The sequence below is a fragment of the Methanomassiliicoccales archaeon genome (genome assembly GCA_038850735.1).
In the GTDB taxonomy this organism is placed as follows: domain Archaea; phylum Thermoplasmatota; class Thermoplasmata; order Methanomassiliicoccales; family JACIVX01; genus JACIVX01.
Genome location: JAWCLO010000002.1, coordinates 1 through 57671 on the forward strand (window position 1 = coordinate 1; position 57671 = coordinate 57671).

The 57671-nt window shown below is 42.9% G+C and carries 56 protein-coding genes and 4 tRNA genes (1 of these 60 running past the window's edge); 29 read left to right on the forward strand and 31 right to left on the reverse strand.

The annotated features are described in order from the left end of the window. The 10 genes from QW087_01390 to dapA (QW087_01435) all read left to right on the forward strand — a co-directional run. A partial coding sequence (locus QW087_01390; protein ID MEM2943383.1) for a nicotinate-nucleotide diphosphorylase (carboxylating) occupies positions 1-471 on the forward strand: 471 nt, incomplete at its 5' end. Between the two features lie 654 nt (positions 472-1125). Then, positions 1126-1605: a zinc ribbon domain-containing protein gene (locus QW087_01395; GenBank protein ID MEM2943384.1), complete on the forward strand. Its 480-nt coding sequence runs from the start codon at positions 1126-1128 to the stop codon at positions 1603-1605. Positions 1606-1802: 197 nt separating this feature from the next. Next, on the forward strand, positions 1803-2531 hold the full coding sequence (locus tag QW087_01400; GenBank protein MEM2943385.1) for an anaerobic ribonucleoside-triphosphate reductase activating protein: 729 nt from the start codon (positions 1803-1805) through the stop codon (positions 2529-2531). A gap of 102 nt (positions 2532-2633) precedes the next feature. Next, positions 2634-3347 carry an ATPase domain-containing protein gene (locus tag QW087_01405; GenBank protein ID MEM2943386.1) on the forward strand — a complete coding sequence of 238 codons (714 nt, stop codon included), beginning with the start codon at positions 2634-2636 and terminating at the stop codon, positions 3345-3347. 14 nt (positions 3348-3361) lie between these two features. After that, entirely contained in the window at positions 3362-4864 is a 1503-nt protein-coding gene (locus QW087_01410) for an ATPase domain-containing protein (GenBank protein ID MEM2943387.1), read from the forward strand. Between the two features lie 96 nt (positions 4865-4960). Next, positions 4961-5677: an RAD55 family ATPase gene (locus QW087_01415; protein MEM2943388.1), complete on the forward strand. Its 717-nt coding sequence runs from the start codon at positions 4961-4963 to the stop codon at positions 5675-5677. Between the two features lie 56 nt (positions 5678-5733). Then, positions 5734-5826, forward strand: a tRNA-Val gene (locus QW087_01420). Positions 5827-6282: 456 nt separating this feature from the next. Then, positions 6283-7860 (forward strand): NAD(P)H-hydrate dehydratase, encoded by a 1578-nt coding sequence (locus tag QW087_01425; protein MEM2943389.1) that lies wholly within the window; start codon positions 6283-6285, stop codon positions 7858-7860. Between the two features lie 243 nt (positions 7861-8103). Continuing rightward, positions 8104-9531, forward strand: a complete 1428-nt coding sequence (dapA, locus tag QW087_01430; GenBank protein ID MEM2943390.1) for a 4-hydroxy-tetrahydrodipicolinate synthase — start codon at positions 8104-8106, stop codon at positions 9529-9531. Then, complete coding sequence (gene dapA, locus QW087_01435; GenBank protein ID MEM2943391.1) at positions 9532-10998, forward strand: 4-hydroxy-tetrahydrodipicolinate synthase; 1467 nt, start codon at positions 9532-9534, stop codon at positions 10996-10998. Between the two features lie 187 nt (positions 10999-11185). On the opposite strand, the gene QW087_01440 is transcribed toward dapA (QW087_01435), so the two are convergent. After that, positions 11186-11938, reverse strand: a complete 753-nt coding sequence (locus tag QW087_01440; GenBank protein MEM2943392.1) for an ArsR family transcriptional regulator — start codon at positions 11936-11938, stop codon at positions 11186-11188. Between the two features lie 256 nt (positions 11939-12194). On the opposite strand from QW087_01440, the gene mtnA reads away from it, so the two are divergent. The 6 genes from mtnA to QW087_01470 are packed head-to-tail and all read left to right on the forward strand — an operon-like array spanning position 12195 to position 16770. Then, positions 12195-13202, forward strand: a complete 1008-nt coding sequence (gene mtnA / locus QW087_01445; GenBank protein MEM2943393.1) for an S-methyl-5-thioribose-1-phosphate isomerase — start codon at positions 12195-12197, stop codon at positions 13200-13202. Between the two features lie 5 nt (positions 13203-13207). Next, on the forward strand, positions 13208-13840 hold the full coding sequence (locus QW087_01450; GenBank protein MEM2943394.1) for a class II aldolase/adducin family protein: 633 nt from the start codon (positions 13208-13210) through the stop codon (positions 13838-13840). Between the two features lie 28 nt (positions 13841-13868). After that, positions 13869-14900, forward strand: a complete 1032-nt coding sequence (locus tag QW087_01455) for a ribosomal biogenesis protein (GenBank protein ID MEM2943395.1) — start codon at positions 13869-13871, stop codon at positions 14898-14900. Positions 14901-14947: 47 nt separating this feature from the next. Next, complete coding sequence (locus QW087_01460; protein MEM2943396.1) at positions 14948-15334, forward strand: translation initiation factor IF-5A; 387 nt, start codon at positions 14948-14950, stop codon at positions 15332-15334. 2 nt (positions 15335-15336) lie between these two features. Continuing rightward, a complete protein-coding gene (gene speB / locus QW087_01465) occupies positions 15337-16197 on the forward strand; it encodes an agmatinase (GenBank protein MEM2943397.1) in 861 nt (286 codons plus the stop codon). Beyond that, positions 16198-16770, forward strand: coding sequence for a TMEM165/GDT1 family protein (locus QW087_01470; GenBank protein MEM2943398.1), 573 nt, complete (start codon positions 16198-16200; stop codon positions 16768-16770). A gap of 25 nt (positions 16771-16795) precedes the next feature. Here QW087_01470 and glmM (QW087_01475) read toward each other — a convergent pair whose 3' ends face one another. The 10 genes from glmM (QW087_01475) to smc all read right to left on the reverse strand — a co-directional run bounded on the left by glmM (QW087_01475) (position 16796) and on the right by smc (position 29285). After that, positions 16796-18157 carry a phosphoglucosamine mutase gene (gene glmM / locus QW087_01475; protein ID MEM2943399.1) on the reverse strand — a complete coding sequence of 454 codons (1362 nt, stop codon included), beginning with the start codon at positions 18155-18157 and terminating at the stop codon, positions 16796-16798. A 10-nt stretch (positions 18158-18167) separates the two neighbouring features. After that, on the reverse strand, positions 18168-18833 hold the full coding sequence (locus QW087_01480; protein MEM2943400.1) for a DUF47 family protein: 666 nt from the start codon (positions 18831-18833) through the stop codon (positions 18168-18170). 13 nt (positions 18834-18846) lie between these two features. Continuing rightward, the gene (locus QW087_01485) at positions 18847-19929 is read right to left on the reverse strand and encodes an ABC transporter ATP-binding protein (protein MEM2943401.1); all 1083 of its coding nucleotides are present in this window, start codon (positions 19927-19929) and stop codon (positions 18847-18849) included. A 1-nt stretch (position 19930) separates the two neighbouring features. Further along, on the reverse strand, positions 19931-21022 hold the full coding sequence (locus QW087_01490) for an ABC transporter ATP-binding protein (protein ID MEM2943402.1): 1092 nt from the start codon (positions 21020-21022) through the stop codon (positions 19931-19933). Further along, on the reverse strand, positions 21023-22516 hold the full coding sequence (locus QW087_01495; protein MEM2943403.1) for an ABC transporter permease subunit: 1494 nt from the start codon (positions 22514-22516) through the stop codon (positions 21023-21025). It abuts the gene before it with no gap. A gap of 314 nt (positions 22517-22830) precedes the next feature. After that, positions 22831-23805, reverse strand: a complete 975-nt coding sequence (locus QW087_01500; protein ID MEM2943404.1) for an NDP-sugar synthase — start codon at positions 23803-23805, stop codon at positions 22831-22833. 39 nt (positions 23806-23844) lie between these two features. Then, positions 23845-24060 (reverse strand): LSM domain-containing protein, encoded by a 216-nt coding sequence (locus tag QW087_01505; GenBank protein MEM2943405.1) that lies wholly within the window; start codon positions 24058-24060, stop codon positions 23845-23847. Positions 24061-24254: 194 nt separating this feature from the next. Beyond that, positions 24255-24764, reverse strand: coding sequence for an SMC-Scp complex subunit ScpB (scpB, locus tag QW087_01510; protein MEM2943406.1), 510 nt, complete (start codon positions 24762-24764; stop codon positions 24255-24257). Between the two features lies 1 nt (position 24765). Further along, the gene (locus QW087_01515) at positions 24766-25683 is read right to left on the reverse strand and encodes a segregation/condensation protein A (GenBank protein ID MEM2943407.1); all 918 of its coding nucleotides are present in this window, start codon (positions 25681-25683) and stop codon (positions 24766-24768) included. Continuing rightward, positions 25680-29285, reverse strand: coding sequence for a chromosome segregation protein SMC (gene smc, locus QW087_01520; protein MEM2943408.1), 3606 nt, complete (start codon positions 29283-29285; stop codon positions 25680-25682). Before smc ends, QW087_01515 begins: the two co-directional genes overlap by 4 nt. 564 nt (positions 29286-29849) lie before the next feature. Between smc and QW087_01525 the strand changes: the two genes are divergently transcribed. Then, positions 29850-31154 (forward strand): MFS transporter, encoded by a 1305-nt coding sequence (locus tag QW087_01525; protein ID MEM2943409.1) that lies wholly within the window; start codon positions 29850-29852, stop codon positions 31152-31154. An 84-nt stretch (positions 31155-31238) separates the two neighbouring features. Here the strand turns inward: QW087_01525 and QW087_01530 are convergent, their stop codons facing one another. Both QW087_01530 and QW087_01535 read right to left on the reverse strand, forming a co-directional pair. Beyond that, complete coding sequence (locus QW087_01530) at positions 31239-31697, reverse strand: flavodoxin domain-containing protein (GenBank protein MEM2943410.1); 459 nt, start codon at positions 31695-31697, stop codon at positions 31239-31241. 248 nt (positions 31698-31945) lie between these two features. Beyond that, a tRNA-Leu gene (locus QW087_01535) sits at positions 31946-32030 on the reverse strand. Between the two features lie 191 nt (positions 32031-32221). On the opposite strand from QW087_01535, the gene QW087_01540 reads away from it, so the two are divergent. Further along, positions 32222-32671, forward strand: coding sequence for a DNA polymerase ligase N-terminal domain-containing protein (locus QW087_01540; GenBank protein MEM2943411.1), 450 nt, complete (start codon positions 32222-32224; stop codon positions 32669-32671). Positions 32672-32771: 100 nt separating this feature from the next. Here QW087_01540 and QW087_01545 read toward each other — a convergent pair whose 3' ends face one another. Next, positions 32772-33002, reverse strand: coding sequence for a hypothetical protein (locus tag QW087_01545; protein ID MEM2943412.1), 231 nt, complete (start codon positions 33000-33002; stop codon positions 32772-32774). A gap of 316 nt (positions 33003-33318) precedes the next feature. On the opposite strand from QW087_01545, the gene glmM (QW087_01550) reads away from it, so the two are divergent. Both glmM (QW087_01550) and QW087_01555 read left to right on the forward strand, forming a co-directional pair. Beyond that, positions 33319-34626 carry a phosphoglucosamine mutase gene (glmM, locus tag QW087_01550; protein MEM2943413.1) on the forward strand — a complete coding sequence of 436 codons (1308 nt, stop codon included), beginning with the start codon at positions 33319-33321 and terminating at the stop codon, positions 34624-34626. Continuing rightward, positions 34623-35849 carry a sugar phosphate nucleotidyltransferase gene (locus tag QW087_01555; GenBank protein MEM2943414.1) on the forward strand — a complete coding sequence of 409 codons (1227 nt, stop codon included), beginning with the start codon at positions 34623-34625 and terminating at the stop codon, positions 35847-35849. Before glmM (QW087_01550) ends, QW087_01555 begins: the two co-directional genes overlap by 4 nt. Before the next feature lie 3 nt (positions 35850-35852). On the opposite strand, the gene QW087_01560 is transcribed toward QW087_01555, so the two are convergent. The 3 genes from QW087_01560 to QW087_01570 form a co-directional block, all read right to left on the reverse strand. Further along, positions 35853-36245 carry a Mov34/MPN/PAD-1 family protein gene (locus tag QW087_01560; protein ID MEM2943415.1) on the reverse strand — a complete coding sequence of 131 codons (393 nt, stop codon included), beginning with the start codon at positions 36243-36245 and terminating at the stop codon, positions 35853-35855. Further along, on the reverse strand, positions 36242-36976 hold the full coding sequence (locus tag QW087_01565) for an NAD(+)/NADH kinase (protein MEM2943416.1): 735 nt from the start codon (positions 36974-36976) through the stop codon (positions 36242-36244). Before QW087_01565 ends, QW087_01560 begins: the two co-directional genes overlap by 4 nt. A gap of 68 nt (positions 36977-37044) precedes the next feature. Continuing rightward, entirely contained in the window at positions 37045-37818 is a 774-nt protein-coding gene (locus tag QW087_01570) for an inositol monophosphatase family protein (GenBank protein ID MEM2943417.1), read from the reverse strand. 301 nt (positions 37819-38119) lie between these two features. Here QW087_01570 and QW087_01575 point away from each other — a divergent pair, with 301 nt between their 5' ends. The 4 genes from QW087_01575 (at position 38120) to QW087_01590 (ending at position 41209) form a co-directional block, all read left to right on the forward strand. Beyond that, the gene (locus tag QW087_01575; GenBank protein ID MEM2943418.1) at positions 38120-38791 is read left to right on the forward strand and encodes a fibrillarin-like rRNA/tRNA 2'-O-methyltransferase; all 672 of its coding nucleotides are present in this window, start codon (positions 38120-38122) and stop codon (positions 38789-38791) included. Beyond that, entirely contained in the window at positions 38788-39147 is a 360-nt protein-coding gene (locus tag QW087_01580; protein MEM2943419.1) for an NUDIX hydrolase, read from the forward strand. Before QW087_01575 ends, QW087_01580 begins: the two co-directional genes overlap by 4 nt. 245 nt (positions 39148-39392) lie before the next feature. Continuing rightward, on the forward strand, positions 39393-39848 hold the full coding sequence (locus QW087_01585; GenBank protein ID MEM2943420.1) for a 30S ribosomal protein S15: 456 nt from the start codon (positions 39393-39395) through the stop codon (positions 39846-39848). 5 nt (positions 39849-39853) lie between these two features. Then, the gene (locus QW087_01590; protein ID MEM2943421.1) at positions 39854-41209 is read left to right on the forward strand and encodes a DHH family phosphoesterase; all 1356 of its coding nucleotides are present in this window, start codon (positions 39854-39856) and stop codon (positions 41207-41209) included. Here the strand turns inward: QW087_01590 and QW087_01595 are convergent. Then, positions 41206-42189, reverse strand: a complete 984-nt coding sequence (locus QW087_01595) for a bifunctional N(6)-L-threonylcarbamoyladenine synthase/serine/threonine protein kinase (GenBank protein ID MEM2943422.1) — start codon at positions 42187-42189, stop codon at positions 41206-41208. The two genes, QW087_01590 and QW087_01595, sit on opposite strands and share 4 nt — an antisense overlap. A 31-nt stretch (positions 42190-42220) precedes the next feature. Further along, entirely contained in the window at positions 42221-42469 is a 249-nt protein-coding gene (locus QW087_01600) for a hypothetical protein (protein MEM2943423.1), read from the reverse strand. 316 nt (positions 42470-42785) lie between these two features. Between QW087_01600 and QW087_01605 the strand changes: the two genes are divergently transcribed. Further along, positions 42786-42879, forward strand: a tRNA-Val gene (locus tag QW087_01605). Between the two features lie 194 nt (positions 42880-43073). Here the strand turns inward: QW087_01605 and QW087_01610 are convergent. The 7 genes from QW087_01610 to QW087_01640 all read right to left on the reverse strand — a co-directional run bounded on the left by QW087_01610 (position 43074) and on the right by QW087_01640 (position 48207). After that, a tRNA-Ala gene (locus tag QW087_01610) sits at positions 43074-43146 on the reverse strand. 177 nt (positions 43147-43323) lie between these two features. Then, positions 43324-44730, reverse strand: a complete 1407-nt coding sequence (gene purF, locus QW087_01615) for an amidophosphoribosyltransferase (protein ID MEM2943424.1) — start codon at positions 44728-44730, stop codon at positions 43324-43326. Between the two features lie 18 nt (positions 44731-44748). Beyond that, the gene (locus QW087_01620) at positions 44749-44916 is read right to left on the reverse strand and encodes a 50S ribosomal protein L37e (GenBank protein ID MEM2943425.1); all 168 of its coding nucleotides are present in this window, start codon (positions 44914-44916) and stop codon (positions 44749-44751) included. Positions 44917-44953: 37 nt separating this feature from the next. Beyond that, the gene (locus QW087_01625) at positions 44954-45169 is read right to left on the reverse strand and encodes an LSM domain-containing protein (GenBank protein MEM2943426.1); all 216 of its coding nucleotides are present in this window, start codon (positions 45167-45169) and stop codon (positions 44954-44956) included. A 66-nt stretch (positions 45170-45235) separates the two neighbouring features. After that, a complete protein-coding gene (locus tag QW087_01630; protein MEM2943427.1) occupies positions 45236-46369 on the reverse strand; it encodes a YkgJ family cysteine cluster protein in 1134 nt (377 codons plus the stop codon). Next, positions 46335-47609, reverse strand: coding sequence for a dihydroorotase (gene pyrC / locus QW087_01635; GenBank protein MEM2943428.1), 1275 nt, complete (start codon positions 47607-47609; stop codon positions 46335-46337). Before pyrC ends, QW087_01630 begins: the two co-directional genes overlap by 35 nt. A 4-nt stretch (positions 47610-47613) precedes the next feature. Then, positions 47614-48207 carry a TIGR00296 family protein gene (locus QW087_01640; GenBank protein ID MEM2943429.1) on the reverse strand — a complete coding sequence of 198 codons (594 nt, stop codon included), beginning with the start codon at positions 48205-48207 and terminating at the stop codon, positions 47614-47616. 169 nt (positions 48208-48376) lie between these two features. On the opposite strand from QW087_01640, the gene QW087_01645 reads away from it, so the two are divergent. Beyond that, positions 48377-48934, forward strand: a complete 558-nt coding sequence (locus tag QW087_01645) for a CBS domain-containing protein (GenBank protein ID MEM2943430.1) — start codon at positions 48377-48379, stop codon at positions 48932-48934. On the opposite strand, the gene QW087_01650 is transcribed toward QW087_01645, so the two are convergent. The 5 genes from QW087_01650 to QW087_01670 form a co-directional block, all read right to left on the reverse strand. Continuing rightward, entirely contained in the window at positions 48929-50803 is a 1875-nt protein-coding gene (locus QW087_01650) for an aldehyde ferredoxin oxidoreductase family protein (protein MEM2943431.1), read from the reverse strand. The two genes, QW087_01645 and QW087_01650, sit on opposite strands and share 6 nt — an antisense overlap. Continuing rightward, positions 50800-51249: a 4Fe-4S dicluster domain-containing protein gene (locus QW087_01655; GenBank protein MEM2943432.1), complete on the reverse strand. Its 450-nt coding sequence runs from the start codon at positions 51247-51249 to the stop codon at positions 50800-50802. Before QW087_01655 ends, QW087_01650 begins: the two co-directional genes overlap by 4 nt. A gap of 150 nt (positions 51250-51399) precedes the next feature. Beyond that, positions 51400-51693, reverse strand: a complete 294-nt coding sequence (locus tag QW087_01660) for a hypothetical protein (protein ID MEM2943433.1) — start codon at positions 51691-51693, stop codon at positions 51400-51402. Further along, positions 51686-52861, reverse strand: a complete 1176-nt coding sequence (locus QW087_01665) for a TRC40/GET3/ArsA family transport-energizing ATPase (protein MEM2943434.1) — start codon at positions 52859-52861, stop codon at positions 51686-51688. The genes QW087_01660 and QW087_01665 overlap by 8 nt, the downstream gene beginning before the upstream one ends. A gap of 894 nt (positions 52862-53755) precedes the next feature. Continuing rightward, complete coding sequence (locus QW087_01670) at positions 53756-54856, reverse strand: phosphate uptake regulator PhoU (protein ID MEM2943435.1); 1101 nt, start codon at positions 54854-54856, stop codon at positions 53756-53758. A gap of 133 nt (positions 54857-54989) precedes the next feature. Between QW087_01670 and QW087_01675 the strand changes: the two genes are divergently transcribed. The 3 genes in view from QW087_01675 to QW087_01685 are tightly spaced (at most 22 nt apart) and all read left to right on the forward strand, a layout consistent with a single transcriptional unit that may run on beyond the window. After that, positions 54990-55424 (forward strand): hypothetical protein, encoded by a 435-nt coding sequence (locus QW087_01675; protein ID MEM2943436.1) that lies wholly within the window; start codon positions 54990-54992, stop codon positions 55422-55424. A gap of 22 nt (positions 55425-55446) precedes the next feature. Beyond that, positions 55447-56592: a glutamine amidotransferase family protein gene (locus QW087_01680; protein ID MEM2943437.1), complete on the forward strand. Its 1146-nt coding sequence runs from the start codon at positions 55447-55449 to the stop codon at positions 56590-56592. Then, a protein-coding gene (locus tag QW087_01685) for a glutamate synthase-related protein (protein ID MEM2943438.1) crosses the window boundary here: on the forward strand, positions 56593-57671 show its 5' portion. Its footprint extends 433 nt past the window's final position; only the first 1079 of its 1512 coding nucleotides appear in the window; its start codon is at positions 56593-56595; its stop codon lies off the right edge, out of view.

Here is a 57671-nt window from a genome sequence, read left to right on the forward strand (position 1 = left end):
ACCAGAAAAACAACTCCCGGTTTCAGAAAGTACGAAAAAAAAGCAGTTTTGATTGGGGGTGGTGATCCTCACCGTTTCAGACTTGATGATGCTATTCTCATAAAAGACAATCACCTCAAGATAGTAGGTAGTATAACGGAGGCGGTGTCAAAGGCCAAAACCGTTTCCTTCACTAAGAAAATTGAAGTTGAAGTTGAATCCATTGAGCAGGCGGTAGAAGCAGCAAAGGCTGGAGCAGACATTGTAATGCTCGACAATATGCCACCTGAGCAAGTAGAAGTTGCGTCTCTTGCAGTAAAGAAACTCAACGATCACATTCTTGTAGAAGTTTCTGGCGGTCTCACTCCTGAATCCGCACCAAAATATGCTAGGTATGCAGACATTATTTCACTCGGATACATAACGCATTCACCTAAAGCCATACATTTTAAACTCGAGATCACAAGCATAAAATCACCAGAGGGTAATTAGCTAGTCGAAAATCGGAGACATAGCCCGAGCTCCTTAATTCAAGCAGATTACGAGAACTTGTAGTAATTCTCATTATAATATATTTCTTGACTCACGTGAAAAAACGGGCCATACATGAGGACATCTAACTGGAAATCTTTGGCGCGACATATAGCTACACTCTCTTAATATCTTGTGGAATCATGACCAGATCTTCAGGGATCTTGGAAAGATATCATTCTGCTTTGCAGTAGAACCATCGAAAATGGAGATTGCCACATTTATCATCAAGCGGATTCATCGCATGATCTTTATAAAATTCACATGGAAAAAGAGATTCTCCTGCGATTTATGCGATGTCCATATGGTTTATAGAAACTGAGAAATTTCATTATGTATTACGGTATCATATGGACATTGAAAAGGAATTATGCCAGTTTTGCGGAAAGCCGGCAAAACATTTTCTTTACGCCGCTTTCGTATGCGACAGCGAAGAGTGTATTGAAAAAGCGCGCGCGGAGCGAGGTGGACCGGGGGGACACCTAAGGATTAAATCTCAATAAAAGTCAAGCAAATAATCAAATGATATTGCTCATTAGTCTCATAAAGAATCAGAAAGAGTGAGATGGAATGCTTTAAATAGAAACTAGACCACTTCATGCATTCGGTGTAAATTTGAATGATGTAAGTTTTTGCCCTTATTGTGGCGAAAGAATTGTGTCAGGGGCGAATTTTTGCCCAAAATGTGGCAGGCAATTGCCAGTTACTGGCAGTAGTTCGTCAATGCAACAACAAAATTATGCGCCTCAGCCGAGAACGTATTCAGGAAGATCAAAACCAGAAGCTGCAATTGTCCTCTCAATAATTGCGGGCGTTTTCATTCTTATTAACGGTATTTTGGTAGCTGCTCTTGGAGCCATATTGTTATTCTCATTCTTACCTGCTGGCATCATTGTACTTGGCGCGGGTCTCATCTTTGGCCTGATCGTCTTTATCGCCGCGATTAAATTAAATCAGAAACCGGAAGAACACCTGATGTGGGGAGTCGTTATACTCGTTTTCTCCATTTTGAGCATCGTGATAGGCGGTGGCTTCATAATCGGATTGATTTTGGGATTCATTGGCGGGCTTTTGGCAATCCTTTGGAATGAATGAATCAATCCGCCTCTCCGCAAAGATTTCGCTCGTAAATACCGGAATGTCGTTGTAGATGTCTTCGGCATAAGTATAGCATGAATGATCATGGACGATACAAAAAGGAAGCAAAGAAAGAAATAAATCATCCCACAAAATTCATACAAATCGGATATCAAAAAAGGTAGTTGTGGATGATCCCAAGAGCAACTTTTTAAATGTGCAAAACGCATGCAAACTGCGCAATGAGAATTGCCGGTTTCGCCAAAACTTCGTTGGTCGATTGGGATGGCTTTGTGGCTTCCACAATTTATCTTCCAGGATGCAATTTTAGATGTCCAGCCTGCCATAATAGAGACCTGGTTTTTATACCAGAGAAATTAGACGAAATTCCGCTAAGCGAAATAGTAAAGTACCTTGAAGATAACGCCGATTTCATAGATGGTGTAGTAATTACAGGTGGGGAACCAACGATCCAGAATGGATTGGCAGACTTCATTATGGTGTTTCGCGACATGAACCTTAAGGTGAAACTCGATACGAACGGAAGCCAGCCAAGGATCCTGGAGGACTTGATAGATGATGAATTGCTTGATTTTGTCGCCATGGACATTAAAGGACCAATGAACGAAAAATATGACGATGTATCAGGAATAGAAGCACCATTGGATGATATAAAGAAGAGCATCTCAATAATCATGGATTCTGGGATCGACTACGAATTCAGAACAACTGTTGTCCCTGTTTTCTTGGATACGCGTGACATTGAATCCATAGCTGCCTACATTGGCGGAGCAAAAAAATATGCTCTCCAGCAATTTCAGCCGAAGAATACTCTTGATGAGAGATTTACTGTCGTTCGACCATATTCTTCAGACAGAATAAGAGAAATGGCAGCGGTGGCAAAGAAATATGTTAGGAAGGTTATCATCAGAGGTCTCATTTGAATCTTTATCAAAAGTGATAATACGCACTACATCTTTTTAGTAGCATGCCTACATGAAGGACTCTTGAGTGTAAGAGGCCGTTGGACAATTGGAGGGGTTTAATTGTCGCAAAATGGTAGAATAAAAACATATGTAGAAGGATTTGACAAGGTTCTGGAAGGCGGTATACCTGCGGGTAACATTGTGCTGATTGCGGGGACACCGGGAACAATGAAGTCGTCGCTTACGTACTATATATTGTATCATCACGCCACTGAGAGTGGAAAGATCGGTGTTTATGTCACTCTCGAACAATCCAGAGAAAGTCTCCTTCGCCAAATGGAAAAAATGGGGATGCCAACGGAACCCGTTATTGATAAACTCCATGTCCTCGACCTCAGTCTGCTCAGAAAGAAATTGCGGCAGATCTCGGGAGCTGGTTCTTGGCTACACGTTTTCAAGGCCTATTTACAAAATCTTAACGAGAATTTAAAATACGAGTTGCTAGCAATCGATTCACTGGATGTACTGGAAACGATGGCCGAAATCACCAATAGGCGAACTGAGCTTTTCTATTTATTCCAATGGTTAAAAGAATTAGGTGCCACCGTCTTTCTGATTTCTGAAGCATCACCTGAGAAAATCCTTGAGGGGACATTTGATGAAGGATATCTTTCCGATGGAATAATTACTCTCAAAATGCAAGTCGTTAGGGATGTTGAGACGCAAAGGCGCATTAGGTGCGTAAAGATGCGAGAAACAAATCACGATCCTTCGTATTTCACACTTCTTTTCAATGCAAATAGATTCCAGGTCACCAAAGTCATAAGCGAATGAGGCCTGGTGGACAGATGAAGAAGAAATATGAATGCCCAAGATGCGGTGCTGGTATCAAACCCGGCGATATACAGTGTGACAGATGTGGCGAAATATTGAAGCCTGTGGAGTCAAAAAAAGACACGCCATCACTTTCTGTCACGGTTGAGAAAGTTCTCAGTGAGGAAGAAGTCTCAGTAGCTTTTGGTCAATCAGAGTATCTTACGATTTCAAGGCAAAAGCAACTGCTCGTTCAAAGGGAAGCGGAGATTACCAAAAAAGAAAAAGAATTGAAAGAAAAAGAAAGAAAATTGTTGGAGACGATCGAGGCACTTGAAAGAGATAATCAAGCACTTGAGGAAGCAATGAAGAGATGCAAAGAATTTGAAACGGAACTAAGAGCGAGAGAGGAAGCTTTACTAAGCAGAGAAAGTGAGTTGGAAACGCTTGCTATGAAACTTGAGAAGCAGATGAGAGAACTTGAAATATCCGCTGGTTCTGGCAGGAAAATCAAGCTGACTGATGAGGAATTTGAGAGACTTTTGGCGCTCAAAGAGGACTATGAGAAAGCGCTGAATGAGGGGTACGCTCGATTAAGAAAGCAGATCGAAGAAGAGCTCAAGGAACGATTCGAGAAGCTTATACAGCTTCAGAAACAAATTGAGGCCGTTGATATATCCCATCGTATAATTCCTGAGACCCAAGATGGGAAAGTGAGAGATAGAGAAGAAAAAATATCAATAGAACCCGCTGAAACTTTAGATCTCAGTAGTATCATTGAAGAACTAAAAAGGGAGGCCGATCTGCAAACAAAAACTATTGTCGGTAAAGAACCGATTGACATGAGAATAAGAACACACATTGAGAGACTTGATGTTGCTATGGGAGGGGGGATTCCAGCTGGCAACGTGATTCTCATAAATGGCTGTGCTGGAACGATGAAATCAACGCTTGCTTACGCAATTCTTTACAATTCCGCCATTCATGAAGGTCTCAATAGCATGTATTTTTCCCTCGAACAGAGTAGAGAATCGCTTCTTAACCAGATGGAGAAAATGGGGATGCCGAAGGAGAAGTCGGGAAACAAAGTTCTAGTCGTGGACATGATCGATCTTCGGAAGCGGATGGTGAAGGAGAGAGGAGATTGGCGCAACATTCTAATGAGGTATGTTGGAAATATAAAAAAGGAATGGGACTTCAAGATATTTGTTCTCGACTCAATAGAATCGTTTAAGTCATTGACAGACTATCAGCTTTCTCGCCAAGACCTCAAAGACCTATTTGACTGGTTCAGATCACTTAACATGACAGTTCTATTGATTTCAGAGAAACCGCTAGAGGTTCTCCTTGATAATGCGGAAAGCGAAGCATATCTTGCTGACGGGATTATTGAAATGCGCATGAAGGAGATTGATGACGTTAGAGTCCAGCGATGGCTAAGAGTTCTGAAAATGCGCGGCACTGAGATAGATCCGCGTTACTTCTCTTTTACGCACGATGGCAGTAGATTCAACCTAACTGTGCCTATAGTTGAATGAAGCCGATGTATAGTAGTTTAATTATGGAACAAGCTGAAATTGAAGAAAAATTAAATATTCCAGATGCCTTAATCGATACCTGCGGGATGGAAAATTATGGTACACATCGAGAGAATCCGAACTTTTATCCACAACTTTGATGAAAATCTTCAAGGAGGTATTCCAAAAGGGCAGGTTGTGTTAATTACGGGAACACCTGGAACGATGAAATCTTCCCTTGCTTACAGTATACTTTACCACAATGCGCTTCAAAACGGAATAAAAAGTGTTTACATGACGCTCGAACAATCCAAGGATAATCTTCTTCAACAAATGATAAGTATGGGCATGGATGATGAGAGAGCGAAGGAATTCATTCATATTCTGGATCTCGGACTCATTAGAAAGAGCCTGACTCAGTTGAGCGCGAAGGGTACATGGCTTCAGGTCTTCAAAATGTACGCGGATAGTTTAAAACGCAGCATTGGATACGAGCTGCTTGTTGTGGATTCTCTTGACGTTTTGGAAATGGCGGCGCAAATGGGCGAGAACCGCCGTACAGAACTTTTTTACCTGTTCGAATGGCTAAGAAACCTCGGAGTCACTTCTTTCCTCATTTCGGAAACTTCTCCAGAGAAGATGCTAGAGAACAAATACGACGAAGGATACTTGGCTGATGGAGTGATAAGTCTTAAACTCCAGGAGATCGGCGAAACAGATATCCAGCGAAGGATAAGGGCGGTGAAGATCAGAAGCACGAACCACAAGACTGGATATTTTTCGCTGCTATTCAGTGACGGAGTGTTCAGGGCCACTCAGGTAATAACTGAATAGATCCAGATGGATAGAACCGTCAAGCATTAATAGAAGATTGATCTTTTTCGAAGTTCGGGCTCATGGTCTAGTGGTTATGACGTCGCCCTCACATGTCAATCAGTGACTGAGAACGGCGAAGTTCCCCGGTTCGAATCCGGGTGAGCCCATATTTTTCAGAAGGCCCATTAATATGAATCAAAGTTGAATATTGATCTGATGTGCCCTTCAAAAAGCGACGAGAATTATCCTACAATGCTCAGTAAATAAGGTCAACAGGCGCCGAGTGTCTACGCAGAATTGTTGCTGGTAATTACTACCGATAGTTTATATTCAAAAATGTGCCCTGAAAAATCTGTCTCTAACCATGAAAAACATGATAATATGAAATGGTAACGTGGTAAGATCTTGCTAGACTGAGGATATTGAATCGATTCATATTCTTTTCGTCTCACTATCTCCCTAGCCATCATTTTTGCAATGGCAAGAGGCTCAGATTGCAGCCAATTAATATGCCATTTCCTTAATAAATAAAAAAGATATCACATCAAACAACAGAATCCCTAAAATAAGTCCCATATCCATATTAGCTCTAAGAGCGGCATTGCCTGAACAGGTGATATGCAATGAAAATTGCCACCGTATCACAGATGAAGGATATGGATCGAAAAGCCATCGAAGTTTATGGCATGGACGAGTTGCTGCTCATGGAAAACGCAGGACTCGCAGTTTATGATGTAATAAAGAAAGAATTGTGTGGCGTGAGGGGGCTGAAATTTGCGGTTTTTTGTGGCCCCGGAAACAACGGCGGGGATGGGCTCGTTGTTGCAAGAAAAATACACTCAAATGGCGGAAAGGTCAAGGTTTTACTTTTGCAACCCCCGGTAGACTTCAGAGGGATCGCTAAGAAGAACCTAGACATGATAGAACGCAGAGGAATGGAAATTTCCGTAATAACGTCTGTTGATGAGATAATGCACACTATTGATGAATGCGACGCGATTATCGATGCAATTCTGGGTACTGGGATAACAAAGGAGTTATCGGGTCTTTTCAAAGAAGTCATTGAAGCCATCAATAGAAGCGGCAAACCGATTTTCAGCGTTGATATTCCCTCTGGGATCAATGGCAATAATGGTCTTGTAATGGGTGTTGCTGTGAGGGCAAATTTTACGATCACTTTTGGTTTGCCAAAAATAGGAAATGTAATCCATCCTGGTTATGAGTACTCTGGCAAACTTTACGTATCTCATATTTCTTTTCCACCAGCACTATATGAGAACGATTCCTTGACAGTTGAGATCAACATACCAGATCAAATCCCTCCAAGAAAACAGGATGCTCATAAAGGCACTTTTGGCGAAGTGCTTTTCATCGCTGGAGCACGTGGATACCTCGGAGCTCCATACTTTTCCGCCCTCAGCTTCCTTAAGGCTGGGGGTGGATATTCGAGACTTGCTGCTCCTGCTTCGGTATCGTCCTTCATTGCTACCAAAGGAAGCGAAATAGTCATGATTCCCCAAAAGGAGACGCCGAGTGGCAGTATAGCTTTCGACAATAAGGACTCGTTGCTTGAGCTTGCAAACAAAATGGATATGGTCGTCATGGGTCCGGGACTATCGCTTAATGAGGAAACCCAGGAACTAGTTAGGTATCTCGCGGAGAATATAGAAAAGCCACTGCTAATCGACGGGGACGGAATTACCGCGATCTCGAAAAATCTAAATTGCATTAAGCGGAGAGATAAAACAACGATCATCACGCCGCATCCAGGTGAAATGTCTAGAATAACGGGTGTTGGGGTGCAGGAAATTAGAAAAGACAGAATTGGTCTTGTAGAGCGCACTGCGAAAGAACTCAACGCGATTGTAGTTTTGAAGGAGGGGATCTCTTTCATAGGTCGTCCAGATGGAAAAGTATTTATTAATATGAGCGGAAACTCAGGGATGTCTACAGCTGGAAGCGGCGATGTGCTCAACGGGAGCATTGCGGCAATGTATGGTCAAGGCATGCCGATAGAGGAGGCTGTCAAAGCAGGAGTCTTCATCCATGGCCTAGCAGGTGATCTGGCAGCTGATGCGATCGGTCAAGATGGAATGACTGCCCAGGACATACTCAACTTCATGCCTTCCGCCGTACGATATTATCGCACTCACTATGATAGAATTTCACGAACTTTGTACGGGAAGATTACGGTCATATGAGACTTCATTCTTAAACAAAATGTAGTTTCAATCATAGGTAGCGTGAGCACAGTCTAACTGTTGATGATAGAATGCTGCATTCCTGATCAATTTCCTGTGAAATGATTTTCAAGCAGAAAGAAGATCTAATTCGAAGCTGCGAGAACTACGTGAATGATGCCTTCGGTCACGACGTTTGCAGGCTCTCGAAAACCTTAGTTTAATATCCTCAATTCTGTATCCCTCACTCAGAGGGTTGGATTTATGAGTAAGAAATTCAGACTCCAAGGAGTTTACCCCGCTCTCGTAACTCCCTTCGACAAGAAAGAAGACATAAACGAAGATGCTCTGAGAAGCCTGGTTAGGAACATCTTTGATCATGTGGACGGTTTTGTTCCGTGCGGCACAACGGGTGAATTCGAATACATGAGTTACGATGAGCGAAAACGTGTTTTCGATATATGCATTGATGAGGTGAATGGAAAGAAACCTGTCATCGCCGGTACAGGTGATCCTTGCACACGCAACGTGATTGAGCTGACGAAATATGCTCAAGACGCTGGCGCTGATGCGTGCTTAGTCGTTGCACCGTATTTCTTGCGCCCATCGGACAAAGGAATCTTCGAGCATTTTTACAGACTATCACGAGCCGTTGACATTCCAATCATTCTATATAACATACCCCAGACGACCGGTGGATACCTGCCAAGAAGAGTCATAGAGGATCTCGCTGACATCGACAATATCGTTGGGCTGAAAGACTCATCTGGAAATCTAACATACACGATGGAAGTGCTTGAAAAGACGAAAGGTAAGATTGATATCGTAGTTGGGCACGATGAGGTTGTACTTCCGGCACTAGCTGGTGGGTGTTCTGGTATGATTCTAGCGAGCGCCCAAGTTTATCCTGATGTCTGGCAGAGAGTTTTCAGAGCTATTAAAGAAGGGAATCTCATAAAAGGAAGGGAAGAACAACTCAAAGTACAAAAACTCTCCAGAATTTTTTGCAGATATGGTGGGCCAGTTCCTATCAAGATCGCACTAAAATATATGGGAATAGACATGGGAAAGACTAGAGGGCCCCTCAAAGAGGGTGGTGTAATTCTTCACGAAGATCGAGAGGAAATAAGACTTGAACTTGAAAAGATAGGAAAAGTCCCAGTTTCTCAGCCGCCTATCGAGACACCAGAGATCCCTTTGGAGAAGAGATTTGAAGATATAGGAATCACACCAGCAGATATCGTAAATGATGGGGTACTTATAGGTAGCGCTTCTGCAGGTTCGGGTATAAACAAGGTACGAATAGATCTTGTTATTGGGAAAAAGGACGGTGTCGTGGGGGTATCGTTTGCGAGTCAACTCGTTTATTTAAGAAGAGGGTATGAAGCACTGCCAGCCATACTTGAGCCAAATCTCTCAGCAAAACCGAGCTGCCTCATTGTTCCAACGGTTGAATTGAAAAATCTAAGACAGGCAAACATCATGTATGGACCTGCACAAGCTGGAATTGCCAAGGCCATCGCGGATAAAGTGGAGGCTGCTGTAATACCTAGAGTGATGATCGATACACATGTGATGTTAGCTAAGGCATTCGTGCATCCGAACGCGCTAGAACGAGACATCCTTTACAAGAACTTTTACGAGGCTACAATGGAGGCAATAGACATGGCCTTCAGAAAGGGGGTGTTGTAATTGCCCAGGGCAGAGTGGCTTAAAGGAATATATCCAGCAATCGTCACTCCTTTTAAAAGGGATGAGACTATCGATGAAGATGCGCTCAGGAATCTCGTTGATCATTTGATAGATCACGTCAACGGATTTGTCGTGGCTGGAACTACAGGCGAATTCGTTTATTTAACAGATCGCGAGCGGATGCGAGCATTAGAGATTGTCATCGACCAAGTTGGGAAGAAAGTCCCTGTGATTGCCGGAACCGGTGCAAGTAGCACAAAAGCCACAGTCGAACTGACTAAAAATGCGAAGGATATTGGCGCGGATGCCGCGCTCGTGGTGACCCCCTATTACTTCAACCCGACCTGGAAAGAGATATATGAGCACTTCGACGCTGTAAACGAGGTAGGCCTGCCCATTATCCTCTACAACATACCGCAGTGTGCTGGCATGCACCAGCAGTGGTGGACAACAGAAGGTTTGGCTTATCTTGACAATGTAATTGGCGTCAAAGATTCTAGCGGAGACATACCTTATATGACAGCACTATTCGAAAAAATTCGAGGAAAAATTAACATACTTTGTGGTCACGATGAGGTCGGAACGGCAGCTTTACTCAGTGGAGCTGATGGACTCATTCTTGCAAGTGCAAACTTAATCCCCGATATTTGGCAGAGGATATACAAGCACGTACAAAGAGGAGAAATAGAAGAGGCTAGGCAGCTCCAACAGAAGATACAGAAATTAGTGAGAATTATTGCCCGAACTAGCGGAAACCAGGCAGTGAAGGAGGGACTATGGATGACAGGCATTGATGTTGGCTACTCAAGAAGGCCGACTATGCCCGGAGACGCATTTAGACATGAAGACAGGGAGGAAATGAGAATTGAACTCGAAGTTCTTGGCAAGATCAAACCCCGAGAGACGACCTATGTTCTTGGAGACAAAAGAATAGTCACGAGGGTTCCCGCTACGCCACAAACTCCAACGGTTGTTGACGGATTCGCGCTGAAGGTCGGAGAAGGATACGCTGGACCTCCTGATCATGAAATTGCTCACACCGACCTTTTGATTGGAATAAAGGGAGGGCCGGTTGAAATAGCTATTGAGAGGGCACTCCAGGCTGATGCTGGCCAAGGAAAGATGAGAATTGTTAACGATCTCCCTCGTACGCTGCTTGTACCAACCGTTACGCCTAGAACGAAAAAACAAGAGGAGTTGCTTTATGTGCACGCAGTGGCAGGCTTGAAATGGGCTATAGATGCGAGTATCCAAGATGGTTTCCTTCCCCGTGAGATTCTTGAAGACATAGTGCTTCTTGCGAACGTGTTTGTTCATCCTGCAGCTGCCAATAGACACCGAGTGAAAGTCAATAACTACAAGGCGGCAAGGTATGCGATAAGAAAGGCGATTGAGGGAAGACCTACTCTGGATGAAATATTTTACCAAAAAGAGTCAGTTAGGCATCCGTTCAAGTACACACCATAGTCGAAAACCTTCATTAAATAGGGCATCAGGGTTTTCGATGCCCTCTAATAACCATTTCTTTTTTAAGGGCGCAGAAAAATAACTCAGATTATAGCTTTAAGAGGTTACGACTTTCCATAATGTTCATTGGCTTGTATAGAAAAAGCCCATTGATAAGAAAAAATTCACGCGAGTAAGACTTCTCCTGTCATGTAACGCTTTTCGTCATTGGCTCGACATAATATTTGCAGTGGCTATAACCGCTTGCTAAGCATTCTGCGTCCATTATAATACTCAATCGCATGCCCATGCAGCTTTCTAAGATTCCACCGATTATCCCCTCGTTTAGAATACAAAAACTCCGACCTGTCTCCGGCATCCGATGACAATTGTATTCGTCCCTTATGATCAAAATAAGAGGTCTGACTGAATATACACAGACCTCACCTAATTCGTGCTGCTCATAGAAAATCTTGATCTCTTTTATAACGCCGTCAAGAGTTGACGACTTTATACGCTTTGATATTTCCGCGCCTATGAGTCTTCCGATATCTCTCAACATAGGCTCCATCCTGAGTCCAATCGATTCCATTCCTATAATGATAGATCGAATTACGCCCTTCAAGAAACTACTAGGCAATCCGATCGATCCTGCAATAGTATTACCTATTGCGAGTTTCAGATCTTCTCTCGGTTCGGCTGAAGATCCGATCGGTTTTGAGATCAGAAAATAAACTTTCCTTCTACTATCCGTCGGATCATCTTTGAAAGAAATAAGATCATCTTTGACCAATTCTTCGAGGTGTCCTGATATTGTTGATTGTGCCTTTCCAGTGATGTCCGATATGTCGCTTAAACTGAGTTCCCTTTTTTGCAGCTCCAAGAGAATTCTTTGTCGAAGTGGATTTGATACCTGTTTTAAACCCTTTGGAGTAAGATACACCTGAAAGAATCCATTCATTTGTCATCACCGGTTCAGCTAGTCCATAAGACTTCTAATGGGTGAGTCTATTTTTTATCAGAATTGAAACACTATAAAAAGTATTTCGTAGGTGGATAATATGTCCATCCCATCTTCCCATGAGTACATGGTCGTACTGGCCCAAATAAACTCAAAAAATCCCTTAAGCCAGTAAATCGACAGATTTTGGTGGATGGATCATCCAAACACCCCAAATATCTTTTCTACTGAGATGCTAATTCAGTCGCGTGAGAATGTGAAAGTCGTTATCGACGGAAAAGCTACTGACATGAGAGCCCTTTGGTTCGAAGACGGCAAACTGAAAATGATTGATCAGAGGTTGCTTCCTTTTGAAATTAGAGTGATTAGCCTATCTCATTGCAATGAAGTGGCAGAGGCAATAAAAAATATGGCAATACGGGGCGCCCCATCGATCGGTGCCGCTGCTGCATATGGCCTAGCCCTAGCAGTTATTGATAAAGAAGATATTTCGAATGCAGCTAACCTATTGAGAAAAACAAGACCAACTGCTTATGATCTTTTCTATGCAATTGATTATATGGTTCGATCTATTCAAGATGGAAGAGATCCTGTAGAAGCTGCGAATTCTTATGCCAATGCAATCGTTGAGCGATGCCGGCTTATTGGAAAGCATGGTTGTGAATTAATCAGAGATGGATATAGGGTTATGACTCATTGCAATGCAGGTGCATTAGCTTCAGTCGATATTGGGACAGCACTGGCACCAATACGCTTCGCTCACACCCAAAGTAAGCATTTCTTCGTATATGTGTCTGAAACCCGACCACGACTCCAGGGAATGCGGCTTACATCGTGGGAGCTGCAAAACGAAGGAATACCCCATGCGGTGATCGTTGATGGGGCGTCTGGCCATTACATGAAAAAAGATGTTGACGTTGTTATTGTTGGCGCGGACAGAATAGCGTCTAACGGAGATTTTGCCAATAAGATAGGAACTTACGAAAAAGCGGTAATAGCTCATGAACTGGACATTCCCTTTTTTGTAGCAGCCCCAATTTCAACATTCGACTTCAATCTGAACAACGGCGATGAAATACCTATAGAGCTACGAAGCGAAGAAGAGGTGATTGCAATCGAAAATGTTCGAATCGCACCTCGTGGCGTTATGGCACTTAATCCATCCTTCGATATCACGCCGGGTAAATATGTTACAGGGTTCATAACGGAAATAGGAATTTTGAGACCATCTGAACTTGGCGAAATCGCCAAAATACGGAGTTGACCTGAATGGGTGATGCAAAGAGACTCAAAGAAGAAATCGTTACGATTGGGAAGTTGCTTTATGAAAGAGGACTTGTCTCAGGTACGGCGGGAAACATCAGCGCAAGAGTTGATGATGAGTACATGCTTATCACACCTTCAGGCAGGTGTAAGGGATTTTTGATCGAGAGCGATATAATGACGGTCTCGATCAAGAGTGGCAAGGCCAAAGATAAGGGAACTCCATCGATTGAAACACCGCTCCATGCAGCGATTTACAATAGAAGAGAGGATGTCTTCGCGATCATTCATACTCATCCAGTTCACTGCACCGTGCTTGCAGTCGCTGGTAAAAAGCTGAACTCATCGCTCATTCCTGAGGGGGTTCTTGTTCTTGGAGACGTCCCGCTCATACCATACAGAACACCAGGATCCACAGAATTGGCCTGTTTACTTGGCGATAATATCACAAATCGAAATGCTTTGTTATTGGAAAAACATGGAGCTGTAACTGTGGGCTCAAATTTATTGGAGGCTTTTCTTCGTCTCGAAACTCTTGAATTCATAGCGACTCTCCAGGTGCACCTTGGCTTGGAGATAGAAAATCTTGGCTTGAGCGATGATGAGCTGCGGATCATTTTGCAGAAGAAGCAGCTATAATAAGAGCAAAAACGGATATTTGCCCAATATGATCCTCGTCACGAAGTGGTTTGGCGTATTTCTATGCGATGATCACGATATTAAAAAGTTCGAATTGTTTCCCAAAGATGCTAAGATCATCGCCAAGAAACTAGCTGCAATCAGAAAAGGTGAAATTCTTCCAGAGGAAAAGAAGCTGGCGCAAAAAAAGATGCAGGTGGCGGAATTGCGGCTTTCTGAGCTCGGAAGACCTGTGAACTTTGACGGTTCATTTATCAAAGCGGAAGACTACGGATTTTCCGAAGCACTCATGCGTGAAGCGATGCTCGAACTGGGAAAAATGGGCGTGAAGGAATCAGTCCATCCTGATCGATGCGTATTGCAGGCAATTAGAGCCGTTGATGATATCAATGAATCAATTAATGTAATTAACGAAAGATTACATGAATGGTATGGCCTGTATTTTCCAGAACTATCCGACTATGCAAAGGACATGAAGTATGTGAAGCTCATTGCAAAATTCACAAGAAAGGAAGAAATCATGAAAGAACTTGGTGTCGATCTGGAATCCCTAGGAGGCCAAATGTCAGAAGAAGACATACAAATTCTGAGAGAAGTCGCCGAGTCTCTAGATAAATTATACCAAGTCAGGGAGGGTCTCCAGAAATACATTGCCGATATTATGAAACAGATTGCCCCAAACCTGGCAGCACTCTTATCGCCAAGCCTTGCCGCAAGATTGATTTCTTTAGCAGGTGGCCTCGAAAGGCTTTCAAAATTGCCATCGAGTACTGTGCAATTGCTCGGCGCTGAAAAGGCGATGTTTTTGCATTTGAGAAATCATAAAAAACCACCAAAACACGGCGTCATTTATCAGCATCCGATTGTTCATAAAGCACCATACTGGCAAAGAGGAAAGCTGGCGAGATCTCTTGCATCCAAAATAGCAATTGCCGCAAAAATAGACTATTGGCAAGGAGAGTACATCGGAGATAAATTAATAGAGGAGCTTGAAAAAAGAAAGAAAGAGATCGAAGAAAAATACCCCACGGCTCCAAGAAAACATCGAAAAAAGGGTTGATATCAGCAAAATATTTAAACCGCATATCGTTACCAATGCCGATAGTCATGTCGTGGACGCAAGCTGAAGTTAGGGAACTCAAGGAAGGTAGATACATTTTAATCGATGATGAGCCTTGCAGAATTATTTCAATCACAACGTCGAAACCAGGGAAACATGGAGAAGCAAAGGCTAGGATCGATGCAATAGGCATTTTTGATGAGCAAAAAAGGAGTATTGTCCATCCAGTGAAGCATAAGGTCCAGGTTCCTATAATCGACAAGAGAAAGGCGCAGGTCCTTGCGATTGCAGGCGATGAAGCACAGTTGATGGATCTCGAGACTTACGAGAACTTTCAATTACACATTCCCGAAGAGTTGAAAGGACAGATTAACCCAGGCGATGAGATCATGTATCTTGTTGCAATGGGAAGGAGAAAAATCACAAGGGTCTAATCATGAGTATCAGCAGCTTCCGCTTTGCGGATGCCAATGCCGATTATGAGAATGCGTACTTTATCATCATGGGAATCCCCTTTGATCGAACAACTTCATTCCGCCCGGGAGCGCGATACGCGCCTAATTCGATACGAACATCTTCATACAATTTCGAGACTCTCCTTTTCGAGCACAACATCGATCTCATCGATGTGCCCATCCACGACGCAGGGGATTTTGAGGAATTCGGTTCAGCTGATGACATGGTGAAGGTTGTAAAAACAGAAGTCACAAATATTGTTAGAGATCAGAAGTTTCCTATATTTATTGGAGGGGAACATTCAGTTACAATTCCTACCGTGAGATCTTTTGATGATATCGGTGTAATCACCATAGACGCTCATCTAGACTTCAGAGATCAGTATCTCGGACAGAAAAATAGCCATGCATGTGTAACGCGAAGGATTGCGGAGCATGTTGGATTGGAAAATGTTGTTGTATTCGGAGTACGTTCAATTTCAAACGAAGAATTTTCTTGCAAGACGCCCAAGTACATAGATGCTTTCTCGATAAAGGAAATAGGTGTTAAGAGTGCGTTCAAAGACGCCCTAGATTCTATCCAGAAAAAAAAGATTTTTTTGTCCCTAGATATCGACGGTATTGATCCTGCATATGCACCCGGTACGGGCACCCCTGAACCGTTTGGTCTATCGCCTTACGAAATTAAAGAGTGCATCAAAATGATAGCCCCCCGACTCGTAGGCTTCGATGTAACTGAAGTATCTCCTCCGTATGATAACGGTAACACAGCGTCCCTTGCAGCCCGCATCATAAGAGAGGTCATAGCACTCGCTTGGAAACATTGGAAATACCGTGATTAAATGGACCTTACACCTCTCTTCTCTACGTTTTTGCTGATAACTTTGACGGAGATAGGCGACAAGACGATGATCGCTGTCATCACTCAGTCCTGCAGGCACTCTCGGAAATCCGTCTTCCTTGGTGCATTAGCGGCCTTGGGTATGGTCTCGGCAATAGGTGTGCTCATAGGCCAGGCAATTTTCGAAGTAGTCTCAAGACAGATCATTGAGCTCATTGCAGGTGCAATTTTTATCGTTGCGGGCATCACAACGCTTCTTATGCCGGAAAAGAAGAAAGAATCTAAGTGGGATTGTTTTAGAAGCTGCGGAGGTTTCCTGGGCACTTTCATTCTTGTGACTTTGATGGAACTCGGTGACAAAACGCAGTTTTCTGTAATAGCACTTTCCGCGGAATCTGGTGCCGGATATCTGGTTTTCATTGGGGCACTAATGGGATTTGCACTTATTACGCTGATCGAAGTCCTCTTCGGGGGCGAACTAGGAAAGAGGGTCGAAAAGAAATACATAAAACTAGCCAGTGCGATTGTATTCCTGATATTTGGTGCAGCATTCATTCTTCAAGCACTTTTATGATGTAAAGATATGAAATACAATACAATCACGACTGCAAATCGGAAATGATATCTTTCAACAAAGTTGTGTATTCCTCGTAATATTTTGTAGCAGTGGCCTTTGTTTTTCCCTCAACCATGACGCGAAGAATAGGCTCTGTACCAGATGGTCTTATTAGAATCCACCCATCCTCAAGAAAAATCTTCATACCGTCTGTTGTATCAATGTGCATTCCCTCAGCATATTTCAGAAGTTTTGCCATGATCATCATTTTTTTCTCGTTACTACAGCCGATTTTTCCTTTGATCTGATAATATTTAGGAATATAGCTCAGGAGTTGTGATGGATGACCCTCTTTCACAATAATCTCAAGCATTTTTGCAACAGTCATCAGACCGTCTCTACAATATTGGTGTTCTGGAAAAATCAAACCCCCATTTTCTTCGCCTCCGAACACGGCACCCAGCCTCATCATCTCCCTTGCAACAACTGGTGCCCCCACCTTCGTATACTTCACATGTCCTCCCACGGAACTTACTGCCTCCTCAACGCAGCGGGATGTGCTAACTGGGGTGACCACTAAACCACTTCCCTTCTCGCTTACTATGTGCTTGGCGATCAACGCAAGACTTCTGTCACCGTGAACGAAATTTCCACGCTCATCGATAAATATAGTGCGGTCAGCATCACCATCATGGGCTATACCAATATCTGCAGATGTTTCTTTTACGAGGGCGATAAGACTCGATAGGTTTTCCTCGGTTGGTTCGCTTGGACGACCCGGAAATGTACCAAGTAGGGAACAATTCAATGTAATTACTCTTATACCCAGCGACTCCAAAAATAAAGGGGTCGTAAGAGAGCCTGCACCGTTTGCGCAATCAACTACGGCGCACAACGATGCGCTTTTTATTGCTTCTACATCAATCTTATTCTTTACTGACTCGAGGTAAAGCCGAAGAGCATCTGATTGGCATGTCAAGGATCCTACGTGATTCCACGCACTCATTTTGAAAGATCTATTGTAATAAATACTCTCGATTTTCTCTTCGTCTTCTCTCGGTATTTCGGTTCCATCAGCGGCTATGCATTTGATTCCATTGAATTCTGGCGGATTGTGAGACGCTGTTATAGCCACCCCACCAGAAAGTTGTTTAATTTTAACATAGTACTGGAGTGCGGGGGTAGGAAGTATTCCGAGATCGATTACACAACTTCCTGCCGACATGAGTCCTGCAGAGACCGCGAACTTTAACATGTCTCCAGAAATGCGTGAATCTGTGCAAATCGCATGAACACCAGGCGCAACTGTGCTGATGGCTTTTCCCAAATCGATTGCTATTTGAACATTCAAATCGGAATTGACAATTCCGCGTACGCCGTTTGTCCCAAAGAGCCTTGAAGACACCTTCTACCACTCACCGCGCCTTATGCTGTTCAGCCGTCAAAAGAATGTGTATGATGTCAGCAGCATCCTTGCAACTATCCGCAGAATTCTCTATTCCATGCAATATGTCTCTCATCAAGAATATCGCCCGCGGGTCCATTTGAGCGAATAGAATTTCTTTCTTTGTAACGAAGTACATATCATCAAGATTATGTTCTGCAATCTCAACTTCTCGTTCATATTTCACAACAAGTTCATCCTCAACACCTAGATTATCGATGCTCATTTTCAGCATCTTTGTGGCGCGTTCGAGCTCGCCCGTCATCATGTGATATTTCTCCCAAAGAGACTTGGGGACTTCCACTCCAGCCTCAATGATCATCTGCAGATTTAACGCTGCTTCCTTTCCCCAATCAGCAACATAATCCATTCTGCGAACTAGATGCATCAAATCCTCCCTTTCTCGTGCATCGAGATCGCCTTTGCTAAGCTCCGCGCTGATTGTTGATTCAAAATAGTCTGCCTCTCTTTCAGAAATCAGAAGCCTTTGAATCGCCTCAAGAGCCCTTTTGCGATCGCCTTCACCGATGAATCCGATTGCCCTATTAAGTTCAGTGATTGTATCACTCACTCGAAGAGCATGATTCCTTATACCATTCATAATAACTGACTCACGACGCTTGCTAAACCAATCCAACAGCGATCCACCTTCACTCAAGACTTATCGCCTCCTCAATTCCGCCCGGTCCCCTTGGATAAATAAGTGCATTCTCCTTTTCGAAAGATAAGTAAAGTTTGTCGCCGGACTTATATGCTTTTTTCATCGACGTATCGACATCAAACTCCACAGTTTCATCCGCATTTGTTCTTGATATGATACGCAAGTATGTTCCAACATACCGTATATCTTCAACGATAGAAGGTATTCCGTCTTTCGAAGGAAAGATATTTTCCGGTCTCACCGACAACACAATGGCATCTCCTTCTTTGAGATTTGAAGATGGCCCTTTCACCTTTGTACCGTCCCTAAGTTCCACCTCAGTATTCTCAGACGACACACGTCTTATCCATCCTTCAAAGAAATTCATCTCGCCGATGAAATTAGCAGTAAACACGTTTTCCGGCTTCAAATAAATTTTCATAGGGGTTCCCACTTCAACTATGCGCCCTCGCCTCATGACAATGATCCTATCTGAAACGCTCATTGCCTCCTCCTGATCGTGGGTTACATGAATTGCTGTAAGACCCAGGGATTTAACAAGACGTCTCAACTCATAACGTAAATCAATTCTAACCCTAGCATCGAGGGCAGAAAGGGGTTCATCTAGGAGTAACAGCTTTGCGCCGGTCGCGAGCGCTCTTGCAAGCGAGACTTTTTGCTGTTCGCCACCGCATAGAGAAGGGGGAAACATATTTATCTTTTCCAGCAATCTTACAAGCTCTAGATACTTTTTAGGAATCTGCTCAATTCCGTCTTTCACCCCCTTTACCCTTGGACCATAAGTTACGTTGTCATATACGTTGAGATGAGGGAAAAGGGCGATGTTTTGAAAAACATAGCCAACATCCCTTTCTTCGGTTGGAACGCCTTTCATATTCCTACCGTCGATGAAAACATCTCCAGATGTAGGTTCTAGGATACCAGCTATAATCCTAACGAGCGTTGTTTTTCCGCATCCAGATGGGCCCAGAATTGTGATGTATTCGCCATCTTCAATTCTTAAATTAACATTATCGGCAGCAACGACTCGGCCCCACTTCATAGTGATATTTTTTAATTCCACGCTCGGCATCTCATTCTACCCTCAGCTCTTCATCAAGATTGCATTTCTCCAGAGAAAAGACCGAAGCCTTCTCTGGATTCCACTTAAGACCTACCTCGCTACCCTCTCGAACTTTCTTAATCCGTCCAACAGGCAACCTTGCTGAGCATCTGCCCAATGCTTCGACAAAAACATCAATAAACATCGTTCTTCCTTCAAATATGACACGTTCGACTATGCCTCTCAAATAACCTTCCTCAGCTTCCACTATCTCCGAATTTCCGGTTTTTACGGCGATCACTGCACACTCACCTATATTTAGATTTGAGCGGCGCGATGGCAAGATTCTGCCCTTCTCATCCTTAATGAGAGTTATTTCATCATTTCTTATGACAACACCCTTAAAGAAATTAGATTGACCAACGAAATTTGCAACAAAAGGCGAATTAGGACTGTCAAAAACATCCTCTGGCGTTCCTACCTGAGCGATTTTGCCTTTCCGAATGATCGCAATACGATCCGCCATTACCAGGGCTTCTTCTTGATCGTGCGTCACGTGAATGGTTGTAATGCCCAATGATTTCGCGATCGATCGCAGTTCTCGACGCAAGCTTAGTCTGAGTCGGGCATCAAGCGCACGCAGAGGTTCATCGAGCAACAATATTTCTGCTCCTGCGGCAAGCGCTCTTGCCAGAGCTGTACGCTGTTGCATTCCTCCGCTAAGCTCTCTTGGATAAGCATCCGATCTCTGAGTGAGTCGAACCAAATCAAGCATCTCAGCCAGGGTCTTTTTCTTAGCCGTTTCAGTCCAATCTTTAATATTTGGACCAAAAATGATGTTCTCGGCTACTGTCATGTGGGGAAATAATGAGTAAGTCTGCGAGAGGAATACTGCCTTGCGTTCCTCAGGTTCCAAAGCCGTTACATCCCTGCCGTCAAAATAAATTCTTCCAGAATCAGGCAGGGTGAGACCTGCAATGATCCTTAGGGTTGTAGATTTTCCTGCGCCCGTTGGTCCGAGAATGCAAAGATACTCTTTATCCCTAACTGTAAGGTCGAGACCATCGATGGCCTGAATGTGACCATAAGATTTCTTTATGCATTCCAGCTGTATCTCGGGCATCTAAAACCCCTTCCGTTTTCTCTTTGTTATATAGCGCAGGAAGAGCATCGCTAAATAGGATACAACAATAAGGGCTATGCATGCAAGCCCTGCGGCATAGTAGTTCTGTTCTTTTACTAGCTCTACAATATATACCGGTGCAGTTATTGCTTCACTTACAACAGCTTGAGTTGCACCAGTTTCTCCAAGACTTCGTGTAAAAGCCATGATTGATCCTGCAAGTATTGAACCCTTGATCATCGGATAAAGCACTCTTCGAAATGCCTGGATCGGTTTTGCACCAAGGGTCCGAGCAGTCTCCTCAAATGCTGGATCGATTTCTTCAATAGCTCCCGCTACATTTCTAACCACCAAAGGATAGGTAAATGCAACGTGCGCCATGATGATCAAAAGTGTAGGTTCCGAAGGTATCAAAAATTGATCATTCCAAAATTGACCAAGTGAGTAACCAAGTGCAGCTGTCGGAACGATCAGGGGCACATTAACAAGCAAATCCAATAAGCTAGATAATTTCCTTGATTCACTCCTCGAGATTAATATTGCCAAAGGAATTCCAAATGAAAGGTCAATCACGGTAACTACGAAGGCGATACCAAATGAATAACCTAAGCTAGACCAGAACGGATCCCAGTCCCCGCCAGACGGTGTGCTTGTGGCAGCATATGAAAAAATAAAAAAAGATGGAATCAAAACAAAGAAAAAAAGAAAGGCAAGTGCCCCAAAATCCTTTAATCTCGGGGTAATGCCGCGGCTTAGGAACTTTTCTGGTCTCGGCCATACTTTACCAAAAGGTAAGCGAACCTTCATCATAATAATCTTCAATATGGCAAGGAGGACGAGTGCTAGGACTATAAGCAGAATACTCACAAAAGATAATTGTGGCACGAGTTCAGGATGAGCAACAGAAAGTTTTTTCCATTCACCTATAAGAGTGGGGCCAGTATTAAAACCAGCTGCGTTAGCCATTGTAGCAAGCGCAATCATCGTCCCCCCAGTTTCGCTCAGACTTCGTGAGAAGCACAGAATTGTTCCTGTAACCAATCCAGCACGAAAAAGGGGTAAGGTAATCGTCCGAACAGCTGTTAACTTGCTTGCGCCCAGAGTCTGTCCGGCAATCTCATATGTGACATCGATCTGTTCCAAAATCGCGGCTAAGGATCTTACCATATAAGGGTAAGAAAAGACGATGTGAAGGAGGATGACCAGGACCATTGGCGATGAAATTGCACCTAGGGCAAATGTAGGAGTATCCAAGGACGGCGGCGTGACTGCCCAAAAAATAGCACTCGAAAACCCAAGAGCTGCTGTAGGTACGGCCAAGGGCATGTCTATTAATGTATCGAGAAAGCTTTTCCCTCTGAACTCTTTGCGAACGAGTATCCATGCAATTGGGAGTCCTAAAGCAAAATCAATAATTGTCACTATTGTGGCGATCTCAAAAGATGCAACAATGGCGTCCCAAATAAGGTTAAGAGTCTCATGGCTTCCAAGCACATTATTTTCAATTGCATCCCAATGCGTAAAAATATAAGAGAGAATGTAAACTGTTGGTAGAATAATAAAAAGCAGAAAAAAGGAAATGATAAAAGCGTTCCAGCCCTTTCGAAAACTCCTTTTACTTATAACACACAAAATCTTGTCAAGGCGGCTCATTTCTTTCCCTAGCGCGCAATACCTGAAAAAGGATATCAACATAAATACCTAACCAATTCTAACCTACCGCATCGTCCCAACAAGTCCTACATTGAACCGAGAGACATATTCTCTTGGAATATTAATGAGTCAAACGCATCTATAATTCCAGTGCGTCACGCGACAATTTTATCTTCGATAAATTCACCGTCTTCGATCTTTACATTTGGCCCAACAATCGAATTTCTGACGAAAGCTCCCTTCCCGATTCTAGTTCCTTCCATTATAAGGCTGTTTGATATCAGCGTCTCACTGCCGATCGTCGACGGCCCGTTAATGCACACATAAGGTCCTATTGTTGCAGATTCGATTTCGGCATCTATTAAAAAATTTGGTGGGATCAATTTCGCCCCACGACTAAGCTTTGTCCTGTAGTTGCCGTCACCTCGAAGATCGAGCAGTGTCCTTTGAGCTGCTAAAAAGTTTTCCCGAGTTCCACAATCCAACCAATAACCAAGAAAATGATAACCATACAAACCGAGGCCAATAATTCTTGGAAAGACCTCCCGCTCCAGGGAAACAAAGTTTTCGCCAATATAGTCAAATATTTTAGGATCAAAAACATAAATACCAGCATTAATCAAATTTGAACGCGCTTGCCCAGGTGCCGGTTTTTCTACAAAGAATTCAATCCTGCAATCGCTAGATAGCTCCACTACTCCGAAATCGCTAGGATTATTTGCGTGCCATAGTGCAATGGTACCAATTCCCCTTTTCTCTAGATGGTAATCGATCATTGATTGAACATCTATTGATGAAATTATATCCCCATTGAAGGCTACAAAAGTGTCGTCGATATATCTGCTGACGTTCTTGAGTGCTCCACCAGTACCAAGAGGTTCATCCTCTTTCACAACAAGCAGTTCTTTATTTCCGCGATGATTTTTAAAATACTCCTCAAGCAACTCACTCTTGTAATTCGTAGCCAATATTACTGATTCGACGCACTTAGGGAGGGAATCGATGATGTGGGATATCAAAGGCCGATCGAGAAGCGGTATTAGCGGCTTTGGGATTACATTTGACAAAGGGCGGAGACGAGTGCCAAAGCCGCCGGCAATAATAACTGCCTTCATCTTCTCTAATTCCATTCAACATTAATCAAATCAGCCAAATAAGTCCCGAGAAGCTCAGAGTGGCGCTATGCTAACGACGTTATTGCCTCTTAAAATAACAGTACCCAGTCGTCTTGTTTGATCGGCCGTACGTTCTTCTGTATCCTCCAAGACCATGTTCATATAATCATCATATCCCGTGAGTCTTCCTTCCAAGATTCTGTTGTCTTTCAACAGAAGAGATATTTTCTTGTTCATCGACTTCTCTAACAGTGCCAATGGCATTACCATAGTATCCCTATTATCCAGTCAATGTAGGTAAAGAATTTAAACCTTTCTTTTTAGTCAGCCTGACAGGTATTTTAAAGCACCAAAAGAATTTGTATGATATTTGCCTGCGTAATTCCTTTCCTGCACTCTAAATAGTTCAGATTGTAATTAGCTTGAATTAATCATCATGCAAACTTGAACTCACTAACATCTCGCTACTGCGCATTTGATCCTCTAGCTTGACTTTCTATCCATTTCCTTATATCATCTCTTGTCGAGCCTGAAATGCCAAAATATTCAAGAAAACGCCGTGTTGTTCTCAATTCAAGCGTTTGTCCCTTCTTCCTCGCCAGGATGAGATGCATGGAGCGTAGTATCTTCACTCCGTCATAAACCTCGTCACCGAGCATTTTTGCGAGATCGCTTTGAAGTATTGGCTGATGGTAAGCTATCATCGCCGCGACTTTCAACACTTTATCTGGTAGTTCCCGCTCTGCAAAGCGTAACGCGAACTTTCTGTACTCCTTTCTGAGCTGCATTGCATACCGATTTCCTATCTTAACAACCTCAATTGCAGATTTCCGCTCATCATACTCAGTAGCAAGCAACTTTAGTGCATTTCTAATGTCCCTTGACGGAAAAGCCGTGTGAGATGAGATTTCTGATACACTAACAGGTTCCGATGATGAATACAAAATTGCTTCGACAATTCTCAGTAAATCCACATCACATCACCGCTTCACCATCAGAGTAGTTTGGCACGGTTGCCGCAGAATCCTCCAATGATCCAATATCCCAGGGAACTCTTGCTTCGACGAAAATCTCTCCATCCGGAAGATCGTCTTGCGAAATCGATATTCTCCCCATTTTAGCGAGAAATAGAAGTGCGACAAAGACCATTACTCGATCTTCTTTCGAGTCTTCCCATAGATCCGATATGCTCATTACACCTGGTCCACACCGTTGAATTCGACCCCAAACAATCTCAACATCTTTTTCTAAATCCTCTGAATGAGCCTTTTCATCGAACTCTATACCTGCTGCTCGCATTTCTTCCCTAATTTTTTCCCTTCTCAAGTTCGCTTCTGCTTCCCGTCGAGCTTCCTCGAATGCGTCTAGAAGTTCTAACAATGACACGGGCCTGGAACTTTTGTGCCTGACAGCCTCAATGAGTTCTATGTCTTCTGCAATATTGTTTTCATCCGATCTCACGATTCCGATGTCGGTAAACTCGTCGAGATGATCAAAATCCCAATCACTGCAAAACAATTCATATGTTTCTGCCTGGCGATGCATCTCGAGCACCTTTTCGCTTTGTAATCTTAATATCATCCAGGCCATAAACAGTAATCTACCTGCGATGATGAAGTTAATTTCGTCTTCCTGCATCTTCTTACTGTACAATTTCGCGAATTCCACCAGATCTATATCCCAGGGATCAAGACCGTGTGAGATGACGAGTTCGAAAACCAGCTGCAATGCTTTGTCGATAGGATTTAGTGCTAATGGTTGTGTTTGTGATTCGACTTGCTTGAAAAGCTCAAGGTAGTGATCAATTCTCTTAGCTCGATCTCCGTCATCTATGATAGACTTATGAAATAGTAAATGACTGAGTATCACTTCAGCGCTTTCGCAACTACTCATGCCGCACCCTCCGCAATTCTATTATTCAGTTTCCCTTCACCTTCATGATAATCAGATAGATCTCCAATATTTGGCTTCATTATGACTGTGCTAATTCCACCTTCTTGCTTCGTGACGCCGATGATATGATCAGCCTTGTTTAACGTCACTTTCCGTAGTGAAATCTGTATGAATTGGGCTGTTTTGGACGCACGCTGTATTCTATGTGCAACAATATCGGCGTTTACGGCATCAAGAAACATGTCCACCTCATCGAGTAAGTAAAATGGTGAAGGCTGGTATTCCTGGATGGCAAAAATGAATGCAAGTGCGGTAAGGCTCTTCTCTCCGCCACTAAGCGCCTCAAGCCTCAGAGTCTTGGCATTTCGCGGTTTTGCCTTGATGATGAGGCCGCCTTCAAACGGATTCTCAGGATTCTCAAGCACCAGTTCTGCCTCTCCTCCGCCTGACAACTCGGCATATGTCCGCTTGAAGTTCTCATTAACTGCTTCAAACACTTTTGAAAGGCCTAATTTCTTTTTCTCGTTAAGATCCTGAGTGAGTTTTAGAAGATCAGCCCTCTGGCTTTCGAGACGTTCAATCTCGGATTTCAAATCGCTGTATCTCTTGTTTTTTGCATCGAAGTCCTCGATCGCCTTCAAATTGACTGCGCCCATTAAATCAAGTTCTCTTTCACATTTGCTGATTTTTTCTTTGAGAGCGTCCATTGATGGCAGAGGAGGAACGACTTCTATCCCGTACTGATGGATCTCGTCCTCTATTTCTCTCAGTTTGTCCTCAGCGACGCTTAGCTTTGTTTTTAGCCCGACTGAGAAATCTCCTATCGTTTCAATTCTTGATTGGATCTTGTCTTTTTCCGCCTCGAGACCTGATTTTTCCCTCGTTAACGCTTCCCTTTTTTCCCTTAATTCATTGATTTCCTTTCCCATCGATTCTTCAATCTTCTGCAGCGCGGCAAGTTCGACCTTAAAACGCTCCTCTTCTTGTTTAGCTTCCTCCACCTCTCGTAAGAGTTTTGCCATTTTTTCTAGCGAAGCATTTTCGGCTTTCTCTAGATCTTCGAGTCTATTCTTTGCAAGGTGTAATTTGCTTTCCAACGACTCCTTCGTCGACTTGAGATCTGAGACGAGTTTAACAAGTTCAATGACCTCGATTTGAAGAGCTTTGAGTTGTTTGGAAAGATCCGAAGGGGCGAGTTCACAAAGCCTCTTCTTTTCTTGATCACGAATACGGATCGATTCTTCCATCTGGCTGGTTGTAAGTTCTATTTTCTGCAATATCACCGCAAGCGCTTCTTTTGTCTTTTTTCTCTCTGCATATTTTTCATCGAGATCGCGCTTCAATTGCTGCAATCTGGAATTGAGTTCAGCTCTCCTCGATTCTAAAGCCTTTATACGAATATCTTGCGCACCGCCTGAGTTATTCATTTCTCGGATTTTTCGCTCAATCTCAGCAAGCTCCAACCGAGTCTTTCTTAATTCCTCAGAAACCTTCTCAGATTCTTCCATCGCCTGTCTCAGTGCTTCGCCGACTTCTTCTAGCCTGCCTTTCATAGAAGATCCGAATTTGATAGGCATTCCTTCCAGTGTCCCGCCAATCATCGCTCCAGAAGCTTCGAGAAGCTCACCCTCCAAGGTAACGAGACGGACACCACCCATGAATTTTCGAGCTTTTTCAAGGTTTTCCATCACAACTGTGTCACCGAATACATACCAAAAGGCGGGTCTGTATCTCTCCTCAAATTTTACAAGGTCAATAGCGTATCCAAGCGACTCCCGTTCGGCAAGTATCGCCTTTCCCCTGGGCTTTCCATCCATCATCCTACTCAAAGGCAGAAAGATTGCTCTACCAAGATTGTTTTTCTTTAGAAATTCAATGGCACGGGCCGCAACTTCATCATTCTCAACCACGATAGACTGCATTCGTCCCCCCGCAGCAATATTCAACGCTACTTGGTACTTTTCATCGACAGTGGCAAGCTCGGCGATTGTCCCGTGAATTCCTTTTAGCTCCCCCCGATCGCGTGCCTCAAGTATGCTTCGGACAGCTCTCGTGTAACCTCGTGCTACATTGTCTGCCGCTTCTTGCTCCGCCTTCAATTGATTATATTCGCGGTTCAAACGCTGGATTGTCCGCTCCAATTCGTCCGCTTGTGAGCTAAGCCTAGACTCCATGTTTTTCTTTGCGTGATATTGCTCTTGGAGCGTCTTCATTTCCTTCGAATAATCCTTTTCTACTGCTTTCAATTGCCGTATATTCCAGTCGGCATCATTAATCTCGAATTCCAAGTTCTTTTTTGATTCTTCAAGAAATGAAATCTCTGAATCAGTTCTTTCAATTCTTTCCTCCAGACGTTCCTTTTCTAACGTGAGAGTGTGTATTTCCTCCTCCTTTGCTCTGATTTCAGTATCTAGAGAAGAAATCCTCCTTTGGAGCGATTCTGATTCCTCATCGATTGCGCCAATTCTATGCTGGATTTCCTCAAGCATAGACTGCTTAGAAGAAAGCATGGCGGATTTTTCCTCAAACTGCCCCTTAATTTCTTTCAACCTATCCTCGATTTCGATGTATTCTCTTTCTAAACGTTGCTTTTCCTCAGCTCTTGATTTAGAAGACTCCTTAAGTTCACTAATATCTTGTGCTGCTCTTTCCGCTTGATCTCGCAGCCTTGCAATTTGAATCTTGGCATTATCGATCTTTCCCTTTAGCTCCTTGAAGTTTTCTCCACCTTTCGTAGCTGCTTCCTCTTCAAGTCTCGCAATCGAAATCTCCAAGTCAGCAGCCTTTTGGGAAATTAACTCTTTTCTTGATTGGAGAGACGAAATTTCACGATCATATTGTTCAGTTTGCTTTCTGATAGATTCGATCTCAACAATTACGCTTTCCCTTCGTTTGTAGGCAAGCTGAGCTTTTGAGAGAGCGAGTTCGTCCTTTATTTGCAGATATTTTACCGCTAGCTCCCGCTCTTCTCTGAGCTGTTCTATCTGTTTTTCCAACTCGTTCAATATAATTGTGATTCTTTCGATATTCTGTTCTGCTTCCTTCCTTTCAGTCTCGGCTTTCAATATTTCTTCGTCAAATCGACTAATACCAGATATATCATCAAGAATTTTCCTTCTTTCAAAATTCGACATTTCAACAATTTTCGTCACATCGCCTTGCTGGACGAAATTATATCCATCGGCACTAATTCTTGCATGGGCGAGAAGGGATTCAAACTCGGTGAGAGTCGATTTGCGGTCGTTCACATAAAAATAAGAATTATACCCATCACCGTTCTCTGTTATTTTAACAAGACGCGTGAGTTTAACAGCATCAGCGTCGACAGGTATGAGTCTGTCTTTATTATCAAATACGAGAGAGACTTTCGTGTATTTGGCGGGCTGTTTTGAACTTCCTCCGTTAAAAATTAAATCTGTAAGCTTACCAGCCCTTATTGCTCTGGAACTTTTTGGACCCAAAACGAACAAAATCGCATCTGAAATATTGGATTTTCCAGATCCATTTGGTCCTGTTACGGCAGTGTAGCCTTCAAGAAGAGGAATCACTAGTTTTTTCCCAAAGGATTTGAAGTTCTCGAGCTCGATCTGTTTCAGATACATAAAATACCTCCAGTGAAGAAGAAGTGTGAGATACTAATCGATAAACGATCAACTTGGCTGATAAGCATTTACGCATCCCATCCCTAAGGTCCGACACTTGTCGGACAATTTGTTATTTAATCCGCGATATTTAAATTTAGCTATTCTGGTTATGAATTACATTTATTTAATAATGCCTCTCATTGAACAATATCTGATCATGGTTTCTGACTCGGCAATAAGCCGGCATAAGAATACATTGTCACCATCAAGGTAGATATTTTTGACTGGATGAGGATTTAACAGACTATTAAAATCAACAAATCGGCCATTATGAAGACTGTCTTCTCACGCACGTGAGGGGCAAGATTTCAGAGGTAGATGCATATAATGTAGAAGATGCCTCTAATGTAGAGATAGAAGTTAAAGGCAGAGATTTCACTGCTGTTGTGTTTATCCTTGATTCATGACAAATGAAAGACTTGAATCCAGAAAATTTAAGAAAATTAATTAAGGGAATGGCGGCATACACATCATGAAATCACGACAAGCAAATGCGTGATTTGGTCGGGTTGGGTGGATGGGATGGGAAGGGATGGGTCGAGAAAAGAGGACAGATGGTACTACATATTTCTTCCATACAACATGGCTGGAGGAAGTATAAACCCACTGGTACCACTTTTCGTTACAGAAGGGCTTGGCGGTAATGTTGCGCAGGCCGGAATAATAAGTGCGGTATCCTCTCTTGGTGGCGTCCCAGGAAATATTCTTTGGGGTAACCTATCGGACTCCCTCAAACGAAGACGTCCATTTATATTCGTTGGGTTCATCGGAATGGCTTTTGCATTATTCTTGATGGCTATTTCAACGACAATCTCGATCTATTATTTTGCGAATTTCGTTTACGGCTTCCTCATAAGCGCAATTGCCCCGATTGCAACGGTGTTGGTAATCGAGTCTTTTGGTAAACGGGAATGGGCACAAAGGCTTGGGGATTTCAGCAAAATCAGCGGGATTGGCTGGGTAGCCGGTCTGATTCTCGGCTCCGTATGGCTGGCGATCATGCCAGGATTTGTCGAATCTGCACTGCCTATGAGGGCGTTATTCTTGATTGCAGGTTTGCTGGCGCTCATATCACTATTTCTTGCTATCAGATGGATACCGGAACCTGGCGAAAAGATTGATAGAAAGAACATTGAGGATTGGATATTGAAATTCCCGATGATATCATTTGAAAAGGTCAGGTTTTTGAAATACAAAATTATAAGCATCGTAAGGGTTAATACAATACACTTGGCTAGACATCATTTTTCCACAGATTTGAAAAAATTCTATATGATAACTTTCATTGCTTTTGTTGGATTTCTTGTGTTCTATGCCGTACTGCCTATTTTCATGAAGAGCTATGTTGAAATTTCAACCTCAGAGGTTTTCGTCATATTTTTGGCAAGTTCGGTGGTTTCAGCAATTTCTTATTCCTCGGCTGGAACTTGGGTGAGTAAGTATGGCGGAAAGCGAATGCTTTCGATAGCATTAATTGGCAGAACGATTCTTTTTCCATCATTCTTCTTCGTAACTTTTCTTCCCGTGTCAAAAACCATGATGGTTTTACTCCTCTCCACTCTGCATGGCATAATAGGCCTATGCTGGGCGATCATAAGCGTGGCAGGGAATGCACTTGTTTCAGACATGGCATCTGCGGAATATCGCACTGAGTCGCTCGGAATATACAATGCTATCCAAGGAATTGGATCAATTCTTGGATCCGTAATTGGAGGAATTGTTGCTCAAGTCTTCGGATTCCTCGTGAGCTTCGGTGTTGCTGCAATCTTTGTATTTACAGGCTTGATGATGCTTCTTCTCATCCTAAGGGCCGATAATACATCCTAAACGCAAGAAACGAGTAGAGATATTTAGCATGGATAGGAAGGCTTCATCAGTTCATCGTGAAATTCGTTTGTCCCGGTAGGAGATTCACTTTCTCGTTCGCAAAGCGCCAGCAATTTTTCGCCCAAAAGATACCGCCTTTGATTCTTCACCATGAGCCAATGGTCCCTTCATGCCTTCAACAATAAACCACTCTGGCGGTACGATGATATTTATACCGGCACTTTCCATAATTTTTTGAATTTTCTGGGCTCCACCCTTCCTGATCTGGGCAAACCTTGTATCAAATGCTGTTCCCAGTTTGGGAGATGTAGCGGACTTTATGCCAGATTTCAGAGTTCTTTTCAAAGCCCCCGTTGCACCCCCTACGTGAGTAGGCGTACCAAATATCCACACATCCGCAGATTTCAATTCATCGAGCGTTACAGAATCTACTTTTTTGCAGATAACATTGTCATAACCTACTTCCTTCATACCAGCGCAAATTGAAAGGGCAATTTTCTCTGTATTTCCATATGATGTATCATATACTATCAGGGTTCTCACTCCATCACCCAAGGGCAAATTATAACCATTTTGATTTATACAATTTGTGGAAGAACAAGCGATAATAACCTGAACAACCTGAACAATAAGCGAAATAATCAATTATGTTTTGATTGTTCTTCTGATAGGTGTCAGTATCTGATTTTTCTTTGCTTCATTGACAGATCGAGTTTGCCGATTCGTAAGAGTGATAATGCAGTTATGCCACAAAAGGAAATCGATGAGAACTGAAGCCTGATCGAAATGAGTGCAGGGAGGAGGATTTGAACCCCCGAACGCCTACGCGACGAGACCCTGAATCTCGCACCGTTGGCCAGGCTTGGTTATCCCTGCGTGCATAGCAAAAGAGAGTCATATCGTCGGAATACTAAAATGTTACCAAGTGGAAGTGACTAACAGATTTGTCAGGATATCCATTTATCCTTTGTTCGCTCACATACTGCGGAAGCCTTACTTAATGACTAAACTTTTTGAAAGATCGAAAGAGTCATATCAGATTAAATGAATAAAAAAAGCGAGTCTAAATGACATTAAAAGAATATGATAAAAGAAGAGACTTCTTAAAAACTTCAGAGCCTCAAGGAAAGGGCGGCAAAATCGAGGGTGAATTCGTCGTCCAAGAACATCACGCTTCGCATTTACATTTCGACTTTCGGATAGCTCTCGATGGCGTTCTTAAAAGCTGGGCGGTTCCTAAAGGTATCCCCCTGAAAAAAGGAATAAAACGTCTTGCAGTCCAAACGGAGGATCACCCTATTGAATATATCAATTTCGAAGGGGTTATACCTGAAGGTGAATACGGGGCTGGTGAGGTGAGGATTTGGGATAAAGGTAAATACGACCTCATCGAAAAGGACTCAGATAAGATAATCATCGAACTTCATGGTATAAACATCGTAGGTCGGTATGCGCTCGTTAAATTCAAAGGGAAACAAGACAAAGGAATAAATTGGCTGATCTTCAGAATGATGTAATGCAATATCTCGTACACTCATTGAGGAGTTCGGCACCGAAAATCGAAAATTATCAAAAACAAAAGGCAAAACATCAAATAATAAATAATAGAAAAAAAGTTTACTTGGATTTTTTCATGATCTTCATCCAGCCGCCGCTTTCATAAACGGCAAGACCTCTTTTTGCGAGTGTCTTCTCAAATTCGTCCCAAGATATAATCTCGAGGCGTGGATTGTTTCCCTTGGTAAACTGGACACCATTTGTTCCTTTAACGCGACCAGGTTTCAATCCCTTTTTCTTTGCAATTTCTTTTGCCTTGTCGAGGCTTATTTGCTCCATTACCAATTCCATTCCCTCCCATTTACAACTACTTAGATGGGCCAGTAAATAGCCACATTACTGGTATGTAATACTTTATCACCATATATAAAATTTTTCCTATATTGTTAAGCGTCCAGTATTTGATCCTTTTAAAAATTTTTTCCATCGTGTCCGTACAAACCAGAGGAATGGATAGTGCTGGCTTGTTGAGACAACCCCCCCCATATCTTATGGAGCTTCCCAAGGGAATCGATGCCCTGCAAAAGCCCAAGAAAAAATCAATCATAACTCCCATTCCGAAAGTAAAAAATCATTCAATCGTTTTCTCTATCAAAGGCGATCTGCTGTGCCAAGACTCTTTGGGTCATCCGGAATCAGAGGCATCGTACCTGGAGAGATTACAATCGACATGGCACTTGAGCTTGGTGCCTCAATCGGATCATGTTATGATAAAATTGCAGTTGGAAGAGATGTAAGAACAACGGGAGACATGCTCCGGGCTGCGCTTTCCTGTGGAATCTTGGCCTGTGGTGGCGATGTCTATGATGCGGGAATATTACCCACACCAACCCTTGCTCTTGCAACAAGAGATTATGATTGCGGCGTCATGTTGACAGCCTCACATAACCCTCCTGAGTACAATGGCTTCAAATTTTGGAATAAAGATACTTCTCCATTTGATGATAACCAGATGGCAAAGATCGAGAAGCTCCTCTATAACAGGGAATTCAGGTTTACTGATTGGAAAAATGTTGGAAAAGTGCATTTGCTAGATAGGGCGATCGAATCACATATTACACGAGTCGCAAAACTAGTGGGTAGCATTGACTGCAAAGTTGTATTAGATTGCGGATGTGGTGCATCATCCCTTATCGGTCCTCGGCTACTTAGAGAGCTGGGATGTAAAGTTGTCACCATCAATGCTAATCCCGATGGTTCCTTTCCTGGAAGATTGCCAGAACCTACTGAAGACCAGTTATCTTTGTTAAAGGCAACCGTTGTAAGAGAGGAGGCGGTTGTTGGAATTGCGCATGATGGCGATGGAGACCGAGTGGTTGTAGTGGACGAAATGGGCAAGTACATCGATGGAGATAAGATGCTAGGATTGCTGGGTTCGATGCTTGGTGAAAAGGGAGTTGTAACAACAATCGATTCGTCCATGATTATTGATGAAATGATAGGAGGAAAGATTATCAGAACGAGAGTTGGAGATACTTACGTCTCAAGCGCAATGAAACGAGAGGGATTAGAATTCGGCGGTGAACCATCAGGAACATATATCTATTCAGAAAATTCCCTATGCCCAGATGGAATATATTTCGCAGCTTTCATCGCAAAGATTGCTGCTGAGACCAAACTTTCTCATGCTATTAGTGAAATTCCAGATTTCCCGCGTAAACGCATTTCGTTTAATTTCGATCGATCAAAGCGAGGAGAAATTCAAAGAAGACTTGATGATCAGATGGCCATAATCGAATGTGATGAACTGATTTCACTCGATGGATATCGCGTTCAGTATGAAGATGGGTGGTTCCTTATACGTCTCTCGGGCACTGAGCCCAAACTGAGAATTACTGCGGAGGCTCGAACTCCCGATGGATTAGATAGGATAATGGATATCTCAACAGCTATAGTGAAAAGGTGCATTACATGAGGGCTTTAGTGTTAGCAGCCGGTGAAGGTACACGGTTAAGACCCTTAACTTCGAATACTCCAAAGCCGCTTCTACTCGTCGCAGGCAAACCATTCTTGAGCCATCTTTTCTCTTCGGTCAAGGAAGTTGGTATAAATAAGATAACCCTCCTGGTAGGTTGGCGAAGCAATAGGATCAAAGAATACTATGGCGATGGCAAGAGCGTCGGGATTTCTATTGGCTACCTAGAACAGGAGAAGCGGATGGGGACTGCCCATGCCGTAGGCATTGCCGAACGGGTGATGACAGAAAGCTTCCTTTGCATCAATGGCGATGTGGTAATCTCACCAGATGACATAAAGGAAATGATGAAACTACATTCAAAACATAATGCAATAGTTATTGGTGCGGTAGCTGTGGATGACCCAGGCAGATTCGGTGTTCTAGAGACACACGAAGATAAACTGAAGAAGATCGTGGAGAAACCTAAGAAGCCGACTTCTAATCTTGTCAATGCCGGCATATTTGTTTTTACCCCTGAGATATTTGACTGGATTAGAAAAACAGGTCTATCTCCGCGAGGAGAATTTGAGATCACAGATACCCTTAGCATGATAGCAGCAACGGAGGACCTGTATGTCTATCCACTGAAGGGTGAATGGATTGATGTGGGACAGCCTTGGGATCTCCTGCTAGCAAATGAGATACTCATGAAGAGAGTCGCACACTCTATTCAAGGGGACGTGGAAGAAGGGGTACATCTAATAGGAAACGTTGTCATAGAGCAGGGTGCTAGAGTAAGAAGCGGTAGCTATATTGAAGGGCCAGTTTATATATCCAAAGGATGTGATATCGGCCCCAATTGCTACTTACGGCCTTTTACTTGCTTAGGAAACGATGTACGAGTTGGCAGTGCTGTAGAAATAAAAAATTCTATTGTCATGAACAGAACCCATGTTTCCCACCATAATTATGTAGGGGATAGTGTCATCGGAGAACGATGCAACCTGGGGGCTGGGACAAAAATCGCTAATCTTAGATTTGATAATAAAACGATTAAAATGACAGTTAACGGTGAACTGATCGATACGGGCAGGAGAAAGCTTGGTGCCATAATCGGCGATGATGTTAAAACAGGCATCAATAGCATGATTAATGCAGGAACGATTATTGGGGAATCAAGCATAATTGGCCCAGGTGCTCTGGTTAAGGGAGTAATTGGACCGCGAAGTAAAGTCTTCTAGAATTTATTCACGGATGACTTCGAGATCGAAAACATTGCCATTCCTATCATATGCTTTCCAACTATTCATGTTAAAAGGCGCACAAGTGATCAGATGAACATATCCAAACCGACTAAACATTTGAATATCCGCCTCAGATGGCAAATTGCTGAACGACGGATGCGAATGAACTGTTCCTACAACAGAAAAATCGATAGGGAGCATGTGCAGGCGTAGAAGGCCCGACTGTTCACCGGAAATTGTCCCGGGGAGCAGGAGTATCTCTGTTATGATTCCCTTTTCCGCTCTGAGAAGAGCGACAAATTCATTCGGAAAGCTATTCCTAGCCGCTTCGTTGATTGTATCAATTACCGCCTCATCAATTCCCCATACACGCTTCTTCTTTTCTTTATTCATATCGAACCCATAAGTTTTTCTCGCATTTTGGAGTAGAAACTACGGCCAAATCCGATGAATTTTGCCTTCTTTTCTGAGGCAGCTAACTCGACGACTTCTTCCCCGCTCATTTCGTATGATTCCTGTCCATCAACTACACATACACACGGCTTCGGTCTTGTTAATCGAATCTTGATATGGCTCGAAGCGGGAACGACAAGGGGTTTTGCAGCAAATTTGAAAGGCGCCATAGGTGCAATTACAAAAGCGTTGACTCGCGGATCCAATATTGATGCTCCGACGCTCATCGCATAGCACGTTGAACCTGTTGGGGTCGCAACGATAATGCCGTCAGCCCTTACGTCCACAACAAGCTGATCATCCACGAACACCTCAAACTGCCTTATTTTTGCGATGTTTGCCGTATGAATCACTGTTTCATTCATTGCGTCGTAAAGCCTTTTTCCGCCAACAACCGTTTTGAGTTTAAGTCTCTCTTCTATGAGGTACTCGCCAGCGAGAATTTTCCGAATCCCTTCTTCTAACATATCTGCGCCCACTTCAGTAAGGAATCCAAGAACCCCGGCATTAACCCCAAAAATTGGAGAGTCGTTGCGCTGTAGTGATCGTAGAATTGTGCCATCCCCGCCAACAGTGATGAGTATATCTACATTCATATTTTCAATTCGGTATCCTGCATGCCCCAATTTCTGGGCAACCTCCCTTTCCAGCAATACCTCATGTCCAGACAAGAGATCTACAATCTTCTTGCATATGTTAAGAGCGTCCGGAACATCGACATTCGCCGTAATACCAAATTTCAGATGATCACCTCCTTTACAGCACGGTCTCCAAATGCAAGAAAATTACTTCTTGCTGAGAGATCAAACGGCATGTCCAAGGGTTCACCGCTAAGCGTCACGACATCACCACCTGCTTCCCTCAATATCAGTGCACTAGCGGCGATATCGAATACGCGAATAGACTTCTCGCGCACTTCGCAATTCATGTAATAGGCATCAACCCTCCCATCAGCTACCATGCACATTTCCAGCGATGCACAACCTAGCGATCGTGTCTTTACAGATTTGCGGGCGACGATCAGTGTATCTGGATGGGAATACATACCCATATATACAAGAAAAGTTGACCTTGTACGATCAAAACTCTTTGTGCTAATTTTTTTCCCATCCAAGACCGCACCTTTGCCCCTTTCGGCGTAATAAGTTTGACCCGTTACGATGTTCCTCACAAGACCAAATTCGATATCACTGAGTGATGAGGTTCCAATGGCAAGCGATACGCTGTAAAAGGGAATTCCCAAAATTGCATTATGAGTGCCATCTACAGGATCAATCACGAGCGTTTTTTCATATCCCCTATCAAGATATCCAATTTCCTCGCTGAGAATATTAAACGGTAGATCTCTCTCTTCAATGAACTGCAGAATCGCATCTTCTGCAACCTTATCTATCTTGCAGGTAGGAGTTCCATCTGCTCCAATGCATATTTCTTTGCCCCTTTCAAAGGATTCTGGAAGAGAGACAATATCATTAGATACCTTGCAGGCGATACTCTCGAGTATTTCGCGCATCTTCTTTCAGAACGTAATTCGTTGCTTAATAGCTTTGTTTAATCGCTAAGTCTGACTCGCGAAAAAGCAATTGCATGAAAAGAGCGGTGATTTGTATAGACCTTCACTTGAATCTCTGATGATGTAGATCTACCATTGCGTCGGATTGAAGAATATGCAGATCGCTCTTAATTCGAATGGAAAGCATAATTTCGAGACAAATGCCTGGGCCAATTCTGCTCGCATCTCAAAAGCTACTCTTTTCAAAAAGGGATCAGTGACGTAGTAGAGTTTAAAAATCATTAGGTACTCAGAATACTTGATGGAAAACATCATGGTTCTTCGCAATACAGCATTCCCAGGCGTTTTCACCGATTCGGAGAATCTATACACCAGGAACCTCACTCCATCCATGAAGGTTTACGGCGAGCGGTTGATATGTTATGGAGGCCATGAGTATAGAGAGTGGGCGATACGGAGGAGTAAATTAGCTGCTTATCTAAAACTAGGAGGGTCTTTTTTTCCGTTTAATGATCAATCGAAAGTTTTGTATTTAGGTGCGGCAAGTGGCACCACAGCATCACATATTTCAGACATCGTGACTAATGGCAAGGTGTACTGCGTTGAAATATCCCCTCGATCATTCCGTGATCTGCTACTACTTTGTAATAAGCGAAAGAACATGATCCCCATACTTGCCGATGCGAATAAACCAGAATTCTACCAGATGATAGTCGGTGATGTTGATGTTGTGTATCAAGATGTCGCGCAGAAGGACCAAGTATCCATCTTCCTCAAAAACATGCGGTTATTTAAGGCCCAATCTGGTTTGATCTCCGTTAAATCGAGATCTGAAGATGTGACACGAAAACCTAATGAAATTTATGAGGAGGTGGCAAGTAGAATTCGATCTGACGGAATGATATTAATTGAGATGCTTCCGCTAGATCCTTTCGAGAAGGATCACGCAATGATCGCGGTGAGAAGAAAATGAGACTGGTTATTGCAGTCGCCGTTCAGGATTCACGATTTCTGCTTGTTTATAATCCAAAAAGAAAGGGATGGGAATTCCCCGGTGGCGTTGTTGAAGAAGATGAGACCGACAGAGAAGCATGCGTTCGAGAATTTAGGGAAGAGGTTGGTTTTGATTTTATCCCTACACACGAGATCAAAACTATGCAATTCACACTTTACATAGGAAAAATGGGAAAAAATATTGGTAAGGGGGAAATGAAATGGTCTTTCTTCGAGGAACTGCCTGAAAATATGGCATTTCCACGTGCCGAATACATCACAATTCTAAAAGAAATTCGTAATTTGAAAAAGGAAAATCCATTAATGAAATTTTGAGAATCACTTAAACAAAGATATGAATAGAACTTTCTGGTCATATTTGTGTTTACACTACAAGATCAAGTATACGAATAGCATTACTTCAGGAATCGACATCGTAAATCCAGGTGGATGTGCATCGACTATAAAATGATTGGCCGGATGAGCAAGCGGATATAATTCATACGGTGAAACTTAAATACTACAACATGAATTGGCGAATGCTTCGCTCTTAGAGTGGCTCGTTAATTTGGAGGATTAAAATGGCTCGAATCCACGCCAGAAGAAGAGGAAAATCTGGTTCAAAAAGACCGCTGATCAAGAAGAATCCAGAGTGGGTTCCCATAGGTAAAGATGAGGTCGAAAAACTCATTGTAAAGCTTGCGAGAGATGGACTGACAACAGCAAGGATTGGTATAGTACTACGTGATAATTACGCCGTACCGAGTGTAAAGCTAGCGACCGGGAAAAGCATTTCTCAGATACTAAGAGAAAACGGTCTGACCCCCGAAATTCCCGAAGATCTTGCTGCCCTCATGAAAAAGGCCATCAATGTAGATTTGCACTTGGCCCAAAACCGCAAGGACTTTGGCGCAAAACGAGGACTCCAGCTGGTCGAATCAAAAATCAGGAGGCTAATTAAGTACTATAAGAGAATAGGCGCCCTCCCTGGAAATTGGACATATTCACTCAAGACCGCGGAGCTTCAGATTGAGTGAGATGAATGAATGACGAAGGGACTCTGCCCTCTGAGTTCCTGCAACGCGTAAATGATGCAATATCCGTTGTAGAAAAGTGCGACAACGTGAGAATCATTTCTCATTATGACGCTGATGGCATAGCGTCTGCTGGTGTCGTTTGCGGAGCGCTTCTAAAAAGGAAAAAGGATTTCCATGTAAGCATGGTTAGGAATCTCAACGCGCAGGCGATCGTTCAGATTTTAGCCAAACCGAATTTTGACTGCCTCATCATATCAGACATGGGCAGCTCGTTTATAGAAATATTTGAGAAGGCAAAAACACCAGTAATCATTTTGGATCATCACTCTCCGCCCATGGATTCTAAAGGAATCTTCCACCTTAACCCCCATATTTTCGGAATTGACGGCATGACTGGGGCCTCAGCGAGTTCTTTATGCCAGATTTTTGCAGTGTGCATCGACGACTCAAACTGGGAGTTCCTACCAGTCGCATTTGCCGGCATAGTTGGAGATCGACAGCATGTTCGGGGTATGAAAGGCATAAATGAATACCTCCTCAAAGTAGGGTGTGATAAGAAAATAGTGGAAATTCGCCAAGGCTCCGTGATTCAGGATGGAAAAATAAGAGATGCAATCTATTACTCTGTTGATCCATATTTTAAGGGCCTCAGCGGCAATGAAGACGCAGTGAGACAGTTTCTTGCTTTCGCCGGTATCAATCCAGAAACTTTGGTTCAGGAATTGAATGAAAATGATAGACGAAAGCTCGTTTCGCTATTAGCTCTCAGGTTATTGGGTCAAGGATGTACCCTTGATACGCTCGAAGAAGTAACGCAGGAGCGAATCTATTTTGCAGAGTGGAAACTCTATGCGTCAGAACTTGCATCGATTCTTAACGCTTGCGGGCGCACCGGAAACGAGAGTGTCGGGCTTGGCGTCACTCTCAGGGACGAGAAATCTATTGTCAAGGCTACGGAGCTGAGGAAGATTTATAAGGAGAGCATTCTCAGCTCGCTCAGAGCTCTCGAAAGTGATGGTGTACGAAAACTCAATAATATTCAATATTTCTTTACTGATGATTCAAACACAGCTGGTACGATATGCGGTTTGGTAATGCAATACCTCGCCGATCGCGACAAACCAACGATAGCGATTTCTAAAGGCAATCATGAATCTAGAATTTCTTCAAGAGCCACTTTTGTCCTTTTGAGCAAAGGAGTAGATCTCTCAGAGGCACTTAAGGAAAGCGCCATGGCAGTTGGAGGAACTGGCGGTGGACATGCTATTGCCAGTGGGGCTACAATCCCGCGAGGAACCGAAGAAAAATTTCTTGAGATTCTTGATGCTACAATAGCGAAACAGAAGAATGCAAGCGCCTAACTGCGCCAGCAGACATCTACTTCATCCGTTCTGAATCTCTGCCTTACAGCGGTATCGAAAATATCCATGCGAATACCGGATTTGTACATGATGAGTCCAGTCCACGCAATCATAGCACCGTTGTCGACACACAATTTATTCTCAGGTACAAACATAGATGCACCTCGATCGCGGGCCATCTTCGCCACCATTTCCTGGAGCCTCTTATTCTGGACAACTCCTCCTCCAAGCAATACCTCATTCTTCTCTACGTGAGCCATCGCTCGCTCCGTGACTTCAGTCAACATGGCAAAACATGTTTCCTGCACAGAGTAGCATATGTCTTCAATCCGTGCACCTTTCTTATAAAGATTGAGTGCTGCTGTCAAAATGCCAGAGAAAGCCATATCCATACCTTTTACAGAGTATGGAAGCTCGAGCAGTTTCATGCCATCCTTCGCGAGCGATTCGATTTTAGGTCCCGCATAATAACCCAATCCAAGCTCCCTGCCGAGTTTGTCCAACATGTTACCTATACCAATATCAAGTGTTTCACCGAATACCCGGTACCGTCCATTGGCGAAAGCAATTACTTGCGTGTTTCCACCAGAAGCGTACAGCAATACTGGATCTCTTGCACCTGTCTTGGCAACGCCGATTTCGAGATGCGCAATGCAATGGTTAACGCCAATAATTGGAACGCCTAACGATAAAGAGAGGGATCTGGCTGCAGTCGCCACGGTTCTGAGACAAGGTCCTAATCCAGGGCCTTGTGAGAAGCACACAAGATCGATATCGCGCACAGAAACTTCCGCTATATCAAGACTTTTCTTGATGATCGAAGCCGCATATTCCGCATGATGATTAGCTGCTTCCCGCGGGTGAATGCCGCCCTTTTCAGGCTTGTACATTTTGATTTCATTTGCCAATATATTACCGAACTCGTCGACTATCCCGACTCCGAGCGTATGCGCCGTTCCTTCAATGCCGAGTGCTAACATAATATATCAAACGTCTCCGAGCTCAAAGCATTTAATCTTCCTTTGATGAGAGTGCAAGACTATTTAGTTTATTCAGAATCGGAATGGCACCTTCAATGATTTCATCATCTACAACTAGAATAGGAACATTTCTGTTGAGGATTTCGAAATACGCAGCCTCTGCGAGACCTTCAGGCGAGGCCGTATCTACAATATTTACACTGAGATTCCTAGGTATTCGTTCTTTGACAAATTCGCATTTTTGGCAACCCGGCTTCGTAAACAATAGAATCTCTGGCATCTAGATCAGGTGAGTGAAATCTGCTCATTACATTAATATCTTGCGATGCTGAGGCATAATGGTAGCTTTTTTCTGGAATTCTTTACAACACCACGTACCATGAAGTCGTGTTTTTCCATTCGAGAACGCGTTAAGTGATGAATATGAACCATCGGGTTGACACAAAGAAATCTTGAATCGCTGCTTAGACCTAAGCTAGCATGGTTGTTCTGGGAGGTTAAAACCCTGTCGATGTGCATATCCACGAGGTAAGGATTAGTCCTTCTTTCAAGGGCGAAAGGAATATAGCATCGAATTAATATTTTCCAAAGCCAAAGGGCTCATGGTCTAGTGGTTATGACGTCGCCTTGACATCCTCTTTTTGGAGGTCAGAACGGCGAAGTTCCCCGGTTCGAATCCGGGTGAGCCCACTTACAGCAATTCAGAAAGATCCTTGAATTCCTCATTTCCTTGTGATTGGATAAATGCTATTGTTGTATCTACACAACTTGATCTGGACTAGCATATTTGCATCCCTTATAGAAGGAAACGCCTATATCTTTTACGAGAAAGTGGAATGAGAGGCTGGTTCATAAAAGCTCGCCAATGAAATTAATCAAAATGATGGACCGGGCGAGATTTGAACTCGCGACCTCTACCATGCCAAGATAGCGATCTTCCAGCTGATCTACCGGCCCATGCAACTGCTCCAATAGGATTTTCGATATTAAACTTTATCATCGCGTACCACGAATTCATTAGCCAGTTATTGTGTAAATAATGCTTGTTTAATGATGACATTGTAATAAATGAAGATTTCATTCATCCTGAGGTACTCGATCAAGATAAGCGGAAACATTTTTTGCAGCTGATAATCAATTCACTTCGATATCCAACTTCTTCTGAAATCTCATCTTCTCGCCAGGAATGTTCGTTGGGTATTCGGCTGTGAGGCAGCCAAGACATAATTCTGTTTCAGGAATCTCCAGGGCCTCCACAAGACCCTTTATGCTTATATAGCCAACACTGTCCGCTGTTATTATTTTAGAAATCTCCTCATACGATCGGTTGACAGCTATAAACTGATCGCGGGTCTTCATATCAATACCATAATAGCAAGGTGCACGAATCGGAGGGCAACCAACACGTACGTGGACTTCTTTAGCACCTGCCCTTCTGACCATCTGTACAATTTTCCGCATCGTTGTGCCGCGCACAATGCTGTCATCGACGATGACCACTCTCTTCCCTTCCATCGTCGATCTAATTGGATTCAATTTGAGAACGACACCTTCATCTCTTTGATTTTGTTCTGGCATTATAAAAGTCCTCTCAATATACCTATTCTTCATGAATCCTTCTTCGTATCTTATTCCAGAATGCTCCGCAAACCCGAGGGCGTGCCCTCTGCCAGAATCTGGAACCGCGACAATGACGTCCGCATCAACTGGCTGTTCCTCTGCTAGTTTTCTTCCAATGCGCTTCCTTACACCGTAGACCTCTTTCCCGTCGATCACAGAATCAGGACGCGCAAAATACACCCATTCAAACATACAGTGGGCACTATGTGCGGCACTTGGGAATTTAGTAGAAGTAAAGCGCTCAGGCAATATTTCGATGATCTCTCCTGGCTCGACATCTCTTATAAATTCCCCGCGAAGAATATCGAAAACAGCGCTTTCAGAAGCTATTGCAAATCCATTGTGGACCTTTCCTATACAAAGGGGTCTAAAACCATATGGATCCCTCACGCCAAAGATACGCCCACTAATGATTAGCACCAGAGAATATGCGCCATCGATGATTCTCATCGTGTTTTTTATCGCCCTTATAGGATCACCATACTGAGCTAATTCGTTAGCAAGGATTCTGATTATGATTTCAGAATCTGTGTTGGTCAAGAAGGCCCAACCCTCTGACTGGAGTTTCTTCCTTACCTTATCTGCATTTACAATATCACCATTGTGGCCTATCGCCAGCTCACCTGCAGAAGTCGAAACAACGAGAGGTTGACAATTCTCAATGCTCGAAGTACCCGTAGTTGAATATCGCACATGTCCGATGCCCACATTCCCTTTCAACGAGTCGAACTCTCTACCAACTAGCACTTCATGTACTAGCCCCATTCCTCTAACATATTTAATACCGTCATCATAAACTGCAATGCCAGAGCTTTCTTGACCGCGATGCTGAATTACCCGAAGCGCCCTCTTTAGCATTGGAGCCACATTTCCATTTAAAGCGGCTGCCACGACCCCGCAGCTGTGCTCGGGTTTGTCCATAAGGCTTTCACCTCAGACCTAATGGATTTTGGCCCAGCTGTAGGATCTCAATTTTGCACTCCTACCGTAACCACAAGAGGCGCAGTATCCTTCTCTAACATTATACGCTTTCTTCCCGCACCTGCGACAAGGGATGTGGGTCTTTCGGTTTGCATGCTTGCCTTTTGAAGGTGTACCTTTAACCATTTATTCTTCTCTCCCTTTTATGATCATCTAAATGCCACTATGGCGAAATGTATATGACATTATCGCCTCTCACAATGGCGATGTCCAATTTTCTCACGACCTCTTTATTGACAAGCTCTTCTACATTTCGCAGTACGAGGTTCATATGAGGATCATATCCGTCTAGTATTCCGCGGTATTCTCTGTTTGCCTTAAGTTCTACGATGACAGGCTTGTTGATAGCCTGATTAAGAACTGTGAGAGGTTTCTGCATACTCTGTCACCAGTGTGCCCGATTACGCCCAGACTATTTTAATCTTTGCGTTTATTTCGATCGATCTCATACATACGCACCAATTGTCGGTGCATCCAGTAAATCCATGTCGAAGAAAATAATGGCTTCTTTCATCAAATTTTCGTCAAGTTTACCTCCCTTGATCCTGATGAGCAATGAGCTACGAAATAGAAGATCCAAGAGTGCTGTGCCTATAATTCCAAAGTACACATTGGAAAGAAAGTCCTCATACTTGTATTGGTCGACTAAGTAGCAAGCATATCCAAAAGTGCTGTCTCTTTTATTTAAGATCGAGAGATACCATGCGAGAATTCTCTTTGCACTGGCATCAGGAAGTATTAATTCAACGTCTCTTGGATCAATTGATTCCGTTTGCTCTAAAGATCCATCATCATTTAGTCGATACCAGATGATCTTTTTATTTTTCAAGTAGAATACATTCCAATTACCCTCCTCATCACAATATATGGGCGCATCCACGATTCTAGAGACCCCAATCGAACCGAGAGTTGCCTCCATAGCTGCATCTACAATATCATCATATTTGATATCCTGATCACTTTTATTAACTTCTACAATGCTTAATTCCGACTTCTCAATAGTCATGTCCAGCATTCTCGCCAGGAATTTAACATCCAACAATCTGTCAAATGATTCGTCAATTTCCTTCTGCAATTCAACAGGTTTCCTCCATATCCCCGCATCTACGCAATTTGAAACGAAATCACAATATACGACCCTGGAATCATCCAAAACCTCAATTAATGTGGCTAGATTACTATTGGCCATTTCTAGAGCCATTGCCTCTAAATCTTCTCCATAATTGGTCCACACACCTCTACAAGAAAGATCGACAATTATCTGGATTCTGTTAAGAACATGAAAGTGCGTCGGAAACTGTCGACAAAAATAAGGTCTCATGTCATAGATGCTACACTTTCTATTGTTGAGAAATGAGCAAGGCCCTTGCCCTTTTTGAAGCCGAATAGCATAATGATCATGGGGGATTGTTTTCCTGCAAACCAAGTTTGAATATTTTTTGAGGAACATATCAACCTCATTCCCAGCAAGTTCAGGTTGACAGAGGCAGCAAAGTTGGCATCTATCAAGACATTTAAATTTGACTCCTCGGAGGAGCGAAGTGTCAACGCTTTGACTTATGCTTGGGTTCCGCGACATTCACACCCATCCTTTCGCCAATAATTGAGTTTTCTTCTATGATCGGCATTCCGCGCAAGATTACAGCATATGGAAAAATTGCTTCTCGTCCCTCATATACAGTCCACCCGCATTTGCTGTGAAGCATCTCGGCTTTGATTTTATCAATTTTCTTGAAATCTACCACCATCAGATCGGCATCAAAGCCTATATCAATTCTTCCCTTACGAATTCCAAAGATCTCTGAGGGGGCTTCACAAGCACTGCGCATTAGAACCTTAATATCAACTAGGTCCCGTTTCACGAGAGCGAGCATCAGAGGAATTGATGTCTCAACACTCGGCATGCCACAAGGGGCTTCGCTAAAGTCCTCATTTTTTTCCTCAATCGTATGCGGAGCGTGATCTGATGCTAGAACATCGAAGCGCCCGTTTACAAACGCAGAAAAAAGTCGAGTTCTTTCTGCTTTTGTTCTCAGGGGAGGATTGACTTTCGCGAAAGCACCATGACCACATTGATTATCCAGCAGTAAGTGATGTGGGGTCACCTCTGTGGAATATTTCGTCCCTTCAAGCGCTTCCAGGTCCTTTGAGCTTGAGATATGACAAATATGAACGCCCTTCCCCGAATATAATGAAACAATCTTTTTTATGGCTTTCACCTCAGCATCTATTGGCCTGCTGCACTCGTGATCGACAAGATCGGATGCTTGACCATGAGCAATTAGATTCTCGTCCTCTGCATGAATGCATAGAGGCTTGTTTGTCTTTATTACAGCCCTCAAGATATCCCCAATCTCTTGCTCATCTTTCACCAATAATGGTCCAGAAACCGAGCTCATGTACAATTTGAAACCAACAACTAGATCTGAGATCTGCTGGGGGTCTGCATCGGAGCTACAACCCCCAAAGATTCCAAAATCGACCCATGCCTTTTTAGAAATGATGTTAAGTTTCTCCTTTGCCGCATCAATGGAGATCACGGGGGGGATCGTATTTGGCATATCGAAAACACATGTAACTCCGCCGAAGGCTGCTGAAATACTACCACTCTGGAAGTCTTCCTTGTGCGTTAACCCTGGATCTCTGAAATGAACATGAACATCTACGGCTCCTGGCAATATCACTTTTCCGCTGTAAGTGATACGCTTATCTCCTTTGAGAATTTTCTTTATGGATACAATTCGTCCTTCATCTATTCCGAGGCAACATTCGATAAAATTCCCTTTGTATAGTACCTTCCCCTCAATGACTGTTTCCATAGAATCACTTTAAAGTCTTCCTCACGATCGCTCCATAGGGTTCTTTTTCTGCAAATATCTCAGCTTGAAATTTCAGAAATCGCGAACGTTTGTCAAGCCAGCAATCAGGAGTTAATCCTGCCTTCATGCACGTGTGTTCGAGGAATTCTTCTGCATTCCAGCCATATTCAACCGGCACTTGTGGCAATAAAAGACCGCGAAATGGGCCAATTTCGACTATCAATCCGTCTTCGCCAACAGTAATCAATTCTGGCAGTTTTCTGGGATCGTCGGTTTCAATCGGCTGAGGTGGAGTAAGTACGCTCACCTCGACAACGATGTGCATAAGCTCTTCCTCTCGCAGCGGAGGAAATCTGGGATCATGGCATGCCGATTCGGCGGCCAGAACCAATGCTTTTGCAAGCGGATATATTGGTTCAGGATAGCCAATGCACCCCCGCAAATCGTGCTCAGGATAGGTCGATAGCGTCACAAACACCCCTCGCTTATCATTAAAGCTCTCTGGCATTTCAATATTCTTGGGTTTCTGAAATCTTGCCACAGAATCAACAACTTTTCTGGCAATCTGTACTGCAATTTCCCCTTCTTTATTATCCATTCAAGTCACATCTCCTTCAATCTCATTTTCTTGAACGAATTTATCACTTGCGAATCTAACTCAAAAGAGAATCGGAAATTGGGGTAATAAAATCAGATTCTTGTATTGAAGTCTTCGAAGCTGCGTATGTTCAAAAAGAATTTCTACCTTCACAGACTATCATATAACCATGAGCAGCAGGGGAGACGACATACTCGTTGAAGAGATCATGACGAAATCGCCAGTGATCGGCAATCCAGAAATGACGGTGCAAGAAGCAGCTAAAGTTATGAGAAATGAAAAGGTTGGAAGTCTGGTTATAGTCCAGGATGGCGAAGCTATTGGGATAGTGACAGAGCGAGACATTGTCAACAAAGTTGTGGCCGAAAACAAGGTGCCTTCAAAGATCAAAGTAAAGGAGATCATGTCTTCGCCGTTGATAAGCATTGGTCCCAAGGAAAGCGTTGCTTCTGCTGCAAAGAAAATGTCGACATTGAAAGTGAGACGGTTGCCTGTGGTCAAGAATGGAAAATTGATAGGTATAGTAACCGAGAATGACATTCTGAAGTTATCTCCATCTCTGATCGAAATCACCAGAGAGTGGGCACGCATAAGGAGCGGAACGAAATCCGATTCGACACCAAGAACCACAGAAGGCTACTGCGATAACTGCGGGTCATATTCGAGCGAACTGCGATTCCACGAAGGACAACTTCTATGCTCGACTTGTTACGATCAAACACTATGATTCCAATGAACGACGATCAATCTCAGTTTTGTTCCAATTAATCAGATGATTAAGTCCAAGTTGTGCTAGTTTCTCCTTCGTTGGAATTCCTTTCAGATCCCAACCACGAGCAATAAAGTATTCTGAGAGCATCTCCTCTGCCTCTTTTTCCGTCAGCACCGCTCCCTTGGATGCACCTGAAGAAATTGGTTCGCATGTAATTCTCTTTGGCAGGCGATAGCTTTCCCTTCCGATCCCAGCCCGTAGATTGAAGATTTGCTTGACATTGTTAATCCGTTCACCGATGAGCAGAAGCTCTTCTTCAGTGTATGATTTTCCGATTGCCACACTTATGAGATCAATGAAGCCCTCAATTTTGAAAAACCCCCTCGAGAATTTACAAATTCCAAGGCAATCATAGATCATCATAAAATCTTCCATGGCTTTGACCATTATACCCTTATCCTTTGTGGACAAACGATCTACACCTTCAAAACGCCAAAATTTTCCAGTAAGATCGAGAGCGTAAAATCCTGATCTAAGGTGACATGCACCCCTTGATGATGTCATGAAACCAAGACCCATTCCCTTTAACCCTCTTACATCGTACGCGGGGGGTTCCATACCTTTGACATGCAATGCGTAGTCTTCACTATCACCTCCAATTGTCTTGGCTATTCGAGCGACACCTTCCCCGAAGAGCGCCCCCAATCCCTCACGTTTGCCGATCAACTCGACCATCTTCGGAACTGCCTCGGAATTTCCAAATCTGCAATCAATTCCTATATCTTTCACACTAAGAAGACCTCTTTCAACGAGCTCCATCACAAACCCTATAACAACCCCGGTTGAAATTGTATCAATACCGAACAGATCACAGAGCTCATTTGCTTTTGCAAGTGCCTCGATATCGGGGTTGCCACATTGCCCACCGAGGGCATAAAGAGTCTCATATTCAATACCATCTAATAGCGTTCCAGCGTAGCGTCCCTCACGTATGACAAATAGCTTTCCACATGCCTTCGTGCATGCAAAACATGCCTTGTTCTTGAGACTATATTTAGGGGCCCAATAATATGGATCGATCTCCTTTCTTTCGTCAAAAACAGACTCCTTCCAATTCTTTGTTGGGAATACACCGCGCTCTGAATTCACCCATTCCAGAAACTCTCCACTGCCATACTTTGTATCCTCGATAAATGCGTTGCTCTTTTCCATGATTTCTTGCCATTTTAACGCTAGAGAAATCAGGCGCTCGGCATCATAAACTGGAAGATCGCCGTTTCCTCTGACCCCGATTGCTTTCAAATTCTTGGATCCGAGTACGGCACCTATCCCTGCCCTCCCTGCTTGCCTACCCTCACAGTCAATACACGCATACCTAACAAGAGTCTCGCCAGCTGGGCCAATCGTTGCCACCACGTAATCCCCATGATCGTGCTTTATAGCCATCTCGGCTTCCCTCGTTGAAAGTCCCCAATATTTCGATCCACTCTCAAAAATGACGCTGCCGTTATCAATGAGTAGTATGACTGGTTCCTTAGCTTTCCCCGTAATTCTGATTACATACGCACCCGTCATTTTCATTTGAATGCCGATGCCACCGCCCATGATCGATTCTGCAATCGTCCCAGTAAGTGGAGATTTTGAAACAAATGCGGTTTTACTAGCAGTAGGAATGGGCAATCCAGTCAATAGACCTGGTGCAATCACTACGGGATTTCGAGGGCTGAAGGGGTCGATCTTTGGATCTGCCGCATCTGTGAATAATTTCACGGCGAGCCCCTCACCACCGAGGTAATTTGCTTTCAGATCATCAGCAATTTCCGTTCTCGTGAAACTCAAATCAGAAAGATCAATGTCTAGCAAATGCCAGCAGTGCTCTTTCAAAATGAGACCTCCATCATTGCAAGGATCTTTCGAAAATTCTCTTTCTTTATCTCCTCATACTTAATGGCGCCGAAGGGGCAAAACTTCACGCAAAGCGGATCGCCGCCGCACAGGTCACATTTCCTCGCCACACCACTAACCCTTATAACTCCATATGCACACGCCCTTTCGCACAATCCACAGCCAGTGCACCTTACTTCATCGACAACGAGTGCTTTTCCATCAAAGAAAATCGCATCTTCAGGGCAGACTTCCGCGCAGCACTTGTTCTCCTCATTTTGACACTGAGCACACACAAAAGGGATGTCTGTTGCGATGTCTTTCCGCACAACTCTCAACCTAGCTTTTTCCAGGCTCACTACTCTTTCATGCGAAAGCGAGCAAATGATCTCACAAAACCTGCAACCTGTGCAGTTCTCGGGATAAGGAACAAGACACATCGGCATTCAAATCCCGAGGAGGAATTGCCTCATAAAATAAAATAGTTAATTGATTATCTCGTGCTTACTCCAACTGGTACGACTTTTTTCTTCGAATTTCAATTACAAAGCAAAGTAATTGAATAGGAACATTTTAATGGTGAAGAGTATCGCAAATCACTCGAGGTCAATTTTCTTAACAGTTCGTTCTCCCTTTTGAACAGTTTCTATAGTTTGCAGGTTTGCATCAATTATGCTTTTCAGCATGAGAAGAAATTCCTTCTTGGCTGCAAGATAATGCCTTCTCGCTTCTTTTGGAATTCTAGACTCTGGAATCATAGCATCCAATGCAAGCAACATCTCAGCACCAGCCTTCACTAAATGGCTACGAGCTTCCTCTGAAATAATTGATTCTCGAAATCCCTCTCGCCCCCCACTACCAGTTTCTTCCTTTCTCTCATCTTCAGGCATTTTCTTCACTCCTCCTAAACCTGATGAGCAGTCGACCGTTTCTGAACTCTGCCCTTTCAGCCTCCTTCTTGATAAGCGAATAAGGTAGAGTTATCGAGCGGCGATATGCACCAACCTGCACAATTAATGAGTCTTCAGATTTATATAATTCTACTTGTTCTTTTGTCGAAAAGGGCAATTTTAGCGAAAGCGTTTCGACGCCATTGTCCTCAAAGATCTCCATCGGCTTTTCTTTTGAATATATTATGGTAGGATCAGAGTCATCAAAGAGCATTTTACCAAGCGCATTAAGCGATTCCATGCCAACGAGTTCAGTTCGCATTTGAGTAGCTTTAAGTATTTTCAGCGGACTGAAAGCTTCCTCGATCAATTCCATGTAGCAGCGCTGTTCCTCCAGTTTCTCTTTGAAGTAATCATCGCTACAATCTGGCAGTATCTTATTTACAACTAGACACTCAACTGTCAAATCGTAAAGACAGAGATAGGTGAAGGCCCGCTTCGTTTCATTAATAACCATTTTCTCTGGGTTAACAACTAACCTTACTGTGGTGATGTCGGGATTTGTCAAAATTCCTCGTATAGAGTACATTCTAGCCCTGAGTTCATCGATGTCTTTTAGTACCGCCTCAGACGGCAGTGGAGTTTTCATCACTTTGCCGACGGTGGCCCTTGCAAGCTTCAAAAGATTTCTAAAGACCTTGTACAACTTATCAAAGTACCAATTGGATATCTCGGGAAAACTCAATAGTCTCAGGGTATCTGCTGTCGGCGCGGTATCAATAACAACAACATCATAAGCGTCCGTCCTTTGGAAATCCCACAGATAGAAAAGAGCTGACATCAAATCCATTCCGGGCCATATTGCCATTTCCTGGGCTGCAACGCCTTCGACGCCTACAGCCTCCAAAAAATCAGAGAGATATTTCTGAATCTCCTTCCAACGGTGCTCAAGCTCATAAAGAACATCCACTTCAATTGCATCAAGATTGCTTTCGATTTTACTGATCTTACCAGAAAGCTGCATATTAAATGAATCAGAAAGGGAATGAGCGGAATCCGTGCTCATCACGATCGTCTTATATCCATGCCTCGCGGACTTCAGCGCTGTTGCGGCAGCAACAGACGTTTTACCGACGCCGCCTTTGCCTGTATATATTATTACCCTCACGCAACCCAACTCCGATGCCACTTCATTATTGAGAAATGTAGTATTTTCGGTACGTAATCGAAAATGATCATAAATAATAATTGATTTTGAAATGATTCAATACAGAATATATTCGAGTGCCATACCTGGAACCCAATTTAACCAAATCAAATATGTCATTTTACTTTTCCTTGTAAGAAAACTGAAACATAATATGCCTTATGAAACATCAATAAAAAATACAAATGGAATGCAATAATCTGAATGAATGAGCTAGTGGAAATTAGGGCATGCCTGTTCTTAATGAGAGTGGTAACATGTGATATTCCTGCCAAAACTGAGATCATGCAGTCATTGGCGTTTTGATGATGAAGTTCTTCGAGCTACTATGAATTAGATCTTGTGCCATGCATTCACTTAGCAGAAGAAAATCGGAATATGACAGCCAATTAATGCTAGCAATTGCTCCAATATCCCCCCCCTCCCTCACCTTCAACGGGCCATGCGAGTTCTGCGGTTCATCTGCGTCGCTCCAAAAAATTATTTTTTCGTCTTCTAATCAATTTTGTTTCCCGTCAAATGGTCGGTAAATAATAGCTCCGATTATAATATTGTCGCTGGCTTCAATCAATTCGATTTTAGTTTTCGGCGACGACCAAAATAATCTAAAGGTTTTAGACACGACTATGAATATACGAAACAAGTAGATTATGATTTAGAATAAAGCCCAAATGGGCCTTTATTTTTCCTCTCAATTAGATCCAGTAGCATGTTGTCGAACATCCTCAGATTGTGAACATCTCTGATGAGGCCTAGAACATTCGTTATAACATTTGATTTAATAGAATCTTGATGATCCAGCAGTGATCAGTAATGATCATTCGCTACATGTGACACTCGTTTCTCCTTCACTGATCAATTCATGGAAGTAGCAGGAAGAGTGGTTTCAACCGTTCTGTTCAACGTAATTTCAGCAATATTCTGGCAATACTCCATTATTCTTCTAGAGGCGTCAAGCATGAGCCCCAAAACAAGTGTCACTTTAGGGTCCATGCGCTTACCAAATAGCGCAAGAGCAATCTTCCTTTCCGAAGCAGCACATTCGTCTAGTTGTGAGAATATCTTGTCTGCCTCGCGATAGTCTCCTATGAACATCGCTTTTAATGTAAGATCAAACATCTTGTGCATCGAAAAACAAAAACTTGTGATTTGAGAATATATCTCTTTGTCTATATCTATCTCTGAATAAGAGCTCCCCTTCTTGTCAAACTTCATGACTGATGCGACATTCTTCGCTACATTCAATGCATTATTGGAAATATTCCTGATATCATTAATGACTATACGATATCCAAGAAACTCTTTTTTGCTCTTGAATCCCAGATCCTTGTAAGAATTTCGCTCTAAATGGTATTTTAATTGGCGAATAACGTACAGATCCAGTCTTTTTATGTCACTGTTGAAATTAGTAATATTTTGTATGAAATTAACATTCTCGTTCTTCAGGGAAAGAATCGCCTCTTTATTGGCCTCTAGGGCGAGAATCGCCATTCTTTTAATTGCTGCTTCAACAGAGAGGTTTGGATGGTTGACGAGAATTTGGATTATAATTTCACTTTCGCACTCGTCAATAATTTCTGCACCGAGAAGCTCCACTTTTGTCAATTCATTCACGGATTTGCGATGTTTCTTGAAACATTCTTCATTTTCGAATTTTAGACGTATCATATCTGCACCAACAGCATATAATGAAGTTATTTTCCGACATAAGGAAGAAGTATCATCTTCGTACCTGACGCGAACGCAGTATTCCTTTGTATTAGCTTTGTTTAAAGATACGCTGTCATCAAATTTTCTAGGAACAAGAAGGGCAGAGCCATCATCGAGAACATTGAATGTTATTTCGCTTCCCTTTGCAAGCTTCGATTCCAATACCCAGTCCTTTGGCAGGGATACTATATATGAGCCCCTTCCAACACATTGAATTCTTCTTGAACCAAGATCCTTCTTATTCATATATCGCAACTCCGTTAATACATAATTTATTTATTTCTCTATGGTTAGGAGGTTATCAATTACGCGAATATAAATACTTTTGATCAAAGATATATAAAATATGCTAGATTATGTGAAACCTACGGTGCGACAAATGAAAATAGGAAATATCAAAAATGTAACTATTTGCACGATCAGCAAGGGTCATACAAATTCAATGTCCTGTCTCGATGATGAGGTACCAATAATTACGAATATAAAAAGAAAAAATTTTAACGATTATTGTGGTAAGAATCAAAATTTGAAGATTCATTCAGGAAAGAGTAAGCTCTTAGATAAGATGAAAACGGAACACAAGACTTACAATCTATTTCCATTGTTCAAACTAGATGAAATTGGAAGCACAAATGAATTTACTCCAAATGAAAATAGAATAGCCACAATAAATAATCGATATGCCCATTTACTAATCTTCAACAGGAAAAACGGCGAATGGTTCATACATGCTCATTCTATCCATAAGGATCCGAAGATAAGATTGGATATAAACAAAGAACTTATTTTTCACAATAAGGGAAAATCAAAGTAGGCTTGACTATGAGGTGGTATAGATGAGTGGCAAATTGGATTGTAAAAGACAGTTTCCTGATAAAATAATCAGCTCCTGTGCATTATTTGGAGTTATCAATCTTGACGAGGAAAGATTTGGCTCAGCAGATCCCGTAAGAGCGATCTCATTGATGCGTGAGCGTGGAAATGGATTAGGGGCCGGATTTGCAATATATGGCATATATCCAGAATTCAAAAATGATTATGCAATGCATTTGATGTATACAAATTCATATGCAAAAAAGATAACTGAAAAGTATTTGTCGAAAAATTTCCGAATATTAATGAGCGAGGAAATTCCAATAGAGAATAATCACGCAATTGGCAAAGCTCCTATTTTTTGGAGATACTTTCTTGAACCAAGCATATTTGCAGATAAATTAGGAAAAATGGGGGAGGATGATTTAGTTGTTGAAGCAGTCATGCGAATAAACGCTCGCATAGATGGTGCATTTGTGATGTCAAGCGGAAAGAATATGGGAGTATTCAAAGGAATCGGATTTCCTGAAGATATTGCTAGCTTCTTCTGTCTTCATGAATATCGTGGCTACATGTGGATCTGCCATGCTAGATTTCCAACAAACACGCCAGGGTGGTGGGGAGGAGCTCACCCATTCAGTCTTTTGGATTGGTCTGTAGCTCATAACGGCGAACTCTCATCATACGGAACAAATCGACGCTATCTAGAGGCACATGGATACAAATGCACTATGCACACTGACACTGAAGTAATCACATACGCGTTTGATCTCCTGAGCAGAAGAAGTAAACTGCCAATGAGTCTTGTAGCAAGAGTCATGGCACCACCGTATTGGACAGAAATCGATCTAATGGAAACAAGAAAGAGAACGCTGCTGACCACACTCAGAATTATGTATGCTAGCTTGATGCTAAATGGTCCCTTTTCAATTGTGGTAGGACACCACGGTGAGATGATCGGTCTAACAGATCGGAAGAAGCTGAGACCATTGGTTGCAGGTAAAAAGGATAATGTCTTTTATGTTTCCACAGAGGAATCTGCGATTCGCCTCATATCTCCTGTACTAGATTCAATCCAGCGACCATCTGGCGGAGAATTGATTGCCGTGAGATCTAATCGATTGTTTGTTCCAGAGACTTCCTCAATAGAAGGGGCGGTGTTGGTTTAAGTGAAGAGCCATCTAATCTCGGAGTACTCTATCGAAAGGGATTATTCTAAGTGCACAGATTGTGGAATCTGTATAGGACAATGTTCTTACAATGTGCATTATCGTGATGTAAAGGAAAACAAGATCTTGAGTCGTGACGAACATTGTGTTAATTGCCTGCGGTGTGTTGTGTTTTGTCCCGTGAAAGCGATTTCCGTCAGAAATAATCCAAATGCATACAAAAGCAATTTCCATTGGACTCATGATACAATTATCGACATCAAAAAAAGAGCCGAATCTGGCTGCGTAATTTTGAGTGGTATGGGAACTGATAAACCCTATTTAACTTATTGGGATAACATCCTGTTGAATGCATGCCAAGTTACGAATCCCCCAATAGATCCGATAAGAGAGCCGATAGAGATAAGAACCTACTTAGGCAGAAAGCCGCAATCAATGGAGTATGAATATGATGGCGGGGAGACATGCTTGGCATCAGGATTTTATCCACAGCTTTGCCTCGAAACGCCAATTCTGTTCGCTGCTATGTCTTACGGTGCTGTGAATTTGAATGTTCAAGAGACATTGGCAAGAGCTGCTATGGAATGCGGTACATTATTTAATTGCGGTGAAGGTGGACTCCATCCAAAACTTCACAGATATGGAAAACACGCCGTTGTACAAGTTGCATCCGGGCGCTTTGGTCTTGATTTGAACTACCTTAATATAGGATCCGCCATCGAAATAAAAATTGGCCAAGGGGCTAAACCTGGAATTGGCGGACACCTACCTGGTGAAAAAGTTACAGAAGATGTCGCAACTGTGAGGATGATACCAGCTGGAACAGACGCTATATCACCCGCTCCCCACCACGACATATATTCAATTGAAGACTTAAATCAGCTAATCTGCGCTTTAAGGGAGGCAACCGATTATACTAAACCGATAGCCGTAAAAATAGCCGCAGTACATAATTCAGCTGCTATTGCTTGCGGTATTGCGCGTGCTGGAGCCGATATTATTGTCTTGGATGGTGTGCGCGGTTCAACGGGAGCTGCACCCAAAGTGATAAGAGACAACGTGGGCATCCCCGTTGAACT

Coding starts and splice junctions, on each gene's coding strand:
- QW087_01645 (MEM2943430.1), top strand. CDS start 48,377: ATGAGCAGCAGGGGAGACGACATACTCGTTGAAGAGATCATGACGAAA.
- smc (MEM2943408.1), bottom strand. CDS start 29,285: ATGTATCTGAAACAGATCGAGCTCGAGAACTTCAAATCCTTTGGGAAA.
- QW087_01675 (MEM2943436.1), top strand. CDS start 54,990: ATGAAAATAGGAAATATCAAAAATGTAACTATTTGCACGATCAGCAAG.
- QW087_01500 (MEM2943404.1), bottom strand. CDS start 23,805: ATGGAATTAGAGAAGATGAAGGCAGTTATTATTGCCGGCGGCTTTGGC.
- QW087_01440 (MEM2943392.1), bottom strand. CDS start 11,938: ATGAATGGATTCTTTCAGGTGTATCTTACTCCAAAGGGTTTAAAACAG.
- QW087_01655 (MEM2943432.1), bottom strand. CDS start 51,249: ATGCCGATGTGTCTTGTTCCTTATCCCGAGAACTGCACAGGTTGCAGG.
- QW087_01580 (MEM2943419.1), top strand. CDS start 38,788: ATGAGACTGGTTATTGCAGTCGCCGTTCAGGATTCACGATTTCTGCTT.
- QW087_01400 (MEM2943385.1), top strand. CDS start 1,803: ATGTGCAAAACGCATGCAAACTGCGCAATGAGAATTGCCGGTTTCGCC.
- QW087_01410 (MEM2943387.1), top strand. CDS start 3,362: ATGAAGAAGAAATATGAATGCCCAAGATGCGGTGCTGGTATCAAACCC.
- QW087_01490 (MEM2943402.1), bottom strand. CDS start 21,022: ATGCCCGAGATACAGCTGGAATGCATAAAGAAATCTTATGGTCACATT.
- QW087_01545 (MEM2943412.1), bottom strand. CDS start 33,002: ATGGAATTGGTAATGGAGCAAATAAGCCTCGACAAGGCAAAAGAAATT.
- QW087_01415 (MEM2943388.1), top strand. CDS start 4,961: ATGGTACACATCGAGAGAATCCGAACTTTTATCCACAACTTTGATGAA.
- QW087_01540 (MEM2943411.1), top strand. CDS start 32,222: ATGACATTAAAAGAATATGATAAAAGAAGAGACTTCTTAAAAACTTCA.
- QW087_01620 (MEM2943425.1), bottom strand. CDS start 44,916: ATGGTTAAAGGTACACCTTCAAAAGGCAAGCATGCAAACCGAAAGACC.
- pyrC (MEM2943428.1), bottom strand. CDS start 47,609: ATGGAAACAGTCATTGAGGGGAAGGTACTATACAAAGGGAATTTTATC.
- QW087_01680 (MEM2943437.1), top strand. CDS start 55,447: ATGAGTGGCAAATTGGATTGTAAAAGACAGTTTCCTGATAAAATAATC.
- QW087_01485 (MEM2943401.1), bottom strand. CDS start 19,929: ATGCCGAGCGTGGAATTAAAAAATATCACTATGAAGTGGGGCCGAGTC.
- QW087_01460 (MEM2943396.1), top strand. CDS start 14,948: ATGTCGTGGACGCAAGCTGAAGTTAGGGAACTCAAGGAAGGTAGATAC.
- QW087_01505 (MEM2943405.1), bottom strand. CDS start 24,060: ATGGTAATGCCATTGGCACTGTTAGAGAAGTCGATGAACAAGAAAATA.
- QW087_01515 (MEM2943407.1), bottom strand. CDS start 25,683: ATGAGTAGTTGCGAAAGCGCTGAAGTGATACTCAGTCATTTACTATTT.
- dapA (MEM2943390.1), top strand. CDS start 8,104: ATGAGTAAGAAATTCAGACTCCAAGGAGTTTACCCCGCTCTCGTAACT.
- QW087_01625 (MEM2943426.1), bottom strand. CDS start 45,169: ATGCAGAAACCTCTCACAGTTCTTAATCAGGCTATCAACAAGCCTGTC.
- QW087_01455 (MEM2943395.1), top strand. CDS start 13,869: ATGATCCTCGTCACGAAGTGGTTTGGCGTATTTCTATGCGATGATCAC.
- QW087_01425 (MEM2943389.1), top strand. CDS start 6,283: ATGAAAATTGCCACCGTATCACAGATGAAGGATATGGATCGAAAAGCC.
- purF (MEM2943424.1), bottom strand. CDS start 44,730: ATGGACAAACCCGAGCACAGCTGCGGGGTCGTGGCAGCCGCTTTAAAT.
- QW087_01595 (MEM2943422.1), bottom strand. CDS start 42,189: ATGTTAGCACTCGGCATTGAAGGAACGGCGCATACGCTCGGAGTCGGG.
- QW087_01560 (MEM2943415.1), bottom strand. CDS start 36,245: ATGAATAAAGAAAAGAAGAAGCGTGTATGGGGAATTGATGAGGCGGTA.
- QW087_01525 (MEM2943409.1), top strand. CDS start 29,850: ATGGGAAGGGATGGGTCGAGAAAAGAGGACAGATGGTACTACATATTT.
- QW087_01640 (MEM2943429.1), bottom strand. CDS start 48,207: ATGGATAATAAAGAAGGGGAAATTGCAGTACAGATTGCCAGAAAAGTT.
- QW087_01670 (MEM2943435.1), bottom strand. CDS start 54,856: ATGAATAAGAAGGATCTTGGTTCAAGAAGAATTCAATGTGTTGGAAGG.
- QW087_01660 (MEM2943433.1), bottom strand. CDS start 51,693: ATGCCTGAAGATGAGAGAAAGGAAGAAACTGGTAGTGGGGGGCGAGAG.
- QW087_01555 (MEM2943414.1), top strand. CDS start 34,623: ATGAGGGCTTTAGTGTTAGCAGCCGGTGAAGGTACACGGTTAAGACCC.
- speB (MEM2943397.1), top strand. CDS start 15,337: ATGAGTATCAGCAGCTTCCGCTTTGCGGATGCCAATGCCGATTATGAG.
- QW087_01600 (MEM2943423.1), bottom strand. CDS start 42,469: ATGCCAGAGATTCTATTGTTTACGAAGCCGGGTTGCCAAAAATGCGAA.
- QW087_01450 (MEM2943394.1), top strand. CDS start 13,208: ATGGGTGATGCAAAGAGACTCAAAGAAGAAATCGTTACGATTGGGAAG.
- QW087_01585 (MEM2943420.1), top strand. CDS start 39,393: ATGGCTCGAATCCACGCCAGAAGAAGAGGAAAATCTGGTTCAAAAAGA.
- QW087_01590 (MEM2943421.1), top strand. CDS start 39,854: ATGAATGACGAAGGGACTCTGCCCTCTGAGTTCCTGCAACGCGTAAAT.
- QW087_01575 (MEM2943418.1), top strand. CDS start 38,120: ATGGAAAACATCATGGTTCTTCGCAATACAGCATTCCCAGGCGTTTTC.
- QW087_01570 (MEM2943417.1), bottom strand. CDS start 37,818: ATGCGCGAAATACTCGAGAGTATCGCCTGCAAGGTATCTAATGATATT.
- QW087_01630 (MEM2943427.1), bottom strand. CDS start 46,369: ATGTCGCGGAACCCAAGCATAAGTCAAAGCGTTGACACTTCGCTCCTC.
- QW087_01470 (MEM2943398.1), top strand. CDS start 16,198: ATGGACCTTACACCTCTCTTCTCTACGTTTTTGCTGATAACTTTGACG.